The 57,671-nt window shown below is 55.2% G+C and carries 52 protein-coding genes and 1 tRNA gene (1 of these 53 running past the window's edge); 15 read left to right on the forward strand and 38 right to left on the reverse strand.

The window, feature by feature from the left end; all coding sequences use genetic code 11:
• Positions 1-227: 227 nt before the first annotated feature.
• The 4 genes from nac to QMZ30_RS02750 all read right to left on the reverse strand — a co-directional run bounded on the left by nac (position 228) and on the right by QMZ30_RS02750 (position 5,232).
• Complete coding sequence (nac, locus tag QMZ30_RS02735) at positions 228-1,145, reverse strand: nitrogen assimilation transcriptional regulator NAC (RefSeq protein WP_034824624.1); 918 nt, start codon at positions 1,143-1,145, stop codon at positions 228-230.
• Between the two features lie 600 nt (positions 1,146-1,745).
• On the reverse strand, positions 1,746-2,777 hold the full coding sequence (locus tag QMZ30_RS02740; RefSeq protein ID WP_039329049.1) for an ABC transporter permease: 1,032 nt from the start codon (positions 2,775-2,777) through the stop codon (positions 1,746-1,748).
• 14 nt (positions 2,778-2,791) lie between these two features.
• Entirely contained in the window at positions 2,792-4,276 is a 1,485-nt protein-coding gene (locus QMZ30_RS02745) for a sugar ABC transporter ATP-binding protein (RefSeq protein WP_283226312.1), read from the reverse strand.
• A 32-nt stretch (positions 4,277-4,308) separates the two neighbouring features.
• Positions 4,309-5,232 (reverse strand): sugar ABC transporter substrate-binding protein, encoded by a 924-nt coding sequence (locus QMZ30_RS02750; RefSeq protein WP_039329051.1) that lies wholly within the window; start codon positions 5,230-5,232, stop codon positions 4,309-4,311.
• 506 nt (positions 5,233-5,738) lie between these two features.
• Between QMZ30_RS02750 and QMZ30_RS02755 the strand changes: the two genes are divergently transcribed.
• Positions 5,739-5,814: transfer RNA gene (locus QMZ30_RS02755), tRNA-Asn, on the forward strand.
• Between the two features lie 139 nt (positions 5,815-5,953).
• On the opposite strand, the gene proR is transcribed toward QMZ30_RS02755, so the two are convergent.
• The 7 genes from proR to QMZ30_RS02790 form a co-directional block, all read right to left on the reverse strand.
• Positions 5,954-6,256: a transcriptional regulator ProR gene (gene proR / locus QMZ30_RS02760; protein WP_283226313.1), complete on the reverse strand. Its 303-nt coding sequence runs from the start codon at positions 6,254-6,256 to the stop codon at positions 5,954-5,956.
• Positions 6,257-6,260: 4 nt separating this feature from the next.
• Positions 6,261-6,614 (reverse strand): type II toxin-antitoxin system RelE/ParE family toxin, encoded by a 354-nt coding sequence (locus QMZ30_RS02765; RefSeq protein WP_283226314.1) that lies wholly within the window; start codon positions 6,612-6,614, stop codon positions 6,261-6,263.
• Positions 6,615-6,781: 167 nt separating this feature from the next.
• Positions 6,782-8,086 (reverse strand): NtaA/DmoA family FMN-dependent monooxygenase, encoded by a 1,305-nt coding sequence (locus tag QMZ30_RS02770; RefSeq protein ID WP_283226315.1) that lies wholly within the window; start codon positions 8,084-8,086, stop codon positions 6,782-6,784.
• Between the two features lie 11 nt (positions 8,087-8,097).
• Positions 8,098-9,297, reverse strand: coding sequence for a M20 family metallopeptidase (locus QMZ30_RS02775; protein WP_283226316.1), 1,200 nt, complete (start codon positions 9,295-9,297; stop codon positions 8,098-8,100).
• 217 nt (positions 9,298-9,514) lie between these two features.
• A complete protein-coding gene (locus QMZ30_RS02780) occupies positions 9,515-10,171 on the reverse strand; it encodes a methionine ABC transporter permease (protein WP_283226317.1) in 657 nt (218 codons plus the stop codon).
• The gene (locus tag QMZ30_RS02785) at positions 10,152-11,279 is read right to left on the reverse strand and encodes a methionine ABC transporter ATP-binding protein (protein WP_283226318.1); all 1,128 of its coding nucleotides are present in this window, start codon (positions 11,277-11,279) and stop codon (positions 10,152-10,154) included. Before QMZ30_RS02785 ends, QMZ30_RS02780 begins: the two co-directional genes overlap by 20 nt.
• Positions 11,280-11,288: 9 nt before the next feature.
• On the reverse strand, positions 11,289-11,459 hold the full coding sequence (locus tag QMZ30_RS02790; RefSeq protein ID WP_283226319.1) for a hypothetical protein: 171 nt from the start codon (positions 11,457-11,459) through the stop codon (positions 11,289-11,291).
• A gap of 213 nt (positions 11,460-11,672) precedes the next feature.
• Here QMZ30_RS02790 and QMZ30_RS02795 point away from each other — a divergent pair, with 213 nt between their 5' ends.
• From QMZ30_RS02795 to QMZ30_RS02805, 3 genes are all read left to right on the forward strand, one after another.
• Positions 11,673-12,314, forward strand: a complete 642-nt coding sequence (locus QMZ30_RS02795) for a TetR/AcrR family transcriptional regulator (RefSeq protein ID WP_283226320.1) — start codon at positions 11,673-11,675, stop codon at positions 12,312-12,314.
• A gap of 74 nt (positions 12,315-12,388) precedes the next feature.
• A complete protein-coding gene (locus QMZ30_RS02800) occupies positions 12,389-13,771 on the forward strand; it encodes a D-arabinono-1,4-lactone oxidase (RefSeq protein ID WP_283226321.1) in 1,383 nt (460 codons plus the stop codon).
• A 144-nt stretch (positions 13,772-13,915) separates the two neighbouring features.
• Entirely contained in the window at positions 13,916-14,743 is an 828-nt protein-coding gene (locus tag QMZ30_RS02805; protein WP_283226322.1) for a glycosyltransferase family 8 protein, read from the forward strand.
• Between the two features lie 87 nt (positions 14,744-14,830).
• Here QMZ30_RS02805 and QMZ30_RS02810 read toward each other — a convergent pair whose 3' ends face one another.
• From QMZ30_RS02810 to QMZ30_RS02820, 3 genes are all read right to left on the reverse strand, one after another.
• Complete coding sequence (locus QMZ30_RS02810; protein WP_039335103.1) at positions 14,831-15,241, reverse strand: type II toxin-antitoxin system HicB family antitoxin; 411 nt, start codon at positions 15,239-15,241, stop codon at positions 14,831-14,833.
• 17 nt (positions 15,242-15,258) lie between these two features.
• The gene (locus QMZ30_RS02815) at positions 15,259-15,447 is read right to left on the reverse strand and encodes a type II toxin-antitoxin system HicA family toxin (protein WP_039335104.1); all 189 of its coding nucleotides are present in this window, start codon (positions 15,445-15,447) and stop codon (positions 15,259-15,261) included.
• 128 nt (positions 15,448-15,575) lie between these two features.
• On the reverse strand, positions 15,576-16,598 hold the full coding sequence (locus QMZ30_RS02820) for an LLM class flavin-dependent oxidoreductase (RefSeq protein WP_283226323.1): 1,023 nt from the start codon (positions 16,596-16,598) through the stop codon (positions 15,576-15,578).
• A 216-nt stretch (positions 16,599-16,814) separates the two neighbouring features.
• On the opposite strand from QMZ30_RS02820, the gene QMZ30_RS02825 reads away from it, so the two are divergent.
• Both QMZ30_RS02825 and QMZ30_RS02830 read left to right on the forward strand, forming a co-directional pair.
• Entirely contained in the window at positions 16,815-17,864 is a 1,050-nt protein-coding gene (locus tag QMZ30_RS02825) for a fatty acid desaturase (protein WP_283226324.1), read from the forward strand.
• Positions 17,761-18,546: a phosphate/phosphite/phosphonate ABC transporter substrate-binding protein gene (locus tag QMZ30_RS02830; protein WP_502921464.1), complete on the forward strand. Its 786-nt coding sequence runs from the start codon at positions 17,761-17,763 to the stop codon at positions 18,544-18,546. The genes QMZ30_RS02825 and QMZ30_RS02830 overlap by 104 nt, the downstream gene beginning before the upstream one ends.
• A gap of 581 nt (positions 18,547-19,127) precedes the next feature.
• On the opposite strand, the gene QMZ30_RS02835 is transcribed toward QMZ30_RS02830, so the two are convergent.
• From QMZ30_RS02835 to QMZ30_RS02890, 12 genes are all read right to left on the reverse strand, one after another.
• The gene (locus tag QMZ30_RS02835) at positions 19,128-20,465 is read right to left on the reverse strand and encodes an LLM class flavin-dependent oxidoreductase (RefSeq protein WP_283226326.1); all 1,338 of its coding nucleotides are present in this window, start codon (positions 20,463-20,465) and stop codon (positions 19,128-19,130) included.
• Between the two features lie 13 nt (positions 20,466-20,478).
• A complete protein-coding gene (locus QMZ30_RS02840) occupies positions 20,479-22,083 on the reverse strand; it encodes a dipeptide ABC transporter ATP-binding protein (RefSeq protein WP_283226327.1) in 1,605 nt (534 codons plus the stop codon).
• Complete coding sequence (locus QMZ30_RS02845) at positions 22,080-22,913, reverse strand: ABC transporter permease (protein ID WP_283226328.1); 834 nt, start codon at positions 22,911-22,913, stop codon at positions 22,080-22,082. The genes QMZ30_RS02840 and QMZ30_RS02845 overlap by 4 nt, the downstream gene beginning before the upstream one ends.
• Entirely contained in the window at positions 22,910-23,902 is a 993-nt protein-coding gene (locus QMZ30_RS02850) for an ABC transporter permease (RefSeq protein WP_283226329.1), read from the reverse strand. Before QMZ30_RS02850 ends, QMZ30_RS02845 begins: the two co-directional genes overlap by 4 nt.
• Positions 23,903-23,915: 13 nt before the next feature.
• Positions 23,916-25,529 carry an ABC transporter substrate-binding protein gene (locus QMZ30_RS02855; RefSeq protein ID WP_283226330.1) on the reverse strand — a complete coding sequence of 538 codons (1,614 nt, stop codon included), beginning with the start codon at positions 25,527-25,529 and terminating at the stop codon, positions 23,916-23,918.
• A gap of 29 nt (positions 25,530-25,558) precedes the next feature.
• On the reverse strand, positions 25,559-26,074 hold the full coding sequence (locus tag QMZ30_RS02860; RefSeq protein WP_283226331.1) for a GNAT family N-acetyltransferase: 516 nt from the start codon (positions 26,072-26,074) through the stop codon (positions 25,559-25,561).
• 196 nt (positions 26,075-26,270) lie between these two features.
• Entirely contained in the window at positions 26,271-27,878 is a 1,608-nt protein-coding gene (locus QMZ30_RS02865; protein WP_283226332.1) for an ABC transporter substrate-binding protein, read from the reverse strand.
• Between the two features lie 280 nt (positions 27,879-28,158).
• Positions 28,159-30,258, reverse strand: a complete 2,100-nt coding sequence (gene fusA, locus QMZ30_RS02870) for an elongation factor G (protein WP_283226333.1) — start codon at positions 30,256-30,258, stop codon at positions 28,159-28,161.
• Positions 30,259-30,380: 122 nt separating this feature from the next.
• Positions 30,381-31,691 carry an MFS transporter gene (locus QMZ30_RS02875; protein ID WP_283226334.1) on the reverse strand — a complete coding sequence of 437 codons (1,311 nt, stop codon included), beginning with the start codon at positions 31,689-31,691 and terminating at the stop codon, positions 30,381-30,383.
• 27 nt (positions 31,692-31,718) lie between these two features.
• Positions 31,719-33,047 carry an MFS transporter gene (locus QMZ30_RS02880; protein ID WP_283226335.1) on the reverse strand — a complete coding sequence of 443 codons (1,329 nt, stop codon included), beginning with the start codon at positions 33,045-33,047 and terminating at the stop codon, positions 31,719-31,721.
• An 18-nt stretch (positions 33,048-33,065) separates the two neighbouring features.
• The gene (locus QMZ30_RS02885; RefSeq protein ID WP_283226336.1) at positions 33,066-34,409 is read right to left on the reverse strand and encodes an MFS transporter; all 1,344 of its coding nucleotides are present in this window, start codon (positions 34,407-34,409) and stop codon (positions 33,066-33,068) included.
• A gap of 81 nt (positions 34,410-34,490) precedes the next feature.
• The gene (locus tag QMZ30_RS02890; RefSeq protein WP_283226337.1) at positions 34,491-35,402 is read right to left on the reverse strand and encodes a dihydrodipicolinate synthase family protein; all 912 of its coding nucleotides are present in this window, start codon (positions 35,400-35,402) and stop codon (positions 34,491-34,493) included.
• Positions 35,403-35,870: 468 nt separating this feature from the next.
• Here QMZ30_RS02890 and QMZ30_RS02895 point away from each other — a divergent pair, with 468 nt between their 5' ends.
• The 3 genes from QMZ30_RS02895 to QMZ30_RS02905 all read left to right on the forward strand — a co-directional run bounded on the left by QMZ30_RS02895 (position 35,871) and on the right by QMZ30_RS02905 (position 39,287).
• Positions 35,871-36,728 (forward strand): IclR family transcriptional regulator, encoded by an 858-nt coding sequence (locus QMZ30_RS02895; RefSeq protein ID WP_283226338.1) that lies wholly within the window; start codon positions 35,871-35,873, stop codon positions 36,726-36,728.
• A gap of 42 nt (positions 36,729-36,770) precedes the next feature.
• Positions 36,771-38,300 (forward strand): aldehyde dehydrogenase (NADP(+)), encoded by a 1,530-nt coding sequence (locus tag QMZ30_RS02900; RefSeq protein ID WP_283226339.1) that lies wholly within the window; start codon positions 36,771-36,773, stop codon positions 38,298-38,300.
• 72 nt (positions 38,301-38,372) lie between these two features.
• On the forward strand, positions 38,373-39,287 hold the full coding sequence (locus QMZ30_RS02905) for a ketopantoate reductase family protein (RefSeq protein ID WP_283226340.1): 915 nt from the start codon (positions 38,373-38,375) through the stop codon (positions 39,285-39,287).
• Between the two features lie 118 nt (positions 39,288-39,405).
• On the opposite strand, the gene QMZ30_RS02910 is transcribed toward QMZ30_RS02905, so the two are convergent.
• On the reverse strand, positions 39,406-40,173 hold the full coding sequence (locus QMZ30_RS02910) for a YdcF family protein (protein ID WP_283226341.1): 768 nt from the start codon (positions 40,171-40,173) through the stop codon (positions 39,406-39,408).
• Between the two features lie 99 nt (positions 40,174-40,272).
• On the opposite strand from QMZ30_RS02910, the gene QMZ30_RS02915 reads away from it, so the two are divergent.
• Positions 40,273-41,340 carry a LacI family DNA-binding transcriptional regulator gene (locus tag QMZ30_RS02915; protein WP_283226342.1) on the forward strand — a complete coding sequence of 356 codons (1,068 nt, stop codon included), beginning with the start codon at positions 40,273-40,275 and terminating at the stop codon, positions 41,338-41,340.
• A gap of 17 nt (positions 41,341-41,357) precedes the next feature.
• Here the strand turns inward: QMZ30_RS02915 and tmaR are convergent, their stop codons facing one another.
• The 4 genes from tmaR to dacD form a co-directional block, all read right to left on the reverse strand.
• Positions 41,358-41,678 (reverse strand): PTS system regulator TmaR, encoded by a 321-nt coding sequence (gene tmaR / locus QMZ30_RS02920; protein ID WP_034824689.1) that lies wholly within the window; start codon positions 41,676-41,678, stop codon positions 41,358-41,360.
• A 161-nt stretch (positions 41,679-41,839) separates the two neighbouring features.
• On the reverse strand, positions 41,840-42,898 hold the full coding sequence (locus QMZ30_RS02925) for an FUSC family protein (protein WP_283226343.1): 1,059 nt from the start codon (positions 42,896-42,898) through the stop codon (positions 41,840-41,842).
• Positions 42,899-43,057: 159 nt separating this feature from the next.
• Positions 43,058-43,522 (reverse strand): GyrI-like domain-containing protein, encoded by a 465-nt coding sequence (locus tag QMZ30_RS02930; RefSeq protein WP_283226344.1) that lies wholly within the window; start codon positions 43,520-43,522, stop codon positions 43,058-43,060.
• Between the two features lie 89 nt (positions 43,523-43,611).
• On the reverse strand, positions 43,612-44,778 hold the full coding sequence (gene dacD / locus QMZ30_RS02935; RefSeq protein WP_283226345.1) for a serine-type D-Ala-D-Ala carboxypeptidase DacD: 1,167 nt from the start codon (positions 44,776-44,778) through the stop codon (positions 43,612-43,614).
• A 202-nt stretch (positions 44,779-44,980) separates the two neighbouring features.
• Here dacD and sbcB point away from each other — a divergent pair, with 202 nt between their 5' ends.
• On the forward strand, positions 44,981-46,402 hold the full coding sequence (sbcB, locus tag QMZ30_RS02940; protein WP_283226346.1) for an exodeoxyribonuclease I: 1,422 nt from the start codon (positions 44,981-44,983) through the stop codon (positions 46,400-46,402).
• Between the two features lie 138 nt (positions 46,403-46,540).
• Here the strand turns inward: sbcB and QMZ30_RS02945 are convergent, their stop codons facing one another.
• The 5 genes from QMZ30_RS02945 to ltnD all read right to left on the reverse strand — a co-directional run bounded on the left by QMZ30_RS02945 (position 46,541) and on the right by ltnD (position 51,585).
• Positions 46,541-47,893: a GntP family transporter gene (locus QMZ30_RS02945; RefSeq protein ID WP_283226622.1), complete on the reverse strand. Its 1,353-nt coding sequence runs from the start codon at positions 47,891-47,893 to the stop codon at positions 46,541-46,543.
• A gap of 119 nt (positions 47,894-48,012) precedes the next feature.
• Positions 48,013-48,792, reverse strand: coding sequence for an HPr family phosphocarrier protein (locus QMZ30_RS02950; protein ID WP_283226347.1), 780 nt, complete (start codon positions 48,790-48,792; stop codon positions 48,013-48,015).
• Positions 48,792-49,418: a 3-oxo-tetronate 4-phosphate decarboxylase gene (otnC, locus tag QMZ30_RS02955; RefSeq protein ID WP_058972504.1), complete on the reverse strand. Its 627-nt coding sequence runs from the start codon at positions 49,416-49,418 to the stop codon at positions 48,792-48,794. The genes QMZ30_RS02950 and otnC overlap by 1 nt, the downstream gene beginning before the upstream one ends.
• Positions 49,415-50,674: a 3-oxo-tetronate kinase gene (otnK, locus tag QMZ30_RS02960; protein ID WP_283226348.1), complete on the reverse strand. Its 1,260-nt coding sequence runs from the start codon at positions 50,672-50,674 to the stop codon at positions 49,415-49,417. The genes otnC and otnK overlap by 4 nt, the downstream gene beginning before the upstream one ends.
• A 2-nt stretch (positions 50,675-50,676) precedes the next feature.
• The gene (gene ltnD / locus QMZ30_RS02965) at positions 50,677-51,585 is read right to left on the reverse strand and encodes an L-threonate dehydrogenase (protein ID WP_283226349.1); all 909 of its coding nucleotides are present in this window, start codon (positions 51,583-51,585) and stop codon (positions 50,677-50,679) included.
• A gap of 257 nt (positions 51,586-51,842) precedes the next feature.
• Between ltnD and ygbI the strand changes: the two genes are divergently transcribed.
• Positions 51,843-52,604, forward strand: a complete 762-nt coding sequence (ygbI, locus tag QMZ30_RS02970) for a DNA-binding transcriptional repressor YgbI (protein WP_283226350.1) — start codon at positions 51,843-51,845, stop codon at positions 52,602-52,604.
• A gap of 195 nt (positions 52,605-52,799) precedes the next feature.
• On the opposite strand, the gene QMZ30_RS02975 is transcribed toward ygbI, so the two are convergent.
• Complete coding sequence (locus tag QMZ30_RS02975; RefSeq protein ID WP_283226351.1) at positions 52,800-54,155, reverse strand: APC family permease; 1,356 nt, start codon at positions 54,153-54,155, stop codon at positions 52,800-52,802.
• Between the two features lie 358 nt (positions 54,156-54,513).
• Positions 54,514-55,929 (reverse strand): glutamine synthetase family protein, encoded by a 1,416-nt coding sequence (locus tag QMZ30_RS02980; RefSeq protein WP_058973509.1) that lies wholly within the window; start codon positions 55,927-55,929, stop codon positions 54,514-54,516.
• Between the two features lie 213 nt (positions 55,930-56,142).
• Here QMZ30_RS02980 and puuD point away from each other — a divergent pair, with 213 nt between their 5' ends.
• The 3 genes in view from puuD to QMZ30_RS02995 are tightly spaced (at most 24 nt apart) and all read left to right on the forward strand, a layout consistent with a single transcriptional unit that may run on beyond the window.
• Entirely contained in the window at positions 56,143-56,907 is a 765-nt protein-coding gene (gene puuD, locus QMZ30_RS02985; RefSeq protein ID WP_283226352.1) for a gamma-glutamyl-gamma-aminobutyrate hydrolase, read from the forward strand.
• On the forward strand, positions 56,904-57,461 hold the full coding sequence (gene puuR, locus QMZ30_RS02990; RefSeq protein ID WP_058973511.1) for an HTH-type transcriptional regulator PuuR: 558 nt from the start codon (positions 56,904-56,906) through the stop codon (positions 57,459-57,461). The genes puuD and puuR overlap by 4 nt, the downstream gene beginning before the upstream one ends.
• A 24-nt stretch (positions 57,462-57,485) precedes the next feature.
• A protein-coding gene (locus tag QMZ30_RS02995) for an NAD(P)/FAD-dependent oxidoreductase (protein ID WP_283226353.1) crosses the window boundary here: on the forward strand, positions 57,486-57,671 show its start. It continues 1,092 nt past the right edge of the window; only the first 186 of its 1,278 coding nucleotides appear in the window; it begins with the start codon at positions 57,486-57,488; its stop codon lies off the right edge, out of view.

A 57,671-nucleotide genomic window follows, 5' to 3' on the forward strand; every position in this document is an offset into this window, starting at 1 on the left:
GAGTATGCCAGGAGAGCCCGCAGGACGCGGGCGAAAGGTGGCGCTGGAACATGGATGTTCCATCGGCACCGGTCCGTAAGGCAGACGAGTGAAGTGAAGGTACCGCGTAGCGGCGCGAGGACCGCCAGCCCCGGTGCGGTCTCAGACGGCGTTATCGTCTGCCGCTTAACTGACATGCATTACGCAATCCATTGCGCCGCTACAATTTACATCCAATATTTCAACGCTTAACCCACTAACATCAACTCGCGTTCTTCGGTCATCGGCTTATTCAGCAATGACAGCAGAATATTTTTCACCGCTTGCGCGGATGGCGACAGCGGCAAACGTGCAGAGATGTTTAATGACAAAGGCAGATTTAGTGACGGGCTGTTAATACGCGCCATCCACGCATGGGTTGAACTCACCAGCGCGCGAGCCGCTGACTCTGGCAGCACGGTCACGCCCATTCCGCTTGAAACGGCTGCTGTCAGGGTGGAGATTGACTCAATCTCACCAATAATTTTTGCGCTCAGGCGGCGCAGAGAAAAGGCTTCGTCGACACGTTTACGCACGGCGCTGTAATCACGTGGCAGGAACAGATTCATCTGTGCGACATCGGCCAGATCGACGGTGGCTCCCGGACAGGCCGTAGCGCCCACCAGATAGAGTTCTTCTTTCATCAAAGGAATACTGTTGATGCCCGCCGTCGGCGCACGATCGTACAGCACCGCCATATCCAGCTGGCCGTTCATCACTTTTTCATTTAATGAAGTGCCGCTGTTTTCATGCAGATACACCAACACATCAGGGAATTGCTCACGCACAGTTTGCAGCAGCGGCATGGTCAAAGATGATGCGGCCGTACCCGGTGCCAGACCAATGGATACCTGACCATTCAGTGCCTGACCGGCATTAATCACTGCGGTCTGCGCTTGCTCACACTGACGTAAAATCGTGCGGGCATGGGCATAAAGAATTTTACCGGCTTCAGTCGGCGTGACGCCGCGTTTGGTACGGATCAGCAGTTGCTGATCGAGTTCATTTTCCAGCGTTGCAACTTGCTGGCTAAGCGCAGGCTGCGCGATGTGCAACACTTCTGCTGCCTGAGTCAGGCTGCCGATATCGACGATTTTTACAAAGTACTTCAGTCGTCTTAAGTTCATATTGCCTCCGTCAATCCCCGAATGCCCAAATATGGGTGTCTCAGCCTGCTGGCTTGTGTTCATGAAGTTGCAATATGCAGGCCAGGTTTATTCCGCACGCAAAAAAGGCTATCCAGATTATTCCTAACGGCCCGGAAAATAAGCCTTTCTGATTACCTCGAAGGAGTTAATAAGTTCAATGCATGACCCGAGGTGTTTAAAAAGAACTCACCTTGCACTCTATTGGTGCACAAACTGCGTGTCAGATGTGCAAAAAAGTGATGACCAACCGTGCTGGTATGGTGCAGAAGTGGCAAAAAATGAGCAGAAAGGGTCAAATCGAAAGCAAACGCGGGGAAAAGAACAGGATCAACCAGTGGGAAAACTTATTGTGCAGGGATTTGGTCTCTTCACTTTCAACCCTCACCCTAACCCTCTCCCGCAGGCGGGAGAGGGGACCGATCTAGCGGGGTTTTAGACGCGATTATCGCATTCTTATACGCAAAATAATTCGCGCTGTAGCAAGGCGGCAAGCCCGTTTAGCCCTGGGAGCATAGTTCACTATGTGACCAGGGTAAACGGGCGCAGCCAACGCCGTTACAGTGTGAAGGACGAAGCGTATCAGCGTTTCTTGCGGTTTCTATGCATATCGATGGACACTGCCGCTACGATAATGATGCCCTTAATGATGTCCTGCACGTAGGCATCGACACCCACAAAGGTGAATCCGCTCTTAATCAGACCCAGGATCACCGCACCAATCAGCGTGCCGGTGATGCGCCCTACGCCGCCCATCAGGCTGCTACCGCCGATAACCGCTGCGGCAATCGCATCCAGTTCATAGGCCATACCCATGCTTGACTGGCCGCTACTGACTCGTGCCGCCAGCACCACACCTGCTAAACCAGAGAGCGCACCGGCGATGGTGTAAACGATGATCAGGTACTTGTTGACGTTGATACCGGATACTTTGGCCGACGTCATGTTGCCACCAATCGCGTAAACATATTTGCCGTAGCGCGTATGTTTCAGGGCAATGTGGAACAGGAAGGCCACCACCAGGAAGATAATCACCGGCATCGCGCCCTGGCCGATGGAGGTGAAACCATCTGACAGGAAGCTGATCGGGTTACCTTGGGTGTAATATTGCGCCAGACCACGTGCCGACACCATCATGCCCAGTGTGGCAATGAAAGGAGGAATCCCGGTTTTGGTAATCAGAAAACCGTTCATCACACCACACAATAAACCCACACCAATACCGGCCACAATCGGAATCACGGCTGGCAGGTTAACTAATGACGGGTACATCGGTGACAAGCTGTCCGAGGTTTGCGCCAGACTGGCCGCGACCACCGCGGTCAGTGCGATGACCGAACCGGATGACAGATCGATACCCGTAGTGATGATGACTTGCGTCACCCCCACCGCGATAATGCCGATAATGGCAACCTGGAGAACGATCAGAACCAGGCGGTTGGTGTTGAGCAGGAAAGATTGGTCACGTACGTACCAGCCTGCAATTTCGAAAATCAAAGCAATCCCTAACATCACCACAAAGATGCCGGTATCTTTCGGCAACTTATGGCGCAGGTTGCCAAAGAAGGAAGTCGATTCTGCGGCCTGCGGGGCCGTAATTTTTACGTTACTCATAGATGTCTCGCGCCTCACTCGGATGCCAACGACAAAATGGTTTCCTGATTGGCCTCTTCTTTATCGAGGATGCCAGTTATACGCCCGCCGTGCATCACCATCACGCGGTCGCTCATACCAAGAATTTCAGGCAGTTCAGAGGACACCATAATGATGGCGACACCCCGGTTTGCCAGTTCGCTGATTAAGCGATAAATCTCGGCTTTTGCCCCGACATCAATACCGCGTGTCGGTTCGTCGAGGATCAGGATCTTCGGTTGTGCCAGCAGCCAACGCGCAATCAGCACCTTCTGCTGATTACCGCCACTGAGGTTGTTGATGATCTGATCCATGGTCGGCGTTTTAATATTGAGTTTGCGGATCTGCTCCATGCAGTCCTGCGCCATCTTCATGTGGCTAACGAAACCAGCTTTACTGACGTAATCCGGCATGTTGACGATGCTCATGTTCTCCATCACCGACAACACCAGGAACAGCCCGGATTTTTTACGGTCTTCCGTCAGGAAGGCCATACCCTTTTCAATCGCCGTTGAAGGCGAATCAATCTTGACTGGAACGCCATCGATCAGCACTTCCCCGCTATCGAAGCTTTCCATACCGAATAAACTTTCCATGACTTCACTGCGTCCCGCGCCGACTAAACCCGCCACGCCAAGGATTTCACCTTTGCGTACCGAGAAGTTGATGTCGGTGAAACGGTCTTTACAGGTGAGGTTACGCACCGTCAGCACGTCTTGTCCGATTTCGCCGTTAAATTTCGGGAACAGCTGTGTCAGTTCGCGTCCCACCATCTGGGTAATCAGCGACTGGCGGGTAAATTCAGTGGTGTTGTTGCTGCCCACCCATGTGCCGTCGCGGAAGATGCTTATCTCGTCAGTAATGCTGAAAATCTCATCCATTTTGTGACTGATATAAATGATGGCTTTACCCTGCTCGCGCAGGTCACGGATGATGGTAAACAGATGCGCCACTTCGGTTTCCGTCAGTGCCGAGGTCGGTTCATCCATAATCACGATGTCAGAGTTCCACGACACCGCTTTGGCAATTTCCACCATCTGCTGGGCGGCAATACTCAGTTCACCGACCATGCGATCCGCCTTGAGGCGGATATTAAGTTTGTTGAGCAGCTCCTGCGTTTGCTTATTCAGCAACGCATGGTCAACAAAGCCGTACTTCATCGGTTCGCGACCCAGCCAGATATTCTCGGCCACAGTCATATAAGGCACCAGATTCAGCTCCTGGTGGATCATCGAGATCCCAGAACGCAATGCGTCCATGGTGTCCTGAAACTGAACTGGCTCCCCTTTAATGCGGATGGTGCCCTTATCGGGACGATACATCCCGATAAGGCATTTCATTAAAGTGGATTTGCCCGCGCCATTTTCACCCATCAGGGCATGTACCGACCCCGGTTTAATTCGCAATGAGACATTGTCGAGTGCCTTCACTCCGGGGAAGAACTTGCTGATGCCTTCGGCTTCAAGCGCAAATGCGGTCATACATCACCTCCGTACGGCTGAGTCGGGAACGATTATTTCTGGTTACGAGATTCGAACTGCGCCATGTTGTCTTTGGTGATCAGCTGGTAAGGGATGTTGATGATCTTTTCCACTTTCTCGCCATTCGCCAGTTTAATCGCTGCCTGAACTGCACCTTCACCCTGACCTTTCGCATCCTGGAATACGGTGGCAACCATCTTGCCGTTCTTCAGCATCTGCAAGGCATCTGGAGTGCCATCCACGCCAGCAATCAAAATGTGGTTCGGGTTTTTACCCAGCGCCTGCAAGGCACCGATGGCCATTTCATCGTTGTTAGACGCAATAGCCTGGATATCATCACCGGCTGTCAGCCAGTTACTCACCACGTCCACCGCGTCGTTGCGGGTGAATTTGGCAGTTTGTTTCTGAACCACTTTGATGCCCGGATATTTAGCGACCACCGCTTCAACCCCTTTGGTACGGTCACGGGTGGATTCGTTAGCGAGATCGCCCATCAGAATCGCGACGTTGCCTTTGCCGTTCATTGCTTTGGCTAACGCTTCCATCTGCAAACGCCCCGCCAGTTCAGAATCCGAACCGACATAGGCCATTTTGTCAGTCAGTTCGCCGGCTGGTTTACGGTTCACGAAGATCAGTGGAATGCCCGCTTTAGTTGCCGCATCCATCACCGGTTTAACGGCGTTGGTATCAACCGGGTTGACGATGATGGCGTCTACACCCTGACCAATGAAGTTCTGTACCTGTTGCAGCTGCTGTGAAACGTCGCCTTTGGCATCTTCGACCTGACCTTTAATGCCATCTTTGGTCATCTCTTTCTGCATACCGGTACGCAGAATGGTGAGGAAGTTGTCATCAAACAGCGCCATTGAAACGCCCACCTGAAGGTCTTTCGCCATTACTGCGGCAGGTAACATGCAAGCTAACAGGGAAGTCACTAACGCTTTTTTGAATTTCATGGGTAACCCTTCTTATTCGTTAACATGCGCAGTTGGCTGATACGACGAATGAAAAAAATTTTTTACATTCACTCAACGTCGCTGGCGTTATTTATCTGGTTGTAGAGGTAAGGCTTCTGGTCTAACGCTATCGATTCCGTACAGCTCCTTGTTGCAACATCTTACTTATCAACAAGTTATTTTCAAAATGACGTTTCAGGTCAGGAAACTCGTTTCGCCCGTGATGATAAGCAGTTCATTTGTTTCATCTGATCATCATTTGAAATTTTCATCATAAAAGCACTGAAATGATTGTTTTAAAATCGGCAAATAACAAAACTTTGACACGCCTCTAACATCTCAAAGGAAATGCGCTTAAAGTGAGATCTTGTTGGCAGTTTGAAATCTGCACATTCAAGGCAGAAAAGCAGCATTCCGCTGCTTTTACGCGCACTTAAACCAGAAGTGTGCGATAGGGCTTTGACAACGCAGATCGGCATCGCTAATATGCGCCTCGTTCACACGATTCCTCTGTAGTTCAGTCGGTAGAACGGCGGACTGTTAATCCGTATGTCACTGGTTCGAGTCCAGTCAGAGGAGCCAAATTCAAAAACCCCGCTCAGGGAAACCTGAGCGGGGTTTTGTCGTTTTGGAGGGTCTTTCCTTGCAGCAGTGAACGTGTTGGCTGATACATAGTCCCGTCACAAACTCAGCCTAATAAGATGTTTTGTGGTGTTAATCGCTATACAACAAACTCAAAATGCGACCCGTCAGGCAGTTCAACATCCAGGCGGAGCTTGCCACCAGCCGCTTCAACATAACGTTTCAGTGTGGAAAGTTTGAGATCGCGCCCTGGTTTTTCCATTCCGGCCACCGTTGGTTGTTTGATGCTTAGCGCCTGTGCCATTTCCACCTGCGTTTTGCTTACACGTTCGCGAAGCTCTGCAAGATGTATATTCAGCAGAATGTCTTCAGCCATGACGTTGGCATCCGCGACCACTTCAGGTTTTTCAGCCGTAAGAATCTGTTCGAGTGTTCTGCCCATCACATTACTCCTTAAATTCGCTGCGATTGAGATGTTGAGTAAACTCTTGATCTGCTTGTGTAATCATCTCTTTATAAAATCGTTTTTCATTGCCAGCCTTATGACCAGCGCAAAGCAAAATACCTTTTCGCCACGGATCAAAAGCATAAAAAGCCCGAATGGGACTGCCTTTGCTCTGTACACGCAACTCTTTCATATTGCTGTAGCGAGAACCTTTAATTGTGTCTGCATAAGGCCTGCTTAATCCAGGCCCTGCCTGGCGTAAAACCAACATTGCCGCGATGACACATGCTCGATCCGTGTCGCCTAGCGTCATTAACCATTGATCAAAAGTGTCTGTTGTTATTATCTGCCACATAATACGCCCTCATCGATATAGGTCAAATGCTATATAGGTTCAATGCGATAGGCAGTGTGGTCGGGTATTGCCCGGAGGGCATCTGTTCTGAAATGATTTGTGGAGCAGGTTTCCAAAAAAAAAACCCTTCCCGCTGTTCTGGAAGGGCCTTCTTAAAGCAAGAGATGTTAGTCGGTGGCTTTAAGTAGCGGAGCCAGTTCCAGGCTGCTGCGGAAGTCATTACCTTGATAGTCGGTGTCCAGCAAATTGCGGCGGCGCAGTTCGGGCAGTAAACCATTCAGCAGTAAATCTTGCTGGTCCGGATTACCCAAGCCGTGCAATGAGATCACATCCAGCACGCCTGCGTGGTAGCGCTGTTCAATGGCATCGGCAAGCTGTTCCGGCGTACCGGCAACAAACCAGTGCCCGGTCTCTTCGGCTTTGATGATCAACTCACGCAATGTCAAACCTTCCAGTGCATACTGCCGGAAGATGGCGGCACGTCCCTGGCGCCGGTGTACCTGTTCCAACTGGGGAATTAACGCGCCGGGTAACGGTTGGTCCAGCGGCACTTCACGCAGATCCACTTCCCCTCCCAGCATATCCGCTACGCGCAGCCTGCCCTGCTCGTAGTTAATTTTCTCGTGTTTATCCCGTAACCGACGCGCCACATCCGCCTCACTGTCGCCAATGATGGCGTGAAATGAGTTCATGATCAGAGGGGTATTCTGTTCGCGGCCAAAACGACGTGCACGCTGCTGAACATCCGCGACAAATTGCTGTGCCGCCTCGAAGGTAGGCTGCGAAGTGTAAATCACCTCAGCATAGCGTGCGCCCAGCGTCACACCCGCCTCGGATTGCCCGGCCTGAAACTGCACCGGACGTCGCTGCGGCGGTGGCGGCACATTCAGTGGACCTGCCACCTGGAAGAAGTCGCCCCGATAGTGAATAGGATGCAGCTTTTTGTGATCGAGGCGGATGCCACCGCTGGCCGTGCGCTGCACCGCTGCACGTTCGTTGGCGTCATACAGGGCATTCATCACTTCAATAAACTCGGTGGCGCGCGCATAGCGCTCCTGTGGCGGGGGCAGTTGGCTTTCACCGAAGTTCTCTTCACCGACTGATGAGGTCACAGCGTTCCATCCCGCTCGGCCACCGCTGATATGGTCCAGGGTGCCAACCTGACGCGCTAAATGATAAGGATGCAACCAGCTGGTGCTGACGGTAGCGATCAACCCGATCTGCGATGTCACCTGACTTAACGCGGCCAGGGCAATCAATGGGTCCTGTGTGCCGGTGGTGCCAGCTAAGCCCGCCGGATCGGCCTGCAGCAAATCTGCGGTGAACAGCCCGGTAATTTTTTCGCGCTCGGCGATTTTTGCCAGCTCAATGGCGCGCGCGATACCCACGCCCGGCTGGGTGTCATTGCCCGCTGAAATCACACTGCTGGCACCGACTAATGTTTTCAATTTTCTACGATGAGGTTGTGACATAACGATCCCCTTTAGGCCTGGCGCGCGAAATCTGCTTTAACGGCGTGAAGCGCATCGGCATCAATAAGCAGACGTAATCCAGTGCGGGCCAGCGTACGTGCGCCGATTAGCAATGCCTGATAACCGCGTTCAGAATTGGCCGCCTCACGGAACGGCACAGTGTGGAAAATCAAATCGTCGGGGCCGATCTTCAGCCAGGGGTGCGCAGTCGGCACCGCGTGGCTGATATCCCCGGCATCGGTCGAGACTTTATTGCGTTGTGGCGACAGATCTACCTCTTCACCGGCTGCACGCAACGCTTCCAGCAGCAGCGCATCCAGCGCTGGATTGCGTTTGAAATCGCGTGGACCAATTTGATGATCAATCTCCACACGTGTTCCGGTGGCCAGCGCCACGCCTTCAGCAATCGCGCGCAGGCGTGGCTCCAGTGCTTCCACCTGCTCACGGCTATCGGCACGGATGTAGTAGTGCGCTGCTGCGTATTCCGGGATCACATTGGGGGCCTGGCCGCCATCGGTGATAATGCCGTGCACACGCACGCCATCGGGCAGTTGCTGGCGCAAGACGCTAATACCGTTATAGAGCAGCACCAGCGCATCCAGCGCATTGATACCTTCATGCGGCGCGCTGGCGGCATGCGAGGGTTTGCCATAGAAATGGAAGTAAAGATGGTTGTTTGCCAGAGTGGCTTCCGTGAGACGCGTTTTGCCAGCGGGATGCACCATCAGCGCCGCATCCACATCCTCCAGTAACCCGGCCTCAACGAAACGCTTCTTCACGTTGCCTTTGGGCCCGCCCGGCCCCGCTAAGCCGCCTTCTTCTGCTGGCGTACCCAGCACCACGACGCGGCCACCGGTCTGATCCAGCACCTGCGACAAGGCAATCGCCGCGGCCACGCTGGTGGTTCCAATCAGGTTGTGACCGCAGGCATGGCCAATACCGATTAACGCATCGTATTCAGCGAGAAAGGCGATGGTCGGTCCCGGTTTAATGCTGGCCTTCACCGCATGAAAGGCGGTTTCGTGGCCGGCGACATGTCGGGTGACCTCAAACCCCTGAGCGCTGAGTAAGTTGGTCAGTTGCTCACTGGCAAAATATTCGTTGTTACCGGTTTCCGGTCTGGCAAAAATGGATTTAGCCACGGCGATATAGTCGGCGCTGTGTTTTTCGAGATGACTTTCAAGCGTGAGCTGAAGTGTGTTCAGCGGCATAACGGATTCTCCTGAGGCAAGACGTTGCCCTCACTCTAAGCGCGTTAGCTGCTGATGTTTAAAAAGAAATAGTGATAAGGATTGCGGGAAAATGCACAACCAGGGGGCGGGTTATCTGCGCAATAAATTGCGCCGCTACAACAGACGTGAACCGCAAGGCGCCGACATCGGCATGCTATGCACATGACGGTAGCGGCGCGATTTATCGCGCAACCTGTTAATGCCGTCTGTCGATACATTGCACCAGCCGATCGCCCAGCCACTGAATACCGCACACCAGCACAATCAACACCGCGATCACCGCAATCATCACTGAGGTTTCAAAGCGCTGGTAGCCATAACGGATAGCCAGATCGCCCAGCCCCCCGGCACCGATCGCCCCCGCCATCGCTGATGCACCAATCAAGGCCACCAGCGTCACGACAAAACCAGACAGAATGCCGGGCAACGCTTCCGGTATCAGCACATCCCAGACAATCCGCAGCTTGCTGGCCCCCATGGCGCGCACAGCATCGATCAGTCCGCGATCGACATCACGCAGCGACACTTCCGCCACGCGCGCAAAATAAGGCGTTGCGGTGATCGACAGCGGCACAATGGCCGCCCAGGTGCCCAGTGAAGTGCCCACCAAAAACCGGGTAAACGGGATCAGTGCCACCAGCAGAATAATAAATGGCAGGGACCGGAAGCCATTGATGATCAGCCCTAGCACACGGTTGATGCCACGATGCTCCGCAATCCCGCCCGCACTGGTCATCACCAGAATCAACCCTAACGGCAGCCCGGCCACCAGCGAGAACAGCCCGGAAATGGTCGTCATCAATACCGTTTCGCCCAACGCATTGAGCAGTAAATCAATCATCACTGGCGACATAGCCCACTAACTCCACTTGTGCCTGCTGCGTATGCAGCCAGCTAAGAATCTGCTGTTCATCGGCCGTGTTGCTCGCCGGCAGCGCAATAAAGAAGCGCACCACGGCATAGTGCTGAATATGGTCGATGCCACCCTGTAACAGACGGAATTTGCCCGGTAACGCGGCGGCAAAGCGGGTCAGCAGATCGCCCTGCGCATCTTCACCGGCATAATGCACGCTATAGATAGCCTCACCCTGTTTTTGCGCGCTGATACGGGCGGCAAGCGCCTCCGGCAACTGTGGTAGCAAACCACGCAGCATGGAACGGGTGAGATCGGACTGCGGATGGGCAAACACCTGCCACACCGGGCCTTGTTCGACGATCTCACCGGCATTAATCACCGCGACACGATGCGCCACCGATTTGATCACCTCCATCTCATGGGTGATAAGCAGAATGGTGATGCCGAGTTTCTGATTCAGCGACTTCAGTAAGGCCAGAATCGATCGGGTGGTTTCGGGATCAAGCGCCGAGGTCGCTTCATCACACAGCAACAGTGCCGGGCTGGCCGCCAGTGCACGGGCAATGCCGACACGCTGTTTCTGTCCGCCTGACAGCGCCGCCGGGTAGTGTTGCGCCTTATCCGTCAATCCCACCAGTTCGAGCAATTCAGCCACGCGTCGATGACGTTGCACTTTATCCAGACCGGCAATCTTCAGCGGCAACGCCACGTTTTGCGTCACGGTTTTCGCTGACAACAAATTGAAGTGCTGGAACACCATGCCCACGCGGCTGCGCACGGTTTGCAGCTGTTTTTCCGACAGGCCGGTAATGTTCCGGCCTTCAATTTCGATGACGCCTTCATCAGGTTGCTCCAGCCCATTCAGACAACGAATCAGCGTGGATTTGCCCGCGCCGCTGCGGCCAATCAAGCCCAAAATCTCGCCCTTTTGTACCGTCAGCGAGACGTCACGCAGCGCCTGGGTTTGCCCAAACTGGCGGGAAACGCCCTGTAAACGCACCACGCTAACGTCGTCTCGCGCAACACGTTCACGGTCTTGTGCATTTTCCACCACCCCACGCGCCACGGCGTGGAAAGGCGTTTCGGCCCCTGAGAATACCGCCATGCTCTTTCCTTACCAGGCCGTTTCGCCCGTGCCCTTGTAAACCTTGTTAAACACGGATTTCACTGAGGTTTTATCTGCGGCGTGGGCCAGCGAGAGTGGAGCCAAAACCGTGCTGGCCAGCAGTAACGCGCCAGCGGATAACAAGAATTTATTTTTGGCAGAAGCCAGGCGTGTGTGCATAAAGTATTTCCTGATAGTTATCATTGCGGTCGTCAAAGTACACTGTCGTGATGAACAGTTAGCCGCAGTATACGCAGATGCTTATTCCTGCATTATGATTTATCTGGAAAAGCTATTCCTTAAATGAATAAAGACACGCAGCCGCTCCCATCGCAACAAGCGACAATCTGGCTGTGATACCATGACGTTTTGATTGGATTGATATTGAGCGCTATGTCTGACACCACTACTAAACGTAAAAATGACCCTGAAGGGCTAAAAAAACGCATCTTAGCGGGTGCCCTAAAGACATTTGCCGAGTTTGGCATGCAGGGCGCACGTCTTGAGCAGATCGCTGAGCTCGCACAAACCACCAAACGTATGGTGGTGTATCACTTCGTCAATAAAGAGAAGTTGTACATCGAAGTTCTGGAGCAGGTTTACCAGGCGATCCGCGAGCATGAAACAGGGCTGAATCTTGCCAAAATGGAACCTGAACAGGCGATGATAAAACTGGTAGAAGCCAGCTTTGATTATCATGCTACGCATCAAGACTTTATGCGCCTGGTGTGTACCGAGAACCTGTTGCGCGGCCGCTACATTGTGCAGTCAGAACGCATCAAAGCGCTGAACAAAAGTACCCTCGATCTGCTGGATGACATCCTGACACGCGGGCAGCAGCAAGGCGTCTTTATCGATGGCCTCAACACCGTTGACGTCCACCGCTTACTCAGCAGTATCTGTGTGCACCATGTGGCCAACCGTTACACCTTCCATTTCCTGTTTACGCCTGATGACACGGAAGAGGACAGCATCCGCCGTAACCGCCAACTGGCTGTCACAGCCACTATGCGTTATATCCGTAAAGCGCCTTAGACATGGGCAGTGCTGTGATGGTCTACGCTTAAAGCCTTGGGACCGTCACAGACCTCAGTCTAAGGAACGCCGTAGTGAACAAAGATCCCCTCCTTTACCCTCTTCGCAACACGCAAAACACCGAGCGTGACTGCAAGCTGTGGAACTGGGCGCAGAACACCGTGGTGGGTCAGCGCAGCCAGGTTTTTCAGCCGCAAAATGAAGCCGAACTGCAGCAATTGATGCAGAGTACAAAAGGCAAAGTGCGCGTCACGGGCAGCCGTTTGTCTCCCGGTCGCATGCTGTGTGTCAATCCCGACGATGTGTTGATCGATCTCAGCCTTTTCAGTGGTCTGCTGGCGCAGGATGCTGAAAGCGTGACCTTTGCCGCGGGCACGCCTTTACAAGCGGTTTATGACACGCTGACCGCAATGGATCGCATGCTGGCTTCCTCCCCCGGGGTCATCGCAGTGCAAACGCTGGCCGGTGCCATGGCCACGGGTACGCACGGCCAGGGACTGGGGCAAAGCTCACTGGCGGATGAAGCGCTCGCTATCCGCATGGTGTTAGCCGACGGCAGCGTACGCGTATTTCATCGGGAGGAGGACGATTTCTCCGCCGCACAAACTTCGCTGGGTGCATTGGGTCTGGTGACTGCGATCACGCTGCGCACCCGCCCGTTTCGGCTGTTTACCTGCCACAAATTCGCCACGTCTGCAGATTCGCTTGAGCAGGATTTGCTGCACTGGAATCAACAGTATGAATTGAGCAAAGCCTGGTGGTTTGTGGATGACAACCTGATGCACGTGTGGAACGCGAATCCAGCCATGTCACAGGATGCGGAGACATGGTATGCCAATCAGCGCGAGGTGATTGAACACGGTGATGAGACCGACAGCAGCCTCAACGACACTATCGATCAAACGCTGGCGCAGATGCACCGTGACACGCAAATCGAGGGTAAAGGCGGTAAGCAGTTTCGTACCGTCACCCGCTTTCGTGATTTCACCGATGTGAGCGGTGATATCTACCAGCTGTTTTGTCGTGGTATCGCGGTGCCGCAAATCAACGTGGAGATCGGTGTCCCACTGGATAAGACCCCCGCGATTATCAGCAAAATCAAAGCCTGGTACGCGCAGAATCATCCGCATATGCACTATCCCATCATCCTGCGCTGCACCGGCGCGTCTGACGCCTGGCTCAGCCCTGCCTATGCGCAGCCGACCTGCTTCTTTGGCTTTGTGGTCTATTACGCCGATGACGGTTCACTGTCACAAGATGGCCTGCATTTTCTGACGGAAGTGGAAAAACTGCTGGCGGCAGAAGGTGGACGTCCACACTGGGGCAAATACTACGATCCACAGCGTTACAGCTGGCGGGCGATCTACCCACAGTGGGATGCTTTCCGTGCAGTGCGCGATCGGCTCGATCCGCAGCACCGTTTTAGCAATGACTATGTCACGGCTTTGTTTGATTAAATGTTTATACCCAAAATAATTCGAGCTTCAGGAAGGCGGCAAGTGCAAGAATCCTCAGGAGCTTACTGAAGTAAGTGACTGAGGTGAATGCACGCAGCCAACGCACCTGCAATTTGAAGTATGAAGGGTACGGGGAGAGAAATTATGTTTGCCTGGGTAACGCTGCTAACGCAGCCGGACTACTTTATTGGCGTGAAAGCGCTACACCGCTCGCTAAAGCGCAGCGAAACGCAGTGGCCGCTGATCGTGATGGTCACCGACGCGATTGATGTTGCCACCCGCGAAGACTTGCAAGCGTTAGGCTGTGTGATTCATCCGGTTGAGCCTTTAATGCCCAACGCAGAACTCGAACAGCATTATGCCTCTGCGCAATTCGGTGAAGTGTGGAGCAAGCTGCGCGCCTGGGAACTCACTGGCTGCGATCGGGTGGTGTTTCTCGATGCCGACATGCTGGTACTGCGCAATATGGACGAACTTTTTACCCTGGATTTGGGCGATAACGCTCTGGCGGCCTGTCACGCCTGCCGCTGCAATCCCAATCAGATCGCCAGCTATCCCGCCAGTTGGCAGCCCGAGAATTGCCATTACACCTGGCAAGATCGTGGTAAAGCCGCGCCAGCAACGCTGGATCGATATCTCAACGGCGGTTTTCTGGTGCTTAAACCGGATCAGGGCGTGTTCGCGTGGCTTCAGCAGAAAGTCGCGGCCATAGACGATTTGCGCCGCTATCCATTCTCAGAGCAGGATTTGTTGAACGAGGTCTTTGAGAACCGTTGGCTGCCGTTGCCCTATATCTATAACGCGCTGAAGACGCTGCCGTTCCAGCACAGCGCGATGTGGCGCGAAGATGAGGTGAAAAACCTGCATTTCATTTTGGCTAAACCCTGGAAACGTGACCTGAACCAGCCCGAAAGCGAGCGCGATCGCTACTACGCGCTGGACAAGTTATGGTGGGAGTTAGGCGTAAAATAGGGAAAGCGGTCGCCATCAATGGCGCCCCTACATGAGGTCATCGTGGTCTGTAGGGGCGGCCTAAAAAAATATCGTACAAGGCCCTAATCAGCGGGTTTTTGCAATGCGCTCCAGTGCGACCTGAGCGAGAAAACCTGAGCGAGTTTTAAACTCGGGATGAGTAGCAACACAGCGGTCGATACGATCAATCAACAACTTCGGTAACGTCACATTAATTTTCTCCGAACCACCGAGAATGCGCGTCACATCGACTTCCACTAACACCCAAACATAGCCGGAAAAAGCCGGATCTTTCATCACGCTTTTTAATTCTGACACTGCTGGGATATCTTGCTCTAACTCTACCATCAGTTCCAGATGACCAATGATCGCCTCTTTCGCATTTTTCACCGCTTCTTCCAGCGTGTCACCTGCGGAAAAGCAACCTGGCAAATCGGGCACCGTTACACCATACGCCGTGTTTTCATCACCCGCTTCAATCGCAATCGGATAGAACATGGTTTACCTCTCTCAAATTAGTGGACGATCAGCCCGGCCTGTTTGCGAATACTTTTCACCGTTTTAATGGGCAAATCTTTTTTGGGGTGAGGAATCGTTACCAAGCCCTTCTTGGAGGGATGCACAAAATGGTGGTGGCTACCGTTAACTCGAATCAGCTCCCATCCATCAGCTTTAATCTCAGCCATTAATGACCTGCTATCCATGTCGTTGCCCTGATGCGTCCTGAAAACAACAAAATAACCCCAATAACCCTAAAATGCAATCTTAAGAGTTATTGGGGTTATTATAAATTGTCATTCTGCAAGAGCGTGCTAAGCACGCCCTGCGAAGATTAACGCCAGCCTAATTCCGGCGCGACATGGGTCAAAATGCTTTCCATCACATGCGCACAGTAATCCACGCCCAACTGGTTCGGGATGGTGAGCAGCAGCGTATCCGCTTCGGCAATCGCTTCGTCCTGCGCCAGCTGTTTGATCAGTTGCTCTGGCTCAGCGGCGTAGCTACGACCGAAGATGGCGCGGGTTTTCTCATCAAGGAAGCCCACGGAATCCTGATCCTGTCCGCTGCGACCAAAGTAAGCACGGTCGATGTCGTTGGTGAGCGCAAAGATACTGCGGCTCACGGATACACGCGGCGTGCGCTGGTGACCTGCTGCTTCCCATGCTTCGCGGTATGCACGAATCTGTTTCGCCTGCTGGATGTGGAACGGTTCGCCAGTTTCGTCATCCTTCAGCGTTGAACTTTGCAGATTCATGCCCTGCTGCGCTGCCCATACGGAAGTGGCATTTGAACCTGAGCCCCACCAGATACGCTCACGCAGCCCTTCCGAGAATGGCTCCAGACGCAGCAGACCCGGCGGGTTCGGGAACATCGGCTGTGGATTCGGTTTAGCAAAACCTTCACCGCGCAGCACTTCCAGCAACTCTTCGGTGTGACGACGACCCATGTCGGCATCGGTTTCGCCCTCTTTCGGGTTAAAACCAAAGTAGCGATAACCTTCAATTACCTGCTCTGGGGAGCCACGGCTTAAGCCCAGCTGCAGACGCCCGTTAGAGATCAAGTCTGCCGCACCGGCATCCTCCGCCATATACAGCGGGTTTTCATAGCGCATGTCGATCACGCCAGTACCGATTTCGATGCGATTGGTTTTTGCACCCACCGCCGCCAGCAGCGGGAAAGGTGAACTTAGCTGACGCGCAAAGTGGTGAACGCGGAAGTAAGCCCCATCAGCGCCCAGCTCTTCAGCGGCGACAGCTAAATCGATGGACTGCAATAACACATCCTGCGCGGAACGAGTGGCAGACTGTGAAGACGGGGTCCAGTGACCAAAGGATAAGAAGCCAATTTTTTTCATGGTGAATTTCTCCTCGTGGGCCAGACTCGCCCGCACGTAATAGATTAAGTTTCGATGGAGAGAGGTTACGCCAGGCGTGAGGTGACTGATAGCCAATAGTTTTCGCGCGCTTCATCAACTTTTTTGCATAAGTCATAAAAACACGGTCTTTGTGTCGCGAACAGGGTTGTCGCATCGTGCAGGTAATTTCAGCGCATCGCAGGTTTATTTATCTTCATGGCTAACGATTATATCAACGGACAACAACGCGCCGTGGTGCATCAACTGGCGCGCAGCTGGCTGTGGCGCAGTGAGTTGCCCACTTGGTTGTTAATCATCACCGTGTATAGCGGCTGGTTTGCATGCGTGATGTTCTGGCAAACGCTGGGACTGTTCGCCTCCACCCTGCTGCTGATCGTACTGACGACCTGGTACATGTCGCTGCAGCATGAACTGATCCACGGCCATCCCACGCGCTACCCGCGTTTCAATCAGCTGCTGGGGACCTTACCGCTGGCAGTGTGGTATCCCTTTGGTTTATATCGCGATTCGCATCTGGCGCACCATCGCAACCACAGCCTGACCGAGCCGCATGAAGATCCAGAAACCTATTACTTGTCCCCTGAACGTTGGGCACAACTCAAGCCCTGGCAACAACGCGTGATTCACCTCCGCAATACCTTTCCCGGACGATTATTGCTGGGGCCGCTGCTGGATATCGCGGCGACGATGAAGATCCTGGTGCAGGCACGGGCGCGGGCAGACATTGCCATGTGGTTGATTCACTTGACCTTGCTGGCGGGCCTGTTTTACTGGATGCAGCAGCAAGGATTCTCACCACTGTGGTTTGTTACTGCCGTGAGTTACCCCGCACTGGCGCTCACCAAAGTGCGATCTTTCTATGAACATCGCGCCGAAGACGCGCCGCTGGCACGCTCGGTGAATAACGAAGCCGCATGGCCATGGCGCTTGCTGTTTCTGAATCTCAACTATCATTCTGTACATCACGATCTGCCCGGATTGCCGTGGTACGGGTTGCGTAAAGTCTATCTGCTGTATCGCGAAGGCTATCATCAGCGCAACCAGGGTTTTCGCGTCGCAGGTTATGGCGAGTGGTTAACGCGCTTTTGGCGCCAACCGGTCAATGTCAACGCCCATCCGGGGACACACAAGGATGCACAGCATGCCGATCATCTCTTTACCGATGTACGATATCCATCACCCGACGACGCTCGGCCTGACCTCAGCGCTAACGACGCTGCTGGCACAACGCGGCGTGCAGGCTGAGGTCGAATGGCACACAGACCTGTTACCCCACTGGCGCGATGAGAATCTGTTACTAAGTCAAACCTGCGGCTATCCATTTGTGGCGTTACTGCCCGATGTACAGTTGGTCGGGGCGTTTCAGTCCAGCGCACAGGGCTGTGAGGGATTTCGCTACCGCAGTTGGCTGGTTGCACGTCAGGAAGATGAAAACCTCAGACTCAGCGATTTCCGCGGCCGCCGCGCGGTGAGCAACAGTGTTGATTCGCACTCAGGTTACAACGCATTGCGTTATCTGGTCGCCCCGCTGGCGCAGCAAGGTACCTTCTTTAGTGAAACGCTGCTGAGTGGCAGCCACCGTCAGTCGCTGGCGGCGCTGCGCGATAATCGCGCGGATGTGGCGGCGATTGACTGCATCACCTGGGCGCTGTTGCGTGCGCATTATCCTGCAGAACTGAGTGGGCTGGAGATCATTGGCGAAACGCCGCTGTGTGCCGCGCTACCACTGATCACCTCGGCCAAAACGGAAGCTTCTACGCTTGAGCAGTTGCGCAGTGCGCTGAACGAACTGACCTCGGCGAAACAGTACCAGCCGCTGATGGTGCAGAGTTTGATTAGCGGATTCGCAGTACCAGAACGAGCGTTTTACGATGAGGTGCAAGCCTGGGAGGATCAGGCGGCGGAGTATGGTGTGACTGTGCTTTAAGGTCGCCATTTATGACGTAATACTCGTCAGTAAACAACTCAGGCTGCTTATTGATAAGTGGCCTGTCTTTTCTGTGCGGGCTCTGCCGCCACTACTGCCCCCTCTGGGCCGTCCTCGCGCCGCTAAAGCGGTACCTTCGACTTCCACGTCGTGCCGGACGGACCGTTCGCGGATGACCATCCATGGTCGGCCGCGAACTGCCCCACGCCTCCCCGCGTGGGGCTCCTGGCCCAACGTAAAAGTCTCAGCGCTGCGGATAGCCCTGAGGGGGCAGCAGAGGCGTCATGGCCTCAGGCAATGTGCCCTTTTTGACAACGCGCACTGAGGCTGATGAGCTGGCTGGAGCCGCACCGGGGCAGGCATCCGCAGCGCTGAACGGAGTGAGTCTGCCAGGAGAGCCCGCAGGACGCGGGCGAAAGGTGGCGCTGGAACATGGATGTTCCATCGGCACCGTTCCGTTAAGGCAGATGAGTGAAGTGAAGGCACCGCGACAGCGGCGCGAGGACCGCCAGCCACGGTGCGGCCCCAGACGGCGTTAACGTCAATCGTTTGACTGTACGCCATTTACGGCGACCAACATGTCATGCCACCTGCTGACGGCGCTGGGCGGCGAACTGGTTTTCTGGCGTGGCTAACCCCAGATTTTCCCGCAAGGTATCGCCCTCATATTCGGTGCGATAAATCCCGCGCGCCTGCAACAGTGGAATCACCTGCGTCACGAAATCATCAAATGCCGTTGGTGTGCCGCCGCGTACGATAAAACCATCCGTGCCGCCTTCCAGGAACCACTGCGCTAAACCGTCAGCAACCTGCTCGGCAGTGCCGAGGAAACTGGGGCGCGGCGTGGCTTCTTCCAGCGCGGCCTGACGTAAAGTTAAACCGCGTTCCCGTGCGTTCTGTTTAATCTTGTCCGTCGTGCTGCGGAAGCTGTTCTCACCCAGATCGCCAATATCCGGGAACGGTGCTTCCAGAGGATACTGGCTGAAATCGTGATGTTCGAAATAACGCCCCAGATACTCCAGCGCTTTATCGATGGTGACCAACTCGGCGGTCTGTTGATAACGGCGTTCCGCATCCTCCTCGCTATCGCCAATAATCACGCTGATACCCTGGAACACGCGAATGTCATCGGCATCACGACCCCGAGCGACCAGACGACGGCGCACATCTTCACGGAATGCACGCGCCTCTGCTAACGTCTCCTGACGGGTGTAGATGGCATCCGCCGCTTCCGCCGCAAAGGCTTTACCCGCTTCAGAGGCGCCTGCCTGGAACACGATCGGTCGTCCTTGCGGTGAGCGCCCCACATTTAACGGCCCCTGCACCGCAAAGTATTTGCCCTTGTGATTCAGCGTATGCAGCTTGTCATGATCAAAAAATTGACCGCTGGCTTTATCACGCACAAAAGCATCCTCTTCCCATGAATCCCACAATCCTTTCGTCACCTGAAGATATTCGCTGGCAACACGATAACGTTCGTCATGTTCAGGATGCGTATCACGCGAGAAGTTTTTTGCCGACCCTTCCAGCGGAGACGTGACGACATTCCAGCCCACCCGGCCACCGCTTAACTGGTCGAGGCTGGCAAACTGACGGGCCACGGTAAAGGGTTCGCTGTACGAAGTAGAGAGCGTCGCGACTAAACCGATTTTCTGCGTCACCAACGACAGTGCCGACAACAAGGTAATTGGCTCGAATCGGTTCAGAAAATGCGGGATCGATTGCGCTGTGATGTACAGCCCGTCCGCAACAAAGAGGAAATCGATTTTCGCCTGTTCCGCTTTGCGCGCCAGATCCAGCACATAATCGACATTGATGCTGGCATCCGCTATCGCATCGGGATGACGCCATGCCGACATATTGCCGGATACGCCCTGAATAATCGCTCCCAGCCGAAGCTGGCGTTGTGTCTGACTCATCTCATGCTCCTTTTTATGCGTGTGCGGGCTGCCAGTTGGGTATCACCGGCAGCGCCTGTAACAGTTTTTGCGTCCACGGATGCTGAGGCGCGGCAAACACCTGCGTCAGGTCTCCGCTCTCAACTATCTGACCGTTTTGCATCACCAGTACGCGATCCGCCAGATGTTGGATCACGCCCAGATCGTGAGAAATAAACAGCAGCGCCGTGCCGTGCTCGGCTTGCATCTCGGCCAGCAGATCCAGCACCTGCGCCTGTACCGACACATCCAGGGCACTCACCGGCTCATCGGCCACCAGTAGCGCGGGATTGGGGGCAAACGCGCGAGCAATGGCTACGCGTTGGCGCTGACCACCAGAAAGTTGCTGCGGATAACGCCGCAAGAAGCGATCGCCAAGCTGTACTTCATCCAGCAGCTGACGCACGCGTTGACGCCGCGCATCGCCATGAATACCCACGCTATCGAGGCTTTCACCGATGATTTTTTCCACCGTATAACGGGGGTCGAAGGAGCTAAACGGATCTTGCGCAATCAACTGCAATCGGGCACGACGGGCACGTCGCGCTTTGTCAGGCAGGCGATCCCAGCGTTCCCCCTCCAGCCGCAACGTACCGCTATCCGGTTCCGTCAAACCCATCACCACTTTCACCAGCGAGGTTTTGCCCGATCCGGACTCCCCGACCACACCCAGGGTTTCCCCCGCATGCAAAGTGAAGTTGATGTTGTTCAACACCAGACGTTCACCGTAGGCTTTGTTTAGGTTGATGCCCTCAAGCAAGGGCGCATGGCCTGGCGTTGGGCGCGGCGGTAACGGCGTCGGTTCAGCGGCACTCAGACGCAGCCCGCGTGTAGCCGGTGTCGGCACCGCCCGTAGCAGCCGTTGCGTCCAGGCATGTTGCGGACATTGCAGCAGCGGCCCGCTGTGTCCCTGCTCCACCACTTCGCCATCACGCATCACCAGCACGCGATCCGCCAGTTCCGCTACCACCGCCAGATCGTGACTGATCAGCAGCAAGCCATGGCCGTCACGGCGGCGTTGTGCCAGCAGTTGCAGGATCTGGCGCTGCACCGTCATATCCAGCGCGGTGGTAGGCTCATCGGCAATCAACAGTTTAGGGCTGCCGGCCAGCGCAGTAGCGATCAGTGCACGTTGCCGCTGGCCGCCAGAGAGTTGATGCGGATAACGCGCCAGCCGACTTTCCGCATCGGGGATACCGGCGGATTTCAGCAATGTCAGACTTTTTTCCTGCAATCCCTCGCGATGTCCGGCAGCGCTTAATGCATCGGTTAGCTGCTGTCCGATACGGCGCAATGGATCGAGTGAGACCAGCGCATCCTGCAGCACATAGCCAATGCGACGCCCGCGCAGTGCCTGCCAGTCACCGCGCCTTGCATCACGCATATCCCGACCATCAATGTCGAAACGGTCGGCGGTGAGCACCGCACCTTCGGGCAGTAACCCCAGCAAACTGCGGGCGGTCAGGGTTTTTCCCGATCCCGATTCGCCCACCAACGCCACCGATTCACCCGGCCACACTTGCAGAGAGAGATTCTTCACCACCTGCTGCGGCCCGAAACGGATGCTGAGATTCTGGATATCAATAAACGGCTGGCTCATGCGTTTCTTCCTTCAAAACGGGCCTGCCAGTGGCGGCCAAGCGTATTCACGGCAATCACCGTCAAGGTGATAAACACGCCGGGCCACACTGCAATCCACCAGGCGTTGCGCAGATAGTTACGCCCTTCGGCCAGCATCAGGCCCCATTCGGCGGTCGGCGGTTGCGGCCCCATGCCGAGAAAGCTCAAACCGGCGGTGCCGATGATGGCGGTACCCAACCCCAGCGTGGCTAAGGCCGGAACCTGTGCAATGGCGTGCGGCAGAATATGGCGGGTGATTAACGTGAATCTTGAAAGACCAAACGTCCGCGCCTGTTCAACGTAACCAGAGGTCATGACGGTGTAGGTTTGCGCTCGCACCACGCGGGCAAAACGCGGCACCGAGGCCACACCGAGGGCAATAATCAGGTTATTGGTACCCGGCCCGGTAAAGGCAATCAGCATCAGTGCCAGCAGCAGATCGGGGAATGCCGAAATCACATCCACCGCACGGCTCAGCAGTTCATCAACCACGCCACGCGCCAAGGCGGCAATCAACCCCAGCAGGGTGCCAAACAGCACGGCCAACGCCATCGCCGCCACGCTGATTAACAGGGAATAACGGCTGCCGTAAATCACACGTGTGAGCAGATCACGCCCCAATTGATCGGTACCGAGCCAGTGCGTGGCCGATGGCGGTAGCTGTGCATTAACCGGATCGGCCAGAAGCGGATCGTTATGAGTGAGTACGCCCGGTGCTATTACCGCTGTCGCCAGTAAAAGCAGATAGAGAATCGCCAGCCACACGGCGCCAGGCAGTGCTGTCGGCAGACGTTGCAGTGCAGCGATCATGATTTGCTCTCCCCACGCAGGCGAGGATCGATCCACAGTGACAAGATATCGACCAGGGTGCTCATCACCACATAAATCAGTGCTGACAGGATGGCTACCGCCAGTACTACCGGTAGATCCTTCGCCAGCACCGCATCCACCGTGAGTTTGCCGAGACCAGGACGACCAAACACTTGTTCAGTGATCACCGCACCGCTGAGCAGGCCACCCACCAGCCAGCCGGTTAATGTCACCGCCGGTAAGGCCGCATGGCGCAGCACATGACGCAGGCGAATAGTGGTTTCTCCCACGCCCCACGCACGCAGTGTCAAAGTGAAAGGCGCATCCAGCGCCCGCTCCAGTTCGCGCCTCAGCAACTGCGCCATCACCGCACCCTGCGCCATGCCTAATGCCAGCGCCGGAAGCACCAGTGATGACAGTGAGCGATCTCCGGCCACCGGGAACCAGCGCAAGGTGAAACTGAAGATAAACAGCAGCACAATGCCCATCCAGAAGGACGGCGTGGAGGCCAGCAGCAGCTCAACACTGTTGGCGACACGGCGACCGATGCGGCGATGTGCCGTTGCCACTGCCATCGCGACCGCAAACAGAATGCTCACCACCAGTGCCGCCAGGGTTAACTTGATGGTGGGCCACAGTTGGGTGGACAACAAATGGCTCACCTCGGTGTTAAGCATGTAGGAGCGCCCAAAGTCGCCATGCAGCACGCGCCACAGGTAGTGCAAATATTGCCACCACAGCGGTTCATTCAGCCCCCACTCGGCACGGATCGCAGCTTCAATTGCCGGGGTCCGCAACTGTTCACCAATCAGCAAACTGACAATATCCCCGGGTGCCAGATGCACACCGAGAAACGCCAGTGACACGGCAGCCCATAGCACCAATACGCCGCCGAGCAGGCGACCGAGAATACGTCGCGAGAGTTCACTGCGCCAGAGCGCGGGCTTACGCGGTCGCGGTGTGCGGGTGACGATGCTTTCCAGACTCATCTTCGCCTCCTGATTAATGGTCACTTAGCCAGATGTCGTATGCGTTCTCCGGCATCTGTTTGTAGCTGCGGAAACCCGCGCCGTGCACATAGCGGGCGGCGGCAATCTGGTCTTCAGGCTCATACAACGGGATCGCCAACGCCTGCTGTGCTAGCGCGTAGTGCTGAAGCTGGCTGTAGAATTTGCGACGTTGATTGATATCCAGCGTGGCGGCGGCCTGATCTAACCAGCCGTTGATTTCAGGACTGTTGACCCGGCTGTAGTTAATCGCGCCACCGGCATTAACCGGGCGGTAGTGGTTTTCAATATCGATGCCGTCGGTCTCTGTATTGGAGTTGGCGATCGAACCAAAATGACCGCTGTTGCGCACCTCAGCATAGGTGCCGGAATCGACATAGCGCAGCTTGATCTCTACACCGAGCCGTTGCCGCGCCTGGGCTTGAATCGCCTGCAACAACACATCACGCTGATCGCGCACCGTGGCCTGGGCTTGTATCACTTCAATGCTCAGGCGCTGGCCGTCTTTGGTGCGAAAACCTTCGCTATCACGCGTTTGCCATCCAGCCTCGTCCAGCAGCTTATTCGCCGCCGTGGGGTTGTTGCCGTACTGACCTTCCAGATCGTTGTTGTAAAGCGGGTCAACCGGTGAGGTGATCCCCCATGCGCGGGTACGCTCGCCGCGATACACCGATTTCAGTAACGGATCGATATCCAGTCCCTGCAGCAGCGCCTGGCGCACTTTCACATCTTGCGTGGGGCCATATTCCACATTCAGAAACAGCGAATAGGGCGTACCGGTGTTCAAGGCATGTTGATAGGTAAAATCTGGGCTGTCTTTAAAGGCACTGGCATCGTTGCCGGAGATGCCTTCAATCACGTCCAACTGCCCAGACAGCAATGCACCGGTACGCACTGAGGACTCCGGCAGGAAGCGATAGGTCACGCGATCCAGATACGCTGGGCCCTGATGATGTGCAGTGACCGGTGCCCAGTGGTAATGCGGATTGCGCACCAGTGTCAGCTGCTGACCCTTTTCGTAACTCTCGATGATGAAAGGTCCGGTTCCCGCGATCTCTTTACCGCCCGCCTTGAGCTGGGGTGAGTGCCAGCTGGCGGGTGCCAGAATCTGCAACTTCGCGGCAAAAGAGAGGAAAGGCGCGTAACCCTGCTTCAGGGTAATCACCACCGTGCTATTGTCGGGCGTCTCGACGCTGGCAATGCGGGCACTCAGGGCACAGATACTGGTTCCTGCGCAATATTTTGGGTCCTGTACATGGCGAAAGTTCTCCGCTACCGCGTTGGCATCCAGCTTCTCGCCGTTGGAGAAAGTGACGTCACGACGCAGCGTGAAACGATAAATTTTGCCATCCGGGCTCACTTCATAGCCCGTGGCCAGCCACGGCACAAAACTTCCATCAGTGCGTCGTGCCAGTAGTGATTCCCAGACATTACGCAGGGTGACTTCGGCTTTAGATTGCCCATTTAACTGCGGGTTTAACGGTGCCGGTTCGGTTTCTACGCCATAGATCAGTGAGCCGCCACTGCGCGGTTGCTCTGCGGCGAAGGTGTTTAACGTACTCAGCAGGCACGCCAGCCCCAGCGCCAGCGTGATTGAATTCGCTTTCATAATGTCCCTGTTGTTATTGATGATGTGAATCAGGCGATGTTGGCGACGGGCTGCGGGTTGAATTCCTTTTTCAGGAATACCAGCGCTTCGCCCAACGCATTGGTGCGGTGATAAAACGGCTGATAGCCGCGACGCAGGTAAAGCTCACTGAGCCAGGGATGTTTAGTCGCCGTGGCCAGATACACGCCAGGCGCTTTGAGCGTCTCTTTCAGCAGCGTCTCTTCGGCATAGCTGATGATCTCGCGGCCATAGCCCTGACCTTTGTAGTCCGGATCGACGGCAAACCAGTGAATAAACGGCAGCGACGAGGGCGCATCGGTTTCTTGCTGCCAGGGGAAACGCACGGTCACCGTCGCCACGGCACGTTTCCATTTGCGCAGCACCAGTACCGTCTCCTGTTCAATGACGCGACGAACCTGCTCGACGTTGCCTTGAGAGATGGTGAAATGCACATCCAACGCCACCAGCGATGCGTAAGCGCGTTGCAACAGGGCAAAAATTTCGTCGGCATCGTCGGGTTTGGCAATTTGAATAGATTGGCTCATCTGCGGGTTTCCTGAATTTATCTGCAGAGAATTATTGAAATCCGCCGAAATAAAGTAAAACGAGAATAGTGGCAATGGATTTGTTAATTATGGGAATCGCATAAGCGAACATTAAATAAAGGTCGTCATCAATGACGACCCTAAAATATGTTCGTATGATTTTCCTAGGGTGCGCATTTATGCGCACCTGGCGATATTAATGTTTACTCAACCACACATCGTAAACGCTTTCTGGCATCTGCTTATAACTGCGGAAACCATAACCGTGCACGTAACTGGCGGTGGCAAGCTGATCTTCCGGTTCATACAGTGGAACCGCCAACGCCAACTGAGGTAAGGCACGTTGTTGCAGCTCACTGTAATACTGGCGGCGCTGCTTCAAATCCAGCGTCGCGGCGGCTTGATCCAGCAACCCATTGATACTGGCATCGTTGACACGGCTGTAGTTAATCGCCCCACCCTGCGCTATTGGCCGGTAGTGGTTTTCAATATCCACGCCGTCGGTCGGTGTGTTGGAGTTAGCGATGGTGCCAAACTTGCCGCTTTTGCGTACGTCCACATAGGTACCGGAATCCACATAGTTGAGTTTGAGATCGATCCCCAGTCGTTGACGCGCCTGTGCCTGAATCGCCTGCAACAACACATCTCGCTGGTCGCGTACGGTGGCCTGCGCCTGAATCAACTCAATGCGCAAGCGCTCACCATTTTTGGTGCGATAGCCCTCGCTGTCCCGAGTCTGCCAACCCGCATCATCCAGCAGTTTGTTAGCGGCAGCAGGGTTGTTGCCGTACTTCCCTTCCAGCTCATTGTTATACAGCGGGTCAATCGGTGACGTGATGCCCCAGGCGCGGGTACGCTCGCCGCGATACACCGATTTCAGCAGCGGATCGATTTCCAGCCCCTGCAACAAGGCCTGGCGCACTTTAACATCCTGTGTGGGGCCGTATTCGACGTTGAGGAATAGCGAGTACGGGGTACCGGTATTGAGCGCGTGCTGGTAGGTAAAATCAGGGTTGTCCTTGAATTCACCCGCATCGTTACCGGAAATGCCTTCAATCGCATCCACCTGACCGGAGAGCAACGCCCCTGTGCGCACTGACGATTCCGGCAGGAAGCGATAGGTAACACGATCGAGATACGCCGGTCCCTGATGTTTCGCGGTGGCCGGTGCCCAGTGGTAATTCGGGTTCTTCACAAAGGTGACCTGCTGGCCCTTCTCGTAACTTTGCAGGATAAACGGCCCGGTACCGGCAATCTCCGTGCCACCCGATTTTAGCTGCGATGATTTCCAACTGGAGGGGGAAAGGATTTGCAGCCCCGCCGCGAAAGAGAGGAACGGTGAATAGACCGATTTCAGTGTAATCACTACCGTGTGATCGTCGGGCGTTTCAATCTTGTCGATGTGCGATCCCATCAGGCACAGGCTGGTACCGGCGCAGTACTGCGCCACCTGAGTTTGGCGAAAGTTTTCGGCCACGGCGTTGGCATCCAGCTTTTCGCCGTTGGAGAACGTCACATCGTGGCGCAGGTTGAAGCGCAAGGTTTTGCCATCTTCGCTGGCTTGATAGCTCTCCGCCAGCCACGGCACAAAACTGCCGTCTGGACGGCGGGCCAGCAGCGATTCCCAGAAGTTTCGCAGCGTGATTTCGGCTTTGTCTTGCCCGTTAAGTTGCGGGTTGAAGGTGGTGGGTTCAGTTTCTACACCGACCGTAAGACTACCGCCGCTAACCGCTTTATCAGCGGCAAAGGCATTGCCCAGCAGGCAGGTGAAACCCAGAGCCAGAGTCATTGCGTTCGCTTTCATATTATCCTTGGTGATTGCAGGTGTTATTTTAAATAGCCGCATACCGGCTTGATTTATATTTCCCGCTGAATTATTAAAATTCGGATAAATAAATGTAAAACGACAATATTGGCTATCGATGTGATGAAATGGTTTAAAGGAAACAAACGAAATAAATTTCGCTTCAACGCTCGTAGGGTCGCCATTTATGGCGACCTAAAACCCTGTGCGCATGAATGCGCACCCTACGAATCGATATCTGAAATGATAATTTGTGGCGGCATCCCTGCCGCCCAAAAAATCACACCGCACGCGCGGCAATAATCCCCTCGGCCACATTGCGTGGCGCTTCGGCGTAATGCGCGAACTCCATGCTGTAGGTCGCACGACCTTGAGACATGGATCGCAGCGTGGTGGCATAGCCAAACATCTCTGACAACGGCACTTCGGCACGGATGATACGCGCACCAAAGCGCTCATCCATGCCTTGCAGCGTACCGCGACGCGATGACAGGTCACCCATCACGCCACCGGCATACTCCTCTGGCGTTTCCACTTCCACCTGCATCACCGGTTCAAGGATCACCGGATCGGCCTGTTTAGCTGCGGCTTTAAAACCAAAAATCGCCGCCATACGGAAGGCCATTTCCGATGAGTCCACCTCATGATAGGAGCCGAACGTCAGAGTGGCTTTGAGATCCACCACCGGATAACCCGCCAGCACGCCACTGTTCAGCGCTTCACGAATCCCCTTCTCCACCGAAGGAATAAACTCGCGCGGCACCACCCCGCCTTTGGTGGCATCTTCAAAGGTAAAACCGGCACCGGCAGCCTGCGGTTCCAGCGTCAACACCACGTGACCATACTGGCCTTTACCGCCCGATTGACGCACAAACTTGCCTTCCACATCGCGCACCGTTTTGCGGATAGTTTCGCGATAGGTGACCTGCGGGCGACCTATGTTGGCTTCCACACCAAACTCACGCTTCATGCGGTCAACAATGATCTCCAGATGTAACTCGCCCATACCGGAGATGATGGTCTGGCCTGACTCCTCATCGGTGTGCAGGCGGAACGATGGATCTTCTGCCGCTAATCGCTGCAACGCCAGGCCCATCTTTTCCTGATCGCTCTTGGTCTTCGGCTCGATCGACAATGAAATCACCGGGTCCGGGAACTCCATGCGTTCCAGGGTGATCACCGCATTGGGATCACACAGGGTTTCACCGGTGGTGACCTCTTTTAATCCGACACAGGCAGCAATATCACCGGCACGAATTTCTTCGATTTCGATGCGATCGTTGGCCTGCATCTGCACAATACGGCCGATGCGCTCTTTACGCCCTTTAACTGCATTCCACACGCTGTCACCCTTGCGCAGCACGCCAGAATAGACGCGCACGAAGGTGAGCTGGCCCACGTAGGGATCGCTCATCAGTTTAAACGCCAGTGCAGAGAACGGCTCATCATCATCCGCATGACGCTCGTCGTGTTCACCTTTGTCATTCACACCGGCCACCGGTGGCACATCGAGTGGTGAAGGCATCAGCTCAATCACCGCATCCAGCATGCGCTGCACGCCTTTGTTCTTAAAGGCGCTACCACACAGCATTGGTTGGATTTCACCCACCAGCGTGCGCTGACGCAGCCCCGCAATCACCTCTTCTTCGCTGAGATCGCCCTGCTCCAGATAACGGTCCATTAAGGCTTCACTGGCTTCCGCCGCTGCCGCCACCATGTTTTCACGCCATTCGGCCGCCAGCGCCTGCAGCTCCTCTGGAATCGGTGCGTAGCTGAAGGTCATGCCCTGGCTGGCATCATCCCAGTAGATAGCGCGCATCTTGTTGAGATCCACCACACCGCTGAAGTGATCTTCTGCACCAATCGGAATCACAATCGGCACCGGATTGGCATGCAGGCGATCTTTCATCATCTGCACCACGCGGAAGAAGTCCGCTCCCTGGCGGTCCATCTTGTTGACGAAGGCAATGCGCGGCACGTGGTACTTGTTGGCCTGACGCCATACGGTTTCCGACTGTGGCTGCACGCCACCGACAGCGTCATACACCATCACGGCACCGTCCAGCACGCGCATGGATCGCTCCACTTCGATGGTGAAATCCACGTGTCCAGGGGTGTCGATGATATTGATGCGGTGCGGCGTAAAGCTGCCATCCATACCCGGCCAGAAGCAGCTCACCGCTGCCGAGGTAATGGTAATACCACGCTCCTGCTCCTGCGCCATCCAGTCGGTGGTTGCCGCGCCATCGTGCACTTCACCTAACTTATGGCTCATTCCGGTGTAAAACAGGATGCGCTCAGTGGTGGTGGTTTTACCGGCATCGATATGCGCGGAGATGCCGATGTTGCGATAACGTTCGATAGGTAGGGGTCGGGGCATGATGCGTCCTTAGTCTGTTCGACTGAAAAAGTGGGCGAGCACCATTGCCCGCCGCTGCGCAACAGCATAGACCTATTGTACGAGTAAATACGAACAGTTTGAGCCTTTTTCGCACAATCTGTTCACTCCATCTTCGCATCCCGCAACCGCCAGGCACTGAACGCCGAGAGCAGTGCCATAAACACCATATAGCCAATCACCCAGCCGTAGCCCTCGCCGCTGACCAGCAGCGCCGTGGCGATCATCGGTGATAGTCCGCCGCCGAGAATCGGCCCGATCTGCTGAACTAAGGACAACCCGCTATAGCGAACCCGCGCCGGAAACAGCGACGAGAAGAAGGCCCCCTGAGCGCCAAAGGTGCTGCCGTGCCCTAGCGCTAAGCCCAGTGCGATAGCGAGATAAATCAGGGGAAGGTGCCCGCTGGCTAACATCAGCATAAAAGGCCATGCCAGTATGGCCTGCGCCATCATGCCGCCAATATATACGCGTTTTTTACCGTAGCGATCGGCCATACGGCCAAACAGCGGCAAGGTGAAACACTCCAGCAAACAAGCCAGCAGAATGCCGTACAGGATGATTTGACTCTTCATGCCCAGCACGTTGACGCAGTAGCTGATGGCGAATACCGCGTAGATGTTGAACAGACCGCTTTCAGCAATTTTGGCACCAATGCCCAGCACCACATCGCGGGTGTGATGGCGCAGCGCCTCCAGCACCGGCACTTTTGCCTGTGTTCCGTCACGCTTCATGCGTTTGAAAGCCGGCGTTTCCTCAATCTGGCTGCGAATAAACATCCCTACCCCTAACAGCACCACGCTGAGCAGGAACGGCACACGCCAGCCCCAACTGAGAAAATCGGCCTCATCCAGCGCCACATTAAGCACGGTGATGAAAATTATCGGCAACAGAAAACCCGCAGGTACGCCGATATGCACCAGTGAACTGTAAAAACCACGCCGTTCAGGCGGCGCGTGTTCAACCACCATGGTCATCCCACCGCCATATTCACCGCCAATGCCAATGCCTTGCAGACAGCGTAAAACCACCAGTGCAATCGGTGCCCACACGCCAATCTGTGCGTAAGGCGGGATCAGGCCAATCAGAAAGGTGCCGAGGCCCATAATGATTAGCGTCATCATTAACGCGAACTTACGGCCAATGCGATCGCCAAAATGGCCGAACAGCACGCCACCTAAAGGACGTGCGCAGTAGCCAACAAAATAGGTCGCAAAGGCCGCCAGGCTGCCGACCAGCGGTGATTCACCGGGAAAGAATATTTTGTTGAACACCAGCGCGGTCGCGGTGGTGTAAAGCGTGAAGTCGTAGTACTCAATAATGGTACCCATCACACTGGCCGTGACGATTTTACGCATTTCTCCGCGCGTGGCGGGGCGACTGACCGCCGCGTGGGCGGTCAATGGTTGTGAATGCATGCTGAACTCCCGACGTAGGATTGAGGTTTAGTCGAGGCGGCAACCGCGGGTCTCAGGACCCAGCCACACGGAAACAACGGTGATGATGCTTAAAACAATCATGTAGGACGCCACCGCACCATAGTGGCCACCGGACCAGAGCAGCAAGCTACTGGCGATGATCGGGGCCAGGCCACCGGCAAAGATCGAGGAGATTTCGCGCGACATCGAAATCGCAGTCACGCGGGTTCTGCCATCAAACAACTCGGCGAACCATGCCGCCTGCACCGAGAACATCGAGTAATTGGCGAGGGAGATCATCACGACCATTGCGCCGATGATCAGCCAGGGATTGCCGCTGTTCAGCAGCCAAAAGTACGGGAACATCCCCAAGCCAAAGAGCAATGCTCCCCCGATATACACCGGTTTGCGGCCGATACGGTCCGAAAGTGCACCGAACAACGGGATAGTGATACAGCCAATTCCCGACCCCAGCAGTACGCCTGCGACGGGAATGGCACTGCTGACGTGCAGCGATTGCGTGACATAAGAGATGGTCCACACCTGCAGGAAAAATCCGGCGGTGTTTTCCGCCATGCGTGCACCCAGCGCCACAAAGAAATGACGGCGCTGGTTTTGCCACACCGAAACAAAGGGTGCACGCTCCAGCTTTTGCTCTGCCGCCAGCTTGCGGAATACCGGGGATTCCGTGACATACAGGCGTATTGCGCCACCCACAAACACTGCCACAATGCTGAGCAGGAAGGGAATGCGCCATCCCCAGCTGACGAAATCCTCCTGCGGCAGCTGTTGCGCCAGGGCAAACGCAGAGGCCGACAGCAATACGCCGCAGCCGATGCCCACTCCCGACCAACTGGCGTAAAAACCACGACGATGTGCAGGCGCTTTCTCGGCATTCAGCGTAATCGCCGAACTGAATTCTGCCCCTGCTCCAAAGCCCTGCAACAGACGGAGTAAGGTCAACAACAGCGGCGCGGCAATGCCAATGCTGGCATAACCCGGCAACAGGCCAATCGCTGTGGTGCTGACGCCCATCAGTATCAAGGTGCCAATCAATACCGGACGGCGACCGTATTTATCACCGATATAGCCCCAGAACAGCCCGCCAATCGGACGCACCAGAAAGCCGACGCCATAGCTGGCAAAAGCCGCCAGCGTGCCGCTTAATGGTGACAGTGAGGGAAAGAATAAGTGATTAAAGATTAATGCCGCCGCCGTGCCGTACAGATAAAAATCGTACCACTCCAGCGCGGTGCCAATCAGTGAGGAGATCAGCGTCAGCCTGAGCTGACGTTGAGTCAGTTCCGGGCGCGCGCGGGTCTCTTCCGCCGTTGCGAGTTGCGATGTTGCATCCATGGTGTCACTCCTGAAAAGTCAGACCGGTAGACGGTGACGCAACGCCAGGCCATACATGCCCGCCGATATCAGCGCCATAAATCCCGCCAGCATCAAGGCCGGCACGAATCCGCCAAAATGATCCACAACAATCCCGGTGACCACGGGCGCAAACGCCCCGCCAAGAAAGCCGCCAAAATTTTGAATACTGCCTACGGAAGCCACCCATTTTTTGGTGGTAACCACTTCTGCCGCCAGCGTCCAGTAGTTACCTGACGACAGGCTATAAGTGAACATACCTAAGGTCAGCATGATCACCGCCAGCGCCGCCCCATCCACCAACGCGGTGATAAACATCGCGCCCGCCGTCAGCAATGCCGCACCGGCAATGGTATAGCGACGGGCGTTAAAAGGATCGAACCCTTTGCGCACCAGACGATCGGAGAACCTCCCGCCGATCAAAACCGCCACGCCACCGGCAATATAAGGTAACGCGGAGAGCCAGCCCGCGCGGCTCAGGGTAAAGCCCTGCGCCTGCTGCAGATAGGTAGGCAACCAACCGATGTAAAACCAGAAAACGTACTGCAGACAGAAACCGCCAATCACCATGTACCAGACCGAAGCATGCCTGAAAAGCCCGCCCCACTCGCGCACAGTGACACGTGGCGCGTCTGCCGCCTGCTGCGCCGTGGCCTGTCCTTCCCGGATATAGCTCAACTCATCTTTGTGCAACCACGGGTGTTTTTCCGGCTCGCGATACAGCACCAGCCAGCCGATGAGGGCCACGAAACCGATCAAGCCCATAATGATAAACATCGCCGGCCAACCAAAGGCCGCCATTAACAGGGTTGAAATCGGCGGAGCCAGCGCTAACCCCACCTGCGTTGCCGCAATATAAGCACTGGTTGCGGCGGCTTTTTCCCGGTCCGGGAACCAGGTGTCTGTGGCTTTTAACGCACCGGGAAACAGCGGCGCTTCACTGACACCAAGCGCAACACGCAGTCCAATAAAGGTGCCGACATTACGGGCAAAGCCGGTGAGGATCGCCACCAGCGACCATAATCCCGCTGCCAGTGCCAACAGGACTTTGACACCAAAGCGGTCCACTGCCCAGCCGGTAGGCAGGTTCATAATCGCGTAGGGCCAGACAAACGCAGAGAGAATGACCCCCATCATTGCGTGGCTGATACCGAGATCCTGCATGATTTGCGGCGCCGCGACCGACAGGTTGCCGCGATCGAGATAGTTGGTAATGGTTAACAGAATAATGATGCCGATGATTGCCCAGCGCAGATGGTGTTTTGGTCGCACCACCTCACGTGGCATTTCCCGTGGTGCCGAGGCCGCATCACGTTCGAGTGTAGGGTTGTGGTCAAATTTCATCTTTCTGCACCTCCGCCACGCCCGTTTTCGGCGGGTCGTGGCGTGATTTTTTTATAATGTCCCGCTGTGCGGGGGTGCAAATCAGCGCATCAGACGGTCGAACGCCGCTTTAATATTGGATTTGAGAGCCTCGCTGACCGGCTGCATCGGTGGACGTGGCTGATACAACGGTACCCCTTGCAAGCTTTGAATGTATTTCACGCAGGCAGGAAGATTGTCATGCGGTAACTGGCTCCACAAATCGCTCAGACGGAAATGGATGTCGCGCGCCGTGGCGTGGTCATTCTCTTCCACCGCTTTAAACATTCGGGCAACCACCGAGGGCACCGCGCTGGTCAATGCGGAGATGGCACCCTGGCAACCGATGGCAAAGCCGGGATACAGCAGCGCATCCACGCCACTGACGATAATCTTCTCTGGACAGCGCAGCAGCAGATCAGAAACGGACTTGAGATCTCCCCCACTCTGTTTCATCCCTACTACGCCAGGGACTTCATCCATGATGCGATTCATCAGATCGAGACTCAGGTAATTCCAGGGGATGACGTTGTAAATCAGAATTGGCGTTTGCGTCGCTTCGTAAATTTCGCGGAAATGACGCGCGGTGGCGTCATCATCGGGCTTGAACAGGTAATGTACTGGCGTGACCTGCAGCGCATCCAGCTTCATCCCTTCCAGCATTTTCACGCGTGCAATCGCCTGGCGGGTGCTGTTAACAATCAACCCGGCGACGAAAGGTACGCGGCCATTGTTGGCTTCATAGGCTTCGGTCATGGCCTGGCGAAACTCTTCATCAGAGAGCGTGTGGCCTTCGCCTGTGCTGCCGCCCACCACTATCGCACTGGCCCCCGAGTTAATGATGAAGTCGATCTGCTGTTTCAGGCCACCACGCACCAACTCACCCTCGGCGTTGAAAGGCATAGTAATTGGCGGCAAAACGCCACGCAGTTTAGCTTTCAGTTCTTTAGCCTGGCTTGCAATCTGCTGACTCATTTTCTGCTCCTGTCTCTCAAGACGCTGATTAAAGCGAGAACGACTCGCGGTAATCAATTAATGTGAGACAATGGCATATTGATCAACATCAAATCTCTCATTGTGGAATTAAGATCACATATTAAGATCAAATTTCATACAATTCATTAACTGGCACCCTTCCACCTATCAACTCCAACAAACTGAAATATATCAATTAATTTTAAACAGAGGGTTATCAATCATGATTAAGATGATTGGGAAGGCTAATAAACACCCACTTTACAATGAGGATTAATGCGAACATATTAACAATCATATCCCACATTATGAGATTTAAGCCAAGTTACAATCAACTTGAGGATGGCAGGCTCACTAAAAGGCGCTATTCTGGCGCAAGTGTCTCAGTATAAGAGCCGGAATATCGGAATACTGTGAACTGAGCGAGTGCACGAAGCACGATTTACTGTTGCTGATCTAGAGGTGGGTATGAGTACAAATAGCGGAACCGAGGCGGAGAAGCTGAATCAGGCATCGATTAAAAGCCTGACCAAGGTCCTGCAAATTCTGGAGTGTTTTTCACAGCGTGACGCCAATTTAACCCCGGCGGAAATTGCCACGCGCACCGGATTACCGCGCGCGACAACGCACCGGTTGGTTTCGTCATTGCGTGATATTGGCTTGCTGGAACAGAACGGCAAACGCGAGACTTACAAGCTGGGCATGAAACTGTTTCAGTTGGGAAATTTGGTGATTCAAAACCTGGATCTTGATAGCCATGCACGTCCTTACGCCGCGCAACTGCAGTTGATTACCGGCGAAAGCACGCATATGTGCATTTTCGATGGTGCGCAGATGGCGTTTGTTGAACGCCAGGAGATGACCAGCACCGGCAATACCACCATTACCCGCATTGAAGCGGCATTGGTGCACTGCACCAGCGTGGGCAAGGCGTTCCTGGCCTGGCAGTCACCCCGGTTGATTCGCAAAATCATCGCCGATTCGTTGCCACAGCGCACGGCTTACACCATCACCGATGGCGAGGCGCTGGAAGCAGAACTGGCGCGCATTCGCGAACGCGGCTACGCGCTGGACTTGCAAGAGAACGAACTGAATGTGCACTGCATCGGCGCACCGGTGCGCGCAGCTAACGGCCAGGTTTTCGCGGCGATCAGCGTATCCGGTGCAGCTGAGCGTCTGCCGCTGGCACGTCTGGAAGGTCTTTCAGGCTTGGTAATGGAAATGGCTAACAAGATATCGCTGGAGCTGGGATGGACACCCTCTCGCCCGGCGGCCTCAACTTCAATCACAACCCGCCGTGGCGATCTTCCTGCACAGCCCGAATAGTGCAACTCGCTGCCTGGTGGAATCTTTAATAGAGGAGGATGCATGATGCTCAGTGGAGAACTCTTTATTGGTACACAACGCCAGCGCGGCGGCGCCCACGCTTTTAAGTCTTTCGATCCCACACTAAATCAGGAGTTGGTGCCGGACTTCTATGAAGCCGATGAGGAACAAATCGACACGGCCTGCCGATTGGCTGCGGCAGCTTTTATCCCTTACAGCCAGCGCGACCTCGCCGTGCGTGCCCGTTTCTTGCGCCAGATTGGCGAAAATATCGCGGCACTGGGTGATGAACTGATAGAACGCGCGATGCAGGAAACAGCCTTACCGCGCGCCCGCATTGAAGGCGAACGCGGGCGCACCATTGGCCAGCTTAATCTGTTTGCCGATGTGGTAGAGCAAGGTGCATTTCAAGGGGCCATTATCGAACCCGCGCTGCCGGATCGCCAGCCCTTGCCTCGCCCTGATCTTCGTCAACGCCAGGTTGCCCTGGGGCCGGTGGCCGTGTTCGGGGCCAGTAATTTCCCGCTGGCGTTTTCGGTGGCCGGTGGCGATACCGCGTCTGCACTGGCCGCTGGCTGCCCGGTGGTGGTGAAGGCCCATCCGGCGCATCCCGGAACCAGTGAATTAGTGGCACGAGCCATCAGCCAGGCCGTACTGCAATCTGAATTGCCAGCAGGCGTATTTTCACTGCTGCACGGCACTTCAGTGCAAAGTGGCAGCGCGCTGGTGCAGCATCCCGCAATCTGTGCCGTAGGCTTTACCGGTTCACGCCAGGGTGGCCTGGCGCTATTGCAGCAGGCACAACAGCGTCCACGCCCTGTTCCGCTCTATGCCGAAACGAGCAGCATCAACCCGATGTTATTGCTGCCTGGCGCATTACAACAACGTGCAGAAAAACTCGCGCAGGGGTTTATCGATTCGCTGACGCTGGGCTGCGGCCAGTTCTGCACCAATCCTGGCGTGGTGCTGGCCTGTGAAGGCGATGACTTTGACCGCTTTGTGCAGCACGCCAGCAACGCCTTGCGATTAAAACCCAGCGCGACGATGTTAACACCCGCCATCGCTGATGCCTGCAGACAGCATACTGCTGCGCTGAGTGCATTAGCGGGGGTTGAGCGGCTGGCGACCGGGCAAGAAAAACAGGGCCCGAATCAGGGACAACCGCATTTGTTTACCGCCAGTGCACGCGATTTTATCCAGGAACCTCGCATGCAAAATGAGGTATTTGGCCCGGTATCGTTGCTGGTGCGCTGTGCCGATCAGGAGGAAATGGTCACAGCGCTGCAGGCACTGCAGGGGCAACTCACTATTACGCTACATTTGGAACAGCAAGATCAGAGGCTGGCTGCCAGCTTGCTGCCGCTGCTGGAGCAACGCGCTGGACGCATTCTCGCTAATGGTTTCCCAACCGGCGTGGACGTGGGTTATGCCATGGTACATGGCGGCCCGTTCCCCGCAACCAGTGATAGCCGTACCACCTCTGTCGGTGCCACGGCGATTCAACGCTTCCTGCGCCCGGTCTGTTATCAAGACATTCCCAACGCGCTGCTGCCGCAATCTGTGCAAAATTAAACATTTGATGGCTGGAAACCCTCGCCGCTGCGATTTATGGTAAGGGTTTCACTCTCAACGGGAAATCTAACCATGCGCATTCTGGTTGTCGGCGCCGGAGCCACCGGCGGGTATTTCGGTGCACGTCTGGCGCAAGCAGGACGTGATGTGACTTTTCTGGTGCGCGAGCGCCGTTTTCAGCAACTGCAGCAAACGGGCCTGGTGCTGAAAACGCCAGGTGGCACGGAAGTGCTTCAGCCACAGCTGGCGCAAACCGGTAAACTTGAGGGTCAGTTCGACCTGATTATCCTGACGGTGAAAAGCTTTGGTCTGGAGCAGGCGATCGAAGATATCGCCTCGTCTGTCGGGCCAGAGACGCTAATCATGCCGATTCTCAATGGCATGCGCCATATCGATACGCTGCGTGCGCGATTTGGCGACAAGGTGATTGGCGGGCTGTGCAAGATCAACGCCACGCTGGGCGATCAGGGCGAGGTGGTGCAGATGACGCCACTGCATATTCTCTACTATGGCGCACTCGATGGGCAGAATGATGCGCGCCTGCAACGCCTGGATGAGACGCTGAAAGTGGCACAATTTGATACCGTGTTTGCCGATAACATCATCAGCGAGCTCTGGGAGAAGTGGCTGCTGCTGAGCACGCTGGGTGCAGTGTGCTGCATTGCGCGCGGCAATACCCAACAGGTGCTGCGATCTCAGGGCGGTGAAGCGCTGTTACAAGGTATCTTCGCCGAAGTGCTGTCGGTGATCAGCGCGGACGGCTATCAGGCGCGCCCAGCGGTGACGGCGAAGATTTATGAGACGCTGAATAACCCACAGGTGGCGATGACCTCATCCATGTATCGCGATCTGACGCAAGGTTATGAGATTGAAGCGGATCAGGTGATTGGCGATCTGTTGGTGCGTGGCGCACGCAGTGGCGTGGTGACGCCTCTGCTGAATGCGGTGTATGTGAACTTGCAGGTGTATTTGCAGAACCGCGCGTAGGTGTGTTGAGCCAGGTGCGGATAAATGCGTCATCATCATCTATGCGGTTTTTGGCCAGGTGCGCATAAAGGTGCACCCTACAAGATTCGTAGGGTCACCATTTATGGTGACCTGGTGCTTAGAGGCGCGTTTGCACACCCGGCAACTGCATCAACCGCTGCCAACCTGCTTCCACCTCTTCAGGGATATCCACGTGGCCCAGGAAGCCTTTGCCGCGTGGACCGTAGCCGTTTTCATCATCGCGCAGACGTTGAATTTCCCCCATCAGCAATGAGAGAAAACGCTCCATTGACCACAGCCCCTGCGGCGGTGCACCGATGATGCGCAGCATGCCTGCATCCATCATCACCTGTGGGATAAACACCGGCCAGCTAATGAATTCCGGCGCATCCGCGCGATCGCGCCACTGGTAGCGGAACGTTTCCCAGGTTCGGCGCTGCATCAGCGGGTCCTGCACCAGCAACACGTGCTGCGGCTGCCAGTCTTGCTCATCCAGCAATTTTTGGCTGAAGGCGGCATTCTCTCCGCAGTTACGTGAGGCGGTTTCCAGTAGCAGTTGATCGTCTGGCAGTGCAGCAAAAATCTGCGCCATCTCACCCAGCAGTTCGGCTTCACTTTTGCCTTGGGTAGCGATCTGTCGGTAAAGCGGATGACTGGCGATCATCTGCGCCAGCAGCGTGGTGGAGTGACCGATACCTCCGCTGATCAGCAGCGGTAATTGATACTTTTTCGCCAGCGCAATCACGCCCTCGACATTGGGCAGGACCGCATGGCCAGCAAGAATCGCCAGATCGACCTCCAGCGTACCGTCCACGGGCATGTGGTCGAGCGCCAGCCAGGCCGCCAGCGTATTGATGTCCTGAATCTGTTGGTCATTGAGCTGCATCGCATTCTCCTCGCGTTAACCTTGGCAGTGTAGCGGCTTAACTCCGCGACAGCAGAGAAAAATTTGCTACACTCGCCGCTATCAGATTCAGGAGAGTTTATGACTGCGCGTTCCGTTACCCTCGATGATGTCGCTCAACTGGCGGGGGTTTCTTATCAGACCGTTTCCCGTGTGCTTAACCATTCCGTGCAGGTCTCGCCGCGCACGCGTGCCAAGGTTGAGGCGGCGATGCAGCAGCTCAACTATGTGCCGAACCGCGTGGCGCAACAGCTGGCGGGCAAAGCCACCCGCACCATTGGATTGGCCACCAGCGATCTGGCCCTGATGGCACCCGCGCAGATTGCCTCGGCGATCCAGCAACGTGCCGCCGCGCGCGGTTATCATCTGGTGATTGCCATGGCGAACGCGACGGGAAGTGCACAGGATACGGTGAATGAACTGCTGGCCCAGCGTGTGGATGCCCTGTTGATTAACCTGCCGCTGGATGCCTCACAGGCTGCTCAGGTGCAGCAGCAGTGCGGCAGCAAACCCACGCTGTTTCTGGATGTCGAACAGCTTGCTGATGTCGCGCAGTGCCAGTATCAAAGTGATTTAGGGGCGCAGCAGGCAGTGGAACATCTTGTGGCACTCGGCCATCAGCAGATTGGCGTGCTGAACGGCCCTACCCGCTCAGCGTCCGCTCGCGCGCGTTTCCATGCCTGGCAGCAGGCGCTGGCGTCACATCAGCTGGAAGCAAGCTGTGTACTTTACGGCGACTGGAGTGCGGCGTCAGGCTATCAGGCACTGTTGCAGCTATTGCCGGATCGCTTACCGCAGGCGCTGCTGGTTGCCAACGATCAAATGGCGCTGGGGGCGATGCGCGCCCTGCATCAGCATGGGGTTAACATTCCAGCCGAAATATCGATCATTGGCTACGACGATACCGCCGAGAGCGCCTGGTATCAGCCACCGCTCACCACGGTACGTCAGGATTTGCAGCAATTAGGTGAAGTGAGTGTCGATCGTTTACTGGCAGAACTGGACGGTGAAGCTCAACAGACGATAGCGCTGGAAACCGAACTGATATTGCGTGAGACGACAGCGTCGCCGATGCAGACGGGTGTGGATGTGATTGAGATTGCCGAGCAGTTGCAGGTGTTGGCGCGGAAATTAAAAAGGTCGCCGTAAAAGGCGACCCTGAAAATTTATTGCGGTTTTGGCTCGCCCATCGCTTTCAGTTTCTTCGACAGCTCGCGGCGCTCTTTAGACAAGTCCGCGTTTTTGATGATGTATTCATCAACGCGGTCTTCATAGTCCACGCGCATAGATGCAATGATTTCCTGAATCGCTTCTACGCTCATGCCGGGTTTGATGTACTCGCTCAGGTTGTCCAGCAGCAACACACGTTTCTGGTTATCACGGACTTTCTTCTCGTTATCCACGATTTCGCGCTGCAGTTTGTTTTTACGACGAAACATACGCACAAACTCCAGTACGTCCTGAAATGATTGCTTGGCATTTTCCATGTTGGCACCTTTCTTTGAGCCTGCCGCGGCAGGCGGAATAGTCATGAGCTACAGCTTAGCGGCTTGCTAGCCTGGTTCGCAATTTTCACAGCTAATTTCGGACTGGCACTTATCTTAGCGCAAAGAAAGGGTGATTCACATTAAGTCATTGCCTGAGAAAACTATTTGCGCAATGCCAGTCGAACCAGGTCTGTCATCCGCTCCAACTGACGCGCCTGTTCCAGACTCAGCCACACATAGCCGTAGATGGCCGTGGTCTCCAGCCGCCCGCTGCGGTTGGCAATCAACTGCTCCAGCTCTTGGGTGATCTCTTCCAGCTGATGGCTATTGGCGATCACCTGCTCCGTCTCCCCTTTGACCATCAGCGTTGCCAGCGCGTTGAGCGTGTCTTCCGTCATTTTCTGACTACGACGCAGTGCCGGGGCATTGAGCAGCAGTAAGTGACTCTCACGCGATGACCACCACGCATCAATTTGCATCTGCATGGTGTTAACCATATTACGGTTAATGGTCTGAATAGCTTCAAACACCGATTTTGGAATGCGCGTCTCTTTACTCGCCGGCTCCAGCAGCGAGCGCATCTTGATCACGCTGGTCAACTGCTTCTGAAACGGCTTGTTTAAACGCGGTTTCTCCAGCAGGTTGGCGGAGAAACCGGTGTGATGCAGCTTGGCCATCGCCAGAAACGAATCAGACAGCTGAATGCGCCAGTGGGTAAAAGCACGCTGCGCCAGAATCGCGCTGAACAGCAACGCCATCACCGAACCCAGAATCACATCCCCACCGCGCCACAGTGCCACGGTGAAGTCACCGGCTGGTGCGCCGACCACCACGCCCAGTGTGATACCAATCAGCAGCGCCATATAGGGGTGTTTCCCCAGCGTCAGGTAGCCGCAGATGATCATCACCACGAAGCACCATGACAGCATCATCGGTAGCGAGAACAGTTCGAGCTTGAGCGCAATCAGGCCCGATGCCAGACCGGCAAAGGTGCCGCTAATACGCTGAATGACGCGTGGGAAGACATTCCCCCAGGTCGAGATCGGCCCCATCACCACCACCAGTGTAATCAGCGGCCAGGTGCCTTCAGGAATATCCGTCAGTCGAACAAACAGAAAACAGAGCACAAAGGCAATAGCGATGCGCACACCATGCACGGCACGGTAGTGGCGATAGAACCAGAATTCAATCGACGATATAGGCTTGTCAGCACGTAACATGATGGTCCGGGAGCGATAAAAATTTGCGCGCTATGTTACCCTGGCGCGACACGAACATTGAGTGCTGCGCAGCACTTTTTCCGCTCTTTTTTTACGAATCAACAAGTGCGTTACATCTGATTTTCTTAATCTAAACATAGATGTAACGCGCCGGAGATATTAGTCGGCTGCACGCACGGGTATGTACATATCCACCAGCCAGTCGCCGCTGTCGGACCCATCAGAAAGGTAGTGTTCGAAGCAGGGACGGTTATCGACTTGCCAGCCGCCCTGCGCTTTTAGGTGATCAAACAAACTGTGCCAGGCGGTGAAGAAATCGTTGTTCAGCACCTCCATGCGGGCATGAAAATACTGGCCGCCGGGTAACAGCCCCTGCTCAATATCGTCGCCATACGAGGGGACCGCATCGGTAGGGGCCGTGATGACCGTTTCGACGCGCAGCTCCTCAGGGGGTAACACTTCAGGATTGCCGTAATAAATAGCCAGCCATTCACCGGCCATACCATGCTGCTCCACCCAGCTTTTTAACTGGTTGAATCCGTGTGGCACCGTCTCCTGCCAGGGTCCTTGCAGGTGGTAGCCCAGCCAGCTTTGTGGCTTACGCTCGACAATTGATGCTTTCATACTTTTGCCTCCGGTCAGCAGCAGAAAGCCAGAGTGTGCCACTCCTGACCCATTTCGGCGACAGGAGCGGCTCTGAAACCCGCTGCGGATTACAGTTTCTGTTTCACGTAGTCACTGATGCGCGTAATGATGCCGGCTTTATCCACCGCTTGTAACGCGTACAGCGGATAGCTTGCCAGCTGTTTATCTTTGTCCATCACCTGAATTTCACCCACCTGCTCGCCCGCTTTCAGTGGCGCTTCCAGGTCTTTACGTTCGATCACGTATTTCGCCATCACGTTGGAGACTTCAGTGCGCGGCAGCGACAGGTAGATATCCTCGATGGTGCCGACATCCACTTTATGTGGGTTGCCGTACCAGACATTCTCGGTGCCAATTTTCTTACCGGCATGGAACAGCTGCACGGTGTCAAAGTTGTTCTGACCCCACACCAGCAGTTTACGCGCCTGCTCTTCGCGCCCTTTTGAGCTCTTGCCGCCCATGATCACCGCAATTAGACGATGACGGCCAACAATGTTTGACGCGATGATGTTAAAACCTGCCGTTTCAGTATGGCCTGTTTTCATGCCATCTACGTGAAGGTTTTGATCCCATAACAAAACGTTACGGTTGTTCTGGGTAATGCCGTTCCAGCTCAGGGTTTTCTCTGCGTACATGGCGTAGAAATCTTGCTCGCCGTTGATGATCGCACGTGACAGCACCGCCAAATCACGCGCGGTGGTGTGCTGACCTGGCGCATCCAGACCATGCACGGTTTCAAAATGGGTGTGGGTCAGACCGAGCTTCTGGACATAGTTGTTCATCATATTGACGAAGCTGTCCTGACTCCCCGCGACGTAATCTGCCAACGCCACGCAAGCGTCGTTGCCGGAGTCGATGATCACGCCGCGCATCAAATCGCGAACGGTGACTTTATCGCCCGGCTTCAGGAACATCAGTGATGAGCCTTTGAACACCGGATTGCCTGCTGCCCAGGCATCTTTACCCACGGTGACCACATCATCACGGGTGATTTTTTTCTGATCGACCGCGCGATCGACCACGTAACCGGTCATCAGTTTGGTAAGGCTCGCCGGATTACGCTCTTCATCGGGATTACCCGCCGTGAGGATTTGGCCCGTTGTGGCGTCCATTAACACCCATGAAGCCGCATCAATCGGCGGAGGCGTCAGAGGGAATGGCATGCTGTCGTCAGCCTGTGCCAGCGATGCCCAAACAATCATTCCAGATACAGTTACCAACAGACGCCTTTTCAACACTTCTTCCTCGAAATCAAAAAAATGAATTTACCGCCGCACGTTTTACGGCAATTAGCGCTTTGATATTTGAATAAATTGAAAAAAAGTATGAACTGCGGACAAATGCTGCGCGCCCATCCGCAGCAATGGCAAACAAGGTTGTGCTGGCCCCTGCACACGACTATTCTGTGCGTTGATTTTCCACTGTCAGGATACCGCCGTGCCCGCCTCCGAGTTCACCTTCTTGTTTCACGATTACGAGACCTTCGGTAAGAGTCCCTCACTGGACCGCCCCGCGCAGTTTGCCGGGCTGCGTACCGATAAAGATTTCAATGCGGTAGGTGAACCGCAGGTGTTTTATTGCCAGCCCGCCGATGACTACCTGCCACAACCGGAAGCGGTGATGATCACCGGTATCACGCCGCAGGTCGCCAAAGCGCGTGGCGTGACGGAGGCAGCCTTTGCTGAGCGTATTCACGGGCTGTTTACCGAACCACAAACCTGTGTGATTGGTTACAACAATGTGCGCTTCGATGATGAAGTGACGCGCAACATCTTCTATCGCAACTTTTTTGATCCCTATGGCTGGAGCTGGCAAAACGGTAACTCACGCTGGGATCTGCTGGATGTGATGCGTGCCTGCTATGCCCTGCGACCTGACGGCATAGTCTGGCCAGAGAATGATGACGGTTTCCCCAGCTTTAAACTGGAACACCTCACCAAGGCGAACGGCGTGGCGCATGAGCAAGCGCACGATGCGATGTCTGATGTCTACGCCACGCTGGCGATGGCCAAACTGGTCAAAGAGAAGCAGCCGAAGCTGTTTGAGTTTCTGTTTACCCATCGCAATAAACAGAAACTGATGAACCTGATTGATATCCCACAGATGAAGCCGCTGGTGCATGTTTCAGGCATGTTCGGTGCAGCGCGCGGCAACACCAGTTGGGTGGTGCCCGTGGCATGGCATCCGGATAATCGTAATGCGCTGATTGTGGTGGATTTGGCGGGAGATATGTCGCCGCTGCTGGAGCTGGACGCAGATGAACTGCGTGAGCGTCTTTACACCAAACAGAGTGAACTGGGTGACCGGGCAGCCGTGCCGATTAAGCTGGTGCATATCAATAAGTGCCCGGTGCTTGCGCCTGCCAATACCTTGCGCCCTGAAGATGCCGAGCGGCTGAATATCGATCGTCAGCGCTGCCTCGCGAACCTGGCGCTGTTGCGTCAACATGCCGAAGTGCGTGAGAAAGCGGTCACGTTGTTTGCCGAAGCGGAGCCGTTTAAGCCTTCCGATGATGTTGATGCGCAGTTGTATGACGGCTTCTTTAGCGATGCCGATCGCGCCAATATGAACATTGTGCGCCAGACGCCACCCCAGAATTTACCGGCGCTGGATTTGGCCTTTGACGATAAACGCATCGCCAAACTGCTGTTCCGTTACCGCGCGCGTAACTTCCCTGGCACTTTAGATGACCAGGAGCAGCAGCGCTGGTTACAGCATCGCCGTGACGCGCTGAATGCCGATCGCGTGCAGGCGTTTTTGCTGGAGCTGGAGTCACTGGCGAGTTTGCATGAGGATAGCGCAGAGAAGATGGCACAGCTGAAAGCGTTGTATTTGTATGCGCAGGAACTGGTGTCTTAATCATTAGCTGTCTGATGCCCTCACCCCGGCCCTCTCAATGGGAGAGGGAGAAAACCGCACAGAATTTAACGGGTTCTGCGGGCGGTCCCCTCTCCCGCTTGTGGGAGAGGGTTAGGGTGAGGGCCTTTAGCTGCTTAGTTAAATCAAGCCCCACACCATCCACGTCAGGGCAAAACCGCTCAGGCCCATCAGCGTAGTCAGCACGGTCCAGGTCTTCAGGCCATCGGCCACTGACAGACCCAGATAGCGTGTCACCACCCAAAAACCGGCATCGTTAACGTGTGACAAGCCCAGGCCGCCGAAGCACGCTGCTAAGGTCACCAGCACACGCTGCATGTCGGTTACATCGCCTACCGCCTGGCTCAACAGGCCACTGGTGGTCAGAATCGCCACCGTGGCCGATCCCTGTGACGCACGCAGCGCCAGTGACAGGATAAACGCGGCCGGCACCAGTGGCAGATGCAAGGTTTCCAGCGTTACCGCCAGCGCTTTACCCACACCAGACTCCACCAGCACTTTACCGAAGGCACCGCCCGCTCCCGCCACCAGAATCACGCTGGCAGAACTCGGAATCGCACGGCCAGTCAGATCTTCCAGTTTCTCTTTGCTCCAGCCGCGACGAATCCCCAACAACCAGGCCGCCAGCGCCAGCGCAATTAAAAGGGCAATCGGCGGATTACCAATTACCGTCATCACTGAACGCAGGACGCTGCCTTCTGCTAACACCGAATGCGCCAGGGTGCCCAGTACGATCAACACAATTGGCACCACAATCAGACCCGCAATGGTCAGCGCGCCCGGTGGTGGCACTTCACTCTTCGTTGTGCCTTCCGGTTTCGCTAACTGCAACTGCTCCAGCACATCCACGGAGAGGTGATACTGGCGCAGGTTCATGGCTTTGGCGACGTAGTAACCCACCACACCCACTGGAATCGAGATCAGGATACCCAACATCATCAACCAGCCCATATCGGTATGCAGAATACCGGCAGCTGCCGCAGCGCCCGGATGCGTTGGCAACGCCACATGCACCGTCAGCATCACACCCGCCATTGGCAGACCAAACTTCAGCGGTGAGACACGTGCCACCTTCGTGAAGCCGTAGATCAGCGGGATCACGATAATAAAGCCGACTTCAAAGAATACCGGAATACCGAGGATAAAGGCCGCCATAGTCAGTGCCGCAACGGTACGTTTAATACCGAGCGATTTACTGAAGCGCTGCGCCAGCGATTCGGCACCGCCCGAAGCTTCAATCACTGCGCCCAGCATTGCCCCCAGCACGATGATGATGGTGATATGCCCCAGCAGGTTGCCCATGCCGCTAAAGATGGTTTCCATGATTTTATCAGCCGGGATCCCGGTGCTGATGGCAACGATAAGACTGACAATCAGTAAAGCAACGAACGGATGAACTTTGGCTTTAATCACCAGCAGCAGCAATATGACTATGCTGGCAGTAGCAATGGCTAACAGCAACGCGGTAGACATCATAAACCTCTGATTATTTTAGTATAATTTGGGTACAGCTTTCTCTGATATTGACGGATTCAGACAATCTTTGCCCAGCACAGGGCTTAAACGCACTGTGCTGAGCGGTACAGCAAAAGTTATTTGGCGTAAGGGGCGAACCAGCCGAGTCCCGCTTCGGTACGACCGCGTGGGAAGTATTCGCAGCCGACCCAGCCGTCGTAACCAACCTCATCCAACAGGTTGAACAGGTACGGATAGTTGATCTCGCCCTCATCCGGCTCGTGACGATGTGGCGCGGATGCGATCTGGATGTGACGATAGCGTCCGGCGTATTCACGGATCAGGTGGCTGAGATTGCCGTCCACCAGCTGCGCGTGGAACAGATCCAACTGCGTGAATACATTCGGGCGGTCAATACGCTCCATCATCGCCAGCGTCTGATACTGGCTGGAATAGAGGTAATTGGGTTTAGTCACCGGATTCAGTGCTTCCAGCAGCAAGCGGATGCCATGCGGTGCAAAGCGCTCTGAGGCGTAAAGCATGTTGCGCACAAACGTCTCTTCATACGCCGCCTGGTCGGCACCGTTTGGCACGGTGGCGGCCATCACATGCACTTGTGGGCAGTTCAAGGCAATGGCATATTCCAGCGCGCGATCGATATCGGCACGGGCCTCCGCTTCACGGCCAGGAATGGCAGACACGCCCCACTCACCAGCCTGCACATTACCTGCAGCGGTGTTGAACAGCACCAGCTCCAGCTGATGCTTCTCCAGCTCGGCTTTAATCACCTCAGCCGGATAGTCATACGGGAACAGGAACTCAACGGCACGAAAACCGGCGTTGGCCGCGGCGGCAAAGCGTTCGATAAATGGCAGTTCGCCAAACTGGGTCGATAAATTGGCTGCAAACTTTGGCATCAGTAATTCCTCAATTCCGCCACTTCGTCATCGGTAAGATAACGAATGGAGCGGTCGCCGAGCGTGAACATCAGACGCGCGGTCTCTTCCAGCTCTTCAGTATTATTGGCCGCTTCACGCAGCGATTTACCCACCACCACCGGACCGTGATTGGCCAGCAAGAAGGCGTTGTAACGTGGCGCGAGCTGCGCGAGATCTTCCGCCAGGCGATCGTCACCCGGCTTGTAATACGGCACCACCGGCACATCACCCACGCGCATCACCACGTAGGGTGTGAACGGGCGGATACAGTTCTCGCTATCCAGATCGTTCAGGCACGACAGCGCCGTCAGATAATGGCTGTGCAGGTGCACCACCGCTTTACAGGCGGGATTATTCAGATACAGCGCCCGATGAAATGCCACTTCCTTTGAGGGCTTATCACCCGAGATCCACTCGCCCTGCATAGTGACTTTTGACAGGCGATCGGCCTGTAATTCGCCCAGGCAAGATCCGGTTGGCGTGGCCAGCAGGTTGCCATCTTCCAACAGCAGCGACAGATTACCTGCCGAGCCGGTGGCGTAACCGCGCTGGAAGAAGGATGCGCCCAGTTGCACCATCTCTTCGCGTGCTTGTTGTTCGGTCATGAGGAAAACTCCGTTTGTGCGCGGGCGAAGAACTGTTCGTCACCAAAGTTGCCGGATTTCAGCGCCAGTGACAGCGGCTGATGGATGTCACGTACCCATGGCACGCCAGGGGAGATCATCGGGCCGATGTGGAAAGCGGTAACGCCAAGGCTCTGTGCAACCACACCGGAGGTCTCACCACCGGCCACGATAAAGCGCTGCCAGCCACGTGATTTCAGCTCACGCGTGACGGCGGCAAACAGCTGCTCCACCGCTTCACTGCTGCGCGCTGCGCCATACTGCTGCTGAATCGCCTGCAACTGCTGAGCGTCTGCGGTGGCAAACAACAGCGGCGCCAGCGCCTGCTGATGATGAGCGGCGACCCAGTCACACAGCTCCTGCGCATAGCCTTCGGCATCATCAAGGCAACGCTCCACCAACACTTCGTGAGAAGGGGCCTGCTGACGATAGGCTTCCACCTGGCGGTTGGTCATCTGCGAGCAAGAACCAGAAATCACTACCGCGCGTTCACCTTGTGGACGCCCTGCTTGTTCAGCATCACGGTTCTGCTGCTGCGTAGCCCAGGCCCGCGCGATACCTATCGCCAGACCAGAACCGCCTGTCACCAGCACCGTTTCTTTCAACGCTTCGCCCTGCGTCAGCAGATGCTGTTCGTTGAGCGCATCCAGCACCACATAGTTGATGCCCTGCTCTTTCAGCACAGCAAGCTGTTCGCGCACCGCTGTGGCACCTTTATCCAGCTGCGCCGCGTTGATCACTGCGGCCTGACCTTTAGCCTGACGCGTCATTAAGCGCACCAGGTTGCTGTCGGTCATCGGTGTCACCGGATGATGACGCATGCCGGATTCAGACAGCAGTTGATCGGCAACGAACAGGTAGCCCTGATACACAGTACGACCGTTAACCGGCAGCGACGGTGAGATCACCGTTTGCGTTTCGCCCAGTGCAGCCAGCAAGGCATCGGTCACCGGACCGATATTTCCGTGCTCGGTACTGTCGAAGGTGGAGCAATATTTGAAATAGAAACGGTCACAGCCTTGCTGTTGCAACCAGGCCAGTGCGGCCAGCGACTGATCAATCGCCTGCTGTGCCGGGCACGAACGTGACTTCAGGCTAATCACAATCGCCTGCGCGCTCAGGTCATCATGGCTTTCCGGCACGCCGTTGAACTGAATCGTCGGCAGACCGTTCTGTACCAGGAAGCTGGCAATATCCGTTGCACCGGTAAAGTCGTCTGCAATCACGCCTAAACGCATGGTTACTTCTCCTTTGACTCTGGCAGCGTGATACCGCTGAAAATCTTGATTACGGCGCTGTCATCTTCACGTCCGTAACCGGCATTGCTGGCTTCGGTAAACATGTTGAGAGCGGTCGAAGCCAGTGGCAGCGGGAAGTGCAGCGATTTAGCGGTATCTGCCACCAGGTTGAGATCTTTTACGAAGATATCAACCGCGGATTTTGGTGAGTAATCACCGTCGACCACGTGACGCATGCGGTTCTCAAACATCCACGAGTTACCTGCAGCATTGGTCACCACGTCGTACATGGTATCCAGCGGGATACCAGCGCGAGCGGCCAGCGCCATCGCTTCGGCCCCGACAGCGATGTGCACGCCAGCCAACAGTTGGTGGATGATTTTCACGGTTGAACCCAGGCCAATTTCACTGCCCACGCGATACACTTTTGCCGCGACGGCATCCAGCACTGGTTTCAGCAAGGCAAAGGCTTCATCGCTGCCCGACGCCATCACCGTCATCTCGCCTACGGCAGCTTTCGCCGCACCGCCAGATACCGGCGCATCCAGCATCAGTAACTGGTGTTGCGCCAGTTGCTGTTCGATGGCTTGCGCATCCTGTGACGAGATGGTGGAAGAGACCATCACCACCGTGCCCGGCTTAAGCTGCGCGGCCAGACCGGTTTCGCCGAACAGAATCGCTTTAACCTGCGCCGCATTCACCACCAGCAGCAGTACAGCATCTAACTCTTGAGCAAAACCTGCGGCAGAGGTCTGCGCGTCACGGGCACCGGCGTGGCGCAGCGTTTCCAGCGCTTTAGGGTTGAGATCAACGCCCCAGGTGTTCAGGCCTGCGCGGATACAGGACTGCGCCGCGCCCATGCCCATGGAACCCAAACCAATCACGCCGATGTTATTCACGGTTGCTGACACAGCACACCTCCGTTGTTAATTTAAGTGATAATTTGTTCATTGGTGTTAATTCTGCCGCAGTTACTGGCTGAGAAACGTGCTGTAAATCACAAAAATTAACTTACCCGCACAGGAGATAACATCGTTTCACAAACCGACTCTATACCGCTGAGGCGCTCTACAGCGGGAAAAAGCAGATATTTCGCAAAGATAAATGTGCTGCAGGCTGTGAATCGATGCTCTACAATGTGAAAAAATGATAAATCAGGGAGAGCGATGTGATTCCGGTAGAGCGTCATCAACAGATTTTAGCGCTGGTCGCTGAACGCGGCGTGGTGAGTATTGCCGAACTGACCGAGCGTTTGGGGGTTTCGCACATGACGATTCGTCGCGATGTGCAGAAGCTGGAAGACCAAGGTGCGGTGTTATCGGTTTCCGGCGGCGTGCGTTCAGCCGATCGCCTGGCGGCGGAACCTTCGCATCTGGCGAAAACCAATATGTACAGCAGTGAGAAAATGGCGATTGGCCAGTTTGCTGCCCGCCACATTCCACGTAATAGCTGTATCTATCTTGATGCCGGCACCACCACCTTAGCGCTGGCGCGAGAGCTGGTGGAGCGCGATGACTTACTGGTAGTGACCAATGATTTTGTCATCGCCCGATTGCTGATGGAGAGCAGTGGCTGCAAGCTGATTCACACTGGCGGTACGGTTTGCCGTGAAAACCGCTCCAGCGTGGGTGAATCCGCAGCGCGCAGCTTGCGGATGCTGGCGATTGATATCGCCTTTATCTCCGCCTCTTGCTGGGGGCCGCGTGGTTTATTTACTCCAGACGAAGATAAAGTGCCGGTGAAGCGGGCTGCCAGTGATGTCAGCAGCAAGCGGGTGCTTTTGAGCGACAGTTCCAAGTACAACAAGATTGCCACGCATCTGGCCTTGCCGCTGGAGCGTTTCGATACTTTGATTACGGATACGGAACTGAGTAAATCGGGGCGAGAGACGCTGAGCGCGGGGAGTTGGGAGTTGGTGCTGGCGGGGTAATTCTACTGCGGCCTGATGCCCTCACCCCGGCCCTCTCCCACAGGGAGAGGGAGAAAACCGCTCAGAAATTAACGAGTTCTGCCAGCGGTCCCCTCTCCCACAGGGAGAGGGAGAAAATCGCTCAGAAATTAACGAGTTCTGCGAGCGGTCCCCTCTCCCGTTTGCGGGAGAGGGTTAGGGTGAGGGAAAAGGTAATTACACTTCTTCGCTGAACTGCGGTACTGGATTGCGGAAGGTGCGCGTCACAAACGCCAGGTAAATAATCCCGACTGCTGCCCACACCAGGCCGAGCACCATTGAGGTCTCTTCCAGGTTAATCCACAACGCACCCACTGTCAGTGCACCCATCATCGGCAGCACCAGATAGTGAAGGTGGTCTTTCAGCGTCTTGTTACGCTTCTCACGGATCCAGAACTGGGCAATCACCGACAGGTTCACAAAGGTGAACGCCACCAGCGCACCGAAGTTAATCAGCGCCGTTGCGGTGACCAGGTCGAAGTTGATTGCCAGCAACGCCACCGCACCTACCAACAGCACGTTCAGTGACGGTGTGCGGTATTTCGGATGCACAAAGCCAAAGAAACGCTGCGGGAAGACGCCATCACGGCCCATCACGTACATCAGACGTGAAACGCCCGCGTGTGCGGCCATACCGGATGCCAGTACCGTGACCACAGAGAAAATCAGGATGCCGATTTGCAGGGCTTTACCTGCTACGAACAGCATGATTTCAGGCTGTGATGAGTCCGGATTCTGGAAACGAGAGATGTCCGGGAAGTACAGCTGCAGGAAGTAAGACACACCGATAAAGATCACACCACCAATCAGCGCGGTCAGGAAAATCGCGCGTGGGATGGTACGTTCTGCATCTTTGGTCTCTTCTGACAATGAGCTGATACCATCAAAGCCAAGGAACGAGAAGCACAGGATTGTCGCACCGGTAATCATCGGCACCACATGGGCGTTCTCAGACCAGAATGGCTTGCTGCTGGTCAGCGTACCTGCGCCAACACCATTTGCCACACCGTAGATCACCATACCGGTAATCACTACCATCACCACCACTTGCAGCACCACGATGACGCTGTTGAAGTTGGCCACGGTTTTGATACCACGCAGGTTGGAGATGGTCATAAAGGCCACCAGCAACACCACGAAAATCCATGACGGAATACCCGGCACCAGCGTCTCAAAGTAGCTTTTCGCCAGCAGGATGTTGATCATCGGCATGAACAGATAGTCCAGCAGTGATGACCAGCCCACCATAAAGCCAACGTGCGGACTGATAGCCTTCTGAGCATAGGTGTAAGCGGAGCCCGCAGATGGGAAGCGGCGTACCAGCTTGCCGTAGCTCACGGCGGTAAACAGTATCGCGATCAGCGCGAAAGCATAAGCGGTGGCGACGTGGCCGTCGGTTAATCCAGACACGATACCGAAAGTATCGAACAGGGTCATTGGCTGCATATACGCCAGGCCCATCATGACCACTGGGATCAAGGTCAGGGATTTTTTCAGGTGTGCACGCTGTGGTGCAGAGGTGTTAAGCGACATTGTTCAGGCCCCCAACAGAGGTGATCTGCGGGATACTGCGCAACGTGCTGCAGTGAGAAGTGATATTAGTGTTTGCGATTGTCGCCGCGCCGTAATCATCACGAAAGCGAGAACCAGCCTGCGCTGGTGCAATTGTAAACAGCCCCATCTTTGTTTTCCTCAAATCTCACGCCCAAGCGTGTTGTCAGTATCTATCTATCCGGATGCGTGTCCGGCCTCGGTAATGTGTGTGGGTACTTCTTCCTACAAAAAAATAACCGACGTTATAAGCGTCGGTTATGTTTTGCATTTTGCAGGGGGCGTATTTTGCCCCAACTTATGCCATCGGCACAAGACGTTAGCGAAATTCTTCTCCCGGTTAGGCGTTTTTCAGCATCCAGTCGATTTCAGTGGCGGTGATAAGCCGTTCAAACTGCATCAACTCATTCTGTTTGCAGCTATGCCAGACCCCGCTGAAATGCTCACCCAACAATTTTTGCAGAGGATAGCTGTTCTCAAACTCATACAGCGCATCACTCTGGCGAACAGGCAATGGCAGCCCTTCCGCCTCATGGCCATTGCCCTGCACCGGGTGTGGTAAGGGTAGCTGAGTATCCAGACCATGCAAGATACCGGCAAGAATTGTTGACACCACCAGGTAAGGATTTGCGTCTGCCCCGGCCACCCGATACTCCACGCGATGGTTATCCGCATCGCCACAAGGGATACGCAACGCCACCGTGCGGTTATTGTGCCCCCATGACGCCTGTAACGGCACATAGGCTTCCGGCAGGAAACGGCGGTAGGCGTTGACGTTGGGTGCCAGCAGCGCCATTGAAGCGGGCATCAAATCAATCATCCCGGCCAGCGCACGCTTCAACAAAGGTGAGTCGCTGCCATCATCGAGGGAGAACGCATTGTGATCGGCCGCATCCAGCATGCTGATATGCACATGCATACCGCTACCGGCGTACTCCTCATAAGGTTTCGCCATAAAAGTAGCGGTCATACCGTGATTTTCGGCAACCTGACGCACCAGACGCTTCAGTAACACGGCGTGATCGCAGGCTTTTAAAATATCGCGGGTGTGATGCAGATTGATTTCAAACTGGCCTGGGGAGGCTTCCGCCAGTGCGCCATCCGCAGGAATGCCCTGCTGGCGAGCAAGATCGTCAATATCACGCAGAACATCGGCGAAATGATCGAGATTATCGACCGAATAGACCTGGCTCTGCATATTGCGTTCATCACTACCCGGCGCACACGGCGGCTGGATATAGCCCTCCGCATCACGCTTTTTATCGACCAGATAGAACTCCAGCTCTACCGCTACCACCGGGAATAGCCCTCGATTGCGCAATTGTTGCCATAAGCGATTGAGGACATTGCGGGGTTCAACGTCAAAGGGAGTGCCATCTTGGTTACACATGGTGAGTAACAGCTGCGCGATACGTTGTGGATCTGCGCCGGATGGTATGAGGGTGCCAGGAATCGGCATGCAGAGATTGTCGGGTTCGCCCAGTGACTGTCCAAGTCCGGCTTCTTCGACGGTATTACCCAGGATATCCATGGCGTAAACCGAGGCGGGGAAATAACAGCCTTTATCCAGTTTTGCCAGTGCGGCAATGGGAATGCGCTTACCGCGGAACACCCCATTTAAATCATTAAGAAGAATATCGACATACTGCGTTTCAGGATGGCGTTCCAGCCAGGTTTTGACCTCCAGCTGGAACGCGCTTGTTCGTTTCTCTTCACTGTGCCGCGTGAAGTCTTCTACTTCTACGAGGTTCGTCATGTTCCCACCCGCCCTTTACCGTTTAGTATTGGTTCGCGCAATGCTCAAAATAACAGCCACTCTTCTAACATAGCTCCAACGCAAAAAGTGTGCAAATGTAACAAATCTGGTGGAAGAACGAACAGACGGTTGCTAGATTGACAATATATTGCACACTTTTTAGACCAGACCCGCAAAAACGGTGAAAATATTGAACAGCAACGCGGAGACGTTATGGGCATTATTTTTGACAAACCCTTGATTGGCGTAGTGATGTGTCAGAACCATATTGGCAACCATCTCGGGCAGACGGTTCACAATAAATATCTTGATGCCATCGTCCTTGCCGGTGGTGTGCCCTTGCCTTTACCGCATCAACTGATGCAGGCCCCCCATCTATTAGAAAACAGTATGACGCTGCTGGATGGCATTTTGCTAACTGGCAGCCCGAGCAATATTGAACCCTGGCATTACGGTGAAGAAGGCAAAGAGGAGCATGCCGATCCGGCGCGCGATCGCCTCTCCTTCGGTTTGATTACACATGCCATCGGCAAGAAGATGCCGATCTTAGGCATTTGCCGCGGCCTGCAAGAACTGGTGGTGGCAAATGGCGGTTCTCTGTATCGCCAACTGCATATGACGCATCTTTTCCAGGAGCACCGGGAAGATGATGCGCAGCCCCTCGATCAGCAATACGCACCGGTGCATGAAGTGCAGCCAGAAGCCGACGGGCTACTCAGCCAAGTGCTGGGCAGTGCTGACGCGATTGCCGTGAACTCCTTGCACGGTCAAGGGATTCACGAAACCGGCCCGCAGTTACGCATTGAAGCGCGTGCGCCTGATGGACTGATTGAGGCGGTGAGTTTACGTCAGCACCCGTTTGCCCTGGCGGTGCAGTGGCATCCGGAGTGGCATTCCGATCAAGATCCGGCCTCGCAACGTCTGTTCGCGGCCTTTATCCACGCTGCTGTCTGTTACCACAAGGAAAAACAGCCATGAATGATGCCACTCTGGCGCCCGGACGACGTTTGTCGCAAATCCGGCAGGAGTTGGGATTGTCTCAGCGTCGCGTCGCTGAGTTGTCAGGATTAACGCACAGTGCCATCAGCACCATTGAGCAGGATAAAGTCAGCCCGGCGTTAAGCACCTTGCAGAAATTGCTCAAGGTGTATGGGCTGTCGCTGTCGGAGTTTTTCTCCGAACCGAAAGTGAACAGCACGCCGCGTGTGATTGTGCGCCCGGAAGAGTGCGTGGAAATCGGCAGTCTGGGTGTCTCTTTGCGCCTGGTGGAAAACGGGGCAGAAAAGCGCGCGCTGGCGATGCTGCTGGAGCGTTATGAACCCGGCGCCAGTACCGGTGAGAAATTGCGCCATCCCGGTGAAGAGACCGGTACCGTGCTGGAGGGCGAAATCACCCTGGTGGTGAACGGCCAAAGCTATCATCTCTATTGTGGTGAGAGCTACGTAATCGATACCGGATTGCCACACAGTTTTACCAATACGTCAGAGCAACCGTGTCGCATTATCAGTGCGCATACGCCGGCGAATTTTTAACTTCCCGCGTTAAAGGAGGGTCTCATGCAACATGTAGGAAGTTATTACGCGGCCACGGCTAACGCGCATGAAGTTTGGCCAGAACTGCAGGAATCCGTGAAGTGTGACGTGTGTATTATTGGCGGAGGGTTCACTGGCCTTTCCTCTGCACTGTTTTTAACCGAAGCCGGTTACGACGTGGTGGTACTCGAAGCTGCCAAAGTCGGATTT

Origin of the sequence: Pantoea sp. EA-12 (genome assembly GCF_030053355.1) — a bacterium.
Taxonomy (GTDB): Bacteria; Pseudomonadota; Gammaproteobacteria; order Enterobacterales; family Enterobacteriaceae; genus Pantoea; species Pantoea vagans_C.

Coding starts and splice junctions, on each gene's coding strand:
- nac (WP_034824624.1), bottom strand. CDS start 1,145: ATGAACTTAAGACGACTGAAGTACTTTGTAAAAATCGTCGATATCGGC.
- QMZ30_RS02740 (WP_039329049.1), bottom strand. CDS start 2,777: ATGAGTAACGTAAAAATTACGGCCCCGCAGGCCGCAGAATCGACTTCC.
- QMZ30_RS02745 (WP_283226312.1), bottom strand. CDS start 4,276: ATGACCGCATTTGCGCTTGAAGCCGAAGGCATCAGCAAGTTCTTCCCC.
- QMZ30_RS02750 (WP_039329051.1), bottom strand. CDS start 5,232: ATGAAATTCAAAAAAGCGTTAGTGACTTCCCTGTTAGCTTGCATGTTA.
- proR (WP_283226313.1), bottom strand. CDS start 6,256: ATGGGCAGAACACTCGAACAGATTCTTACGGCTGAAAAACCTGAAGTG.
- QMZ30_RS02765 (WP_283226314.1), bottom strand. CDS start 6,614: ATGTGGCAGATAATAACAACAGACACTTTTGATCAATGGTTAATGACG.
- QMZ30_RS02770 (WP_283226315.1), bottom strand. CDS start 8,086: ATGTCACAACCTCATCGTAGAAAATTGAAAACATTAGTCGGTGCCAGC.
- QMZ30_RS02775 (WP_283226316.1), bottom strand. CDS start 9,297: ATGCCGCTGAACACACTTCAGCTCACGCTTGAAAGTCATCTCGAAAAA.
- QMZ30_RS02780 (WP_283226317.1), bottom strand. CDS start 10,171: ATGTCGCCAGTGATGATTGATTTACTGCTCAATGCGTTGGGCGAAACG.
- QMZ30_RS02785 (WP_283226318.1), bottom strand. CDS start 11,279: ATGGCGGTATTCTCAGGGGCCGAAACGCCTTTCCACGCCGTGGCGCGT.
- QMZ30_RS02790 (WP_283226319.1), bottom strand. CDS start 11,459: ATGCACACACGCCTGGCTTCTGCCAAAAATAAATTCTTGTTATCCGCT.
- QMZ30_RS02795 (WP_283226320.1), top strand. CDS start 11,673: ATGTCTGACACCACTACTAAACGTAAAAATGACCCTGAAGGGCTAAAA.
- QMZ30_RS02805 (WP_283226322.1), top strand. CDS start 13,916: ATGTTTGCCTGGGTAACGCTGCTAACGCAGCCGGACTACTTTATTGGC.
- QMZ30_RS02810 (WP_039335103.1), bottom strand. CDS start 15,241: ATGTTCTATCCGATTGCGATTGAAGCGGGTGATGAAAACACGGCGTAT.
- QMZ30_RS02815 (WP_039335104.1), bottom strand. CDS start 15,447: ATGGATAGCAGGTCATTAATGGCTGAGATTAAAGCTGATGGATGGGAG.
- QMZ30_RS02820 (WP_283226323.1), bottom strand. CDS start 16,598: ATGAAAAAAATTGGCTTCTTATCCTTTGGTCACTGGACCCCGTCTTCA.
- QMZ30_RS02825 (WP_283226324.1), top strand. CDS start 16,815: ATGGCTAACGATTATATCAACGGACAACAACGCGCCGTGGTGCATCAA.
- QMZ30_RS02830 (WP_502921464.1), top strand. CDS start 17,761: ATGCCGATCATCTCTTTACCGATGTACGATATCCATCACCCGACGACG.
- QMZ30_RS02835 (WP_283226326.1), bottom strand. CDS start 20,465: ATGAGTCAGACACAACGCCAGCTTCGGCTGGGAGCGATTATTCAGGGC.
- QMZ30_RS02840 (WP_283226327.1), bottom strand. CDS start 22,083: ATGAGCCAGCCGTTTATTGATATCCAGAATCTCAGCATCCGTTTCGGG.
- QMZ30_RS02845 (WP_283226328.1), bottom strand. CDS start 22,913: ATGATCGCTGCACTGCAACGTCTGCCGACAGCACTGCCTGGCGCCGTG.
- QMZ30_RS02850 (WP_283226329.1), bottom strand. CDS start 23,902: ATGAGTCTGGAAAGCATCGTCACCCGCACACCGCGACCGCGTAAGCCC.
- QMZ30_RS02855 (WP_283226330.1), bottom strand. CDS start 25,529: ATGAAAGCGAATTCAATCACGCTGGCGCTGGGGCTGGCGTGCCTGCTG.
- QMZ30_RS02860 (WP_283226331.1), bottom strand. CDS start 26,074: ATGAGCCAATCTATTCAAATTGCCAAACCCGACGATGCCGACGAAATT.
- QMZ30_RS02865 (WP_283226332.1), bottom strand. CDS start 27,878: ATGAAAGCGAACGCAATGACTCTGGCTCTGGGTTTCACCTGCCTGCTG.
- fusA (WP_283226333.1), bottom strand. CDS start 30,258: ATGCCCCGACCCCTACCTATCGAACGTTATCGCAACATCGGCATCTCC.
- QMZ30_RS02875 (WP_283226334.1), bottom strand. CDS start 31,691: ATGCATTCACAACCATTGACCGCCCACGCGGCGGTCAGTCGCCCCGCC.
- QMZ30_RS02880 (WP_283226335.1), bottom strand. CDS start 33,047: ATGGATGCAACATCGCAACTCGCAACGGCGGAAGAGACCCGCGCGCGC.
- QMZ30_RS02885 (WP_283226336.1), bottom strand. CDS start 34,409: ATGAAATTTGACCACAACCCTACACTCGAACGTGATGCGGCCTCGGCA.
- QMZ30_RS02890 (WP_283226337.1), bottom strand. CDS start 35,402: ATGAGTCAGCAGATTGCAAGCCAGGCTAAAGAACTGAAAGCTAAACTG.
- QMZ30_RS02895 (WP_283226338.1), top strand. CDS start 35,871: ATGAGTACAAATAGCGGAACCGAGGCGGAGAAGCTGAATCAGGCATCG.
- QMZ30_RS02900 (WP_283226339.1), top strand. CDS start 36,771: ATGATGCTCAGTGGAGAACTCTTTATTGGTACACAACGCCAGCGCGGC.
- QMZ30_RS02905 (WP_283226340.1), top strand. CDS start 38,373: ATGCGCATTCTGGTTGTCGGCGCCGGAGCCACCGGCGGGTATTTCGGT.
- QMZ30_RS02910 (WP_283226341.1), bottom strand. CDS start 40,173: ATGCAGCTCAATGACCAACAGATTCAGGACATCAATACGCTGGCGGCC.
- QMZ30_RS02915 (WP_283226342.1), top strand. CDS start 40,273: ATGACTGCGCGTTCCGTTACCCTCGATGATGTCGCTCAACTGGCGGGG.
- tmaR (WP_034824689.1), bottom strand. CDS start 41,678: ATGGAAAATGCCAAGCAATCATTTCAGGACGTACTGGAGTTTGTGCGT.
- QMZ30_RS02925 (WP_283226343.1), bottom strand. CDS start 42,898: ATGTTACGTGCTGACAAGCCTATATCGTCGATTGAATTCTGGTTCTAT.
- QMZ30_RS02930 (WP_283226344.1), bottom strand. CDS start 43,522: ATGAAAGCATCAATTGTCGAGCGTAAGCCACAAAGCTGGCTGGGCTAC.
- QMZ30_RS02945 (WP_283226622.1), bottom strand. CDS start 47,893: ATGTCTACCGCGTTGCTGTTAGCCATTGCTACTGCCAGCATAGTCATA.
- QMZ30_RS02950 (WP_283226347.1), bottom strand. CDS start 48,792: ATGCCAAAGTTTGCAGCCAATTTATCGACCCAGTTTGGCGAACTGCCA.
- otnC (WP_058972504.1), bottom strand. CDS start 49,418: ATGACCGAACAACAAGCACGCGAAGAGATGGTGCAACTGGGCGCATCC.
- otnK (WP_283226348.1), bottom strand. CDS start 50,674: ATGCGTTTAGGCGTGATTGCAGACGACTTTACCGGTGCAACGGATATT.
- QMZ30_RS02975 (WP_283226351.1), bottom strand. CDS start 54,155: ATGTCGCTTAACACCTCTGCACCACAGCGTGCACACCTGAAAAAATCC.
- QMZ30_RS02980 (WP_058973509.1), bottom strand. CDS start 55,929: ATGACGAACCTCGTAGAAGTAGAAGACTTCACGCGGCACAGTGAAGAG.
- puuD (WP_283226352.1), top strand. CDS start 56,143: ATGGGCATTATTTTTGACAAACCCTTGATTGGCGTAGTGATGTGTCAG.
- puuR (WP_058973511.1), top strand. CDS start 56,904: ATGAATGATGCCACTCTGGCGCCCGGACGACGTTTGTCGCAAATCCGG.